54 protein-coding genes, 1 tRNA gene, 1 other RNA gene and 2 pseudogenes (2 of these 58 cut by a window edge) are annotated in these 55500 nt (G+C 70.3%); 28 read left to right on the plus strand and 30 right to left on the minus strand.

Annotation, left to right across the window (positions count from 1 at the left end; translation table 11 throughout):
* Positions 1-108, minus strand: partial view of a helix-turn-helix transcriptional regulator gene (locus tag BJ964_RS14545; protein ID WP_188121163.1) — the beginning only. It extends 123 nt beyond the left edge of the window; only the first 108 of its 231 coding nucleotides appear in the window; the start codon lies at positions 106-108; its stop codon lies beyond the left edge, outside the window.
* A gap of 202 nt (positions 109-310) precedes the next feature.
* On the opposite strand from BJ964_RS14545, the gene BJ964_RS14550 reads away from it, so the two are divergent.
* Complete coding sequence (locus BJ964_RS14550; RefSeq protein ID WP_188126949.1) at positions 311-772, plus strand: DUF6912 family protein; 462 nt, start codon at positions 311-313, stop codon at positions 770-772.
* Here the strand turns inward: BJ964_RS14550 and BJ964_RS14555 are convergent.
* On the minus strand, positions 724-1674 hold the full coding sequence (locus BJ964_RS14555; protein WP_188121164.1) for a hypothetical protein: 951 nt from the start codon (positions 1672-1674) through the stop codon (positions 724-726). The genes BJ964_RS14550 and BJ964_RS14555 overlap by 49 nt on opposite strands.
* Before the next feature lie 338 nt (positions 1675-2012).
* Between BJ964_RS14555 and BJ964_RS14560 the strand changes: the two are divergent.
* The 9 genes and pseudogenes from BJ964_RS14560 to ssrA form a co-directional block, all read left to right on the plus strand.
* Positions 2013-2896 (plus strand): annotated as a pseudogene (locus BJ964_RS14560) (aldehyde dehydrogenase family protein); the annotation flags it as partial.
* 282 nt (positions 2897-3178) lie between these two features.
* Positions 3179-3694 carry a PadR family transcriptional regulator gene (locus BJ964_RS14565; protein ID WP_188121165.1) on the plus strand — a complete coding sequence of 172 codons (516 nt, stop codon included), beginning with the start codon at positions 3179-3181 and terminating at the stop codon, positions 3692-3694.
* 51 nt (positions 3695-3745) lie between these two features.
* A complete protein-coding gene (gene prfB / locus BJ964_RS14570; protein ID WP_188121166.1) occupies positions 3746-4858 on the plus strand; it encodes a peptide chain release factor 2 in 1113 nt (370 codons plus the stop codon).
* Positions 4859-4999: 141 nt separating this feature from the next.
* Positions 5000-5680 (plus strand): cell division ATP-binding protein FtsE, encoded by a 681-nt coding sequence (gene ftsE / locus BJ964_RS14575; protein ID WP_188121167.1) that lies wholly within the window; start codon positions 5000-5002, stop codon positions 5678-5680.
* A gap of 66 nt (positions 5681-5746) precedes the next feature.
* Positions 5747-6622, plus strand: a complete 876-nt coding sequence (gene ftsX, locus BJ964_RS14580) for a permease-like cell division protein FtsX (RefSeq protein ID WP_188121168.1) — start codon at positions 5747-5749, stop codon at positions 6620-6622.
* 106 nt (positions 6623-6728) lie between these two features.
* Positions 6729-7970: a peptidoglycan DD-metalloendopeptidase family protein gene (locus tag BJ964_RS14585; protein WP_229806829.1), complete on the plus strand. Its 1242-nt coding sequence runs from the start codon at positions 6729-6731 to the stop codon at positions 7968-7970.
* 51 nt (positions 7971-8021) lie between these two features.
* On the plus strand, positions 8022-8498 hold the full coding sequence (gene smpB / locus BJ964_RS14590; RefSeq protein WP_188121169.1) for an SsrA-binding protein SmpB: 477 nt from the start codon (positions 8022-8024) through the stop codon (positions 8496-8498).
* Positions 8499-8588: 90 nt separating this feature from the next.
* Positions 8589-9293 (plus strand): cellulose binding domain-containing protein, encoded by a 705-nt coding sequence (locus BJ964_RS14595; RefSeq protein WP_188121170.1) that lies wholly within the window; start codon positions 8589-8591, stop codon positions 9291-9293.
* Between the two features lie 25 nt (positions 9294-9318).
* Positions 9319-9700, plus strand: a transfer-messenger RNA (tmRNA) gene (gene ssrA / locus BJ964_RS14600).
* A gap of 62 nt (positions 9701-9762) precedes the next feature.
* Here the strand turns inward: ssrA and BJ964_RS14605 are convergent.
* The 5 genes and pseudogenes from BJ964_RS14605 to BJ964_RS14625 form a co-directional block, all read right to left on the minus strand.
* On the minus strand, positions 9763-9987 hold the full coding sequence (locus BJ964_RS14605) for a type II toxin-antitoxin system HicA family toxin (RefSeq protein WP_188121171.1): 225 nt from the start codon (positions 9985-9987) through the stop codon (positions 9763-9765).
* Positions 9984-10196 (minus strand): type II toxin-antitoxin system HicB family antitoxin, encoded by a 213-nt coding sequence (locus BJ964_RS14610; RefSeq protein ID WP_188121172.1) that lies wholly within the window; start codon positions 10194-10196, stop codon positions 9984-9986. The genes BJ964_RS14605 and BJ964_RS14610 overlap by 4 nt, the downstream gene beginning before the upstream one ends.
* A 219-nt stretch (positions 10197-10415) precedes the next feature.
* Positions 10416-10792, minus strand: a pseudogene (locus tag BJ964_RS14615) (type II toxin-antitoxin system VapC family toxin).
* On the minus strand, positions 10789-11040 hold the full coding sequence (locus tag BJ964_RS14620; RefSeq protein ID WP_188121173.1) for a type II toxin-antitoxin system Phd/YefM family antitoxin: 252 nt from the start codon (positions 11038-11040) through the stop codon (positions 10789-10791). Before BJ964_RS14620 ends, BJ964_RS14615 begins: the two are co-directional and overlap by 4 nt.
* 390 nt (positions 11041-11430) lie before the next feature.
* Positions 11431-11655, minus strand: coding sequence for a hypothetical protein (locus tag BJ964_RS14625; RefSeq protein ID WP_188121174.1), 225 nt, complete (start codon positions 11653-11655; stop codon positions 11431-11433).
* Between BJ964_RS14625 and BJ964_RS14630 the strand changes: the two genes are divergently transcribed.
* The 3 genes from BJ964_RS14630 (at position 11654) to BJ964_RS14640 (ending at position 13508) form a co-directional block, all read left to right on the plus strand.
* Positions 11654-12202, plus strand: coding sequence for a DUF4360 domain-containing protein (locus BJ964_RS14630; RefSeq protein ID WP_188121175.1), 549 nt, complete (start codon positions 11654-11656; stop codon positions 12200-12202). The two genes, BJ964_RS14625 and BJ964_RS14630, sit on opposite strands and share 2 nt — an antisense overlap.
* 30 nt (positions 12203-12232) lie before the next feature.
* Entirely contained in the window at positions 12233-12832 is a 600-nt protein-coding gene (locus BJ964_RS14635; protein ID WP_188121176.1) for a DUF4360 domain-containing protein, read from the plus strand.
* A gap of 94 nt (positions 12833-12926) precedes the next feature.
* Positions 12927-13508 carry a DUF4360 domain-containing protein gene (locus BJ964_RS14640; protein ID WP_188121177.1) on the plus strand — a complete coding sequence of 194 codons (582 nt, stop codon included), beginning with the start codon at positions 12927-12929 and terminating at the stop codon, positions 13506-13508.
* Between the two features lie 46 nt (positions 13509-13554).
* On the opposite strand, the gene BJ964_RS14645 is transcribed toward BJ964_RS14640, so the two are convergent.
* The gene (locus BJ964_RS14645) at positions 13555-14232 is read right to left on the minus strand and encodes an aggregation-promoting factor C-terminal-like domain-containing protein (protein ID WP_229806831.1); all 678 of its coding nucleotides are present in this window, start codon (positions 14230-14232) and stop codon (positions 13555-13557) included.
* A 196-nt stretch (positions 14233-14428) separates the two neighbouring features.
* Between BJ964_RS14645 and BJ964_RS14650 the strand changes: the two genes are divergently transcribed.
* Positions 14429-15742 (plus strand): extracellular catalytic domain type 1 short-chain-length polyhydroxyalkanoate depolymerase, encoded by a 1314-nt coding sequence (locus tag BJ964_RS14650; protein ID WP_188121178.1) that lies wholly within the window; start codon positions 14429-14431, stop codon positions 15740-15742.
* A 51-nt stretch (positions 15743-15793) separates the two neighbouring features.
* Here the strand turns inward: BJ964_RS14650 and BJ964_RS14655 are convergent, their stop codons facing one another.
* Entirely contained in the window at positions 15794-16600 is an 807-nt protein-coding gene (locus BJ964_RS14655; RefSeq protein ID WP_188121179.1) for an S-methyl-5'-thioadenosine phosphorylase, read from the minus strand.
* A gap of 121 nt (positions 16601-16721) precedes the next feature.
* Here BJ964_RS14655 and BJ964_RS14660 point away from each other — a divergent pair, with 121 nt between their 5' ends.
* The 3 genes from BJ964_RS14660 to BJ964_RS14670 all read left to right on the plus strand — a co-directional run bounded on the left by BJ964_RS14660 (position 16722) and on the right by BJ964_RS14670 (position 18449).
* Entirely contained in the window at positions 16722-17270 is a 549-nt protein-coding gene (locus BJ964_RS14660) for a YqgE/AlgH family protein (protein ID WP_188126952.1), read from the plus strand.
* An 87-nt stretch (positions 17271-17357) separates the two neighbouring features.
* Positions 17358-17430: transfer RNA gene (locus BJ964_RS14665), tRNA-Ala, on the plus strand.
* 230 nt (positions 17431-17660) lie between these two features.
* Complete coding sequence (locus BJ964_RS14670; protein WP_203832406.1) at positions 17661-18449, plus strand: NBR1-Ig-like domain-containing protein; 789 nt, start codon at positions 17661-17663, stop codon at positions 18447-18449.
* 30 nt (positions 18450-18479) lie between these two features.
* Here the strand turns inward: BJ964_RS14670 and BJ964_RS14675 are convergent, their stop codons facing one another.
* Together BJ964_RS14675 and BJ964_RS14680 are read right to left on the minus strand one after the other, a co-directional pair.
* A complete protein-coding gene (locus tag BJ964_RS14675) occupies positions 18480-18878 on the minus strand; it encodes a spore-associated protein A (RefSeq protein ID WP_188121180.1) in 399 nt (132 codons plus the stop codon).
* A gap of 14 nt (positions 18879-18892) precedes the next feature.
* The gene (locus tag BJ964_RS14680; RefSeq protein ID WP_203832405.1) at positions 18893-19303 is read right to left on the minus strand and encodes a spore-associated protein A; all 411 of its coding nucleotides are present in this window, start codon (positions 19301-19303) and stop codon (positions 18893-18895) included.
* Positions 19304-19525: 222 nt separating this feature from the next.
* Between BJ964_RS14680 and BJ964_RS14685 the strand changes: the two genes are divergently transcribed.
* Positions 19526-20929, plus strand: a complete 1404-nt coding sequence (locus BJ964_RS14685) for a glycoside hydrolase family 6 protein (protein ID WP_229806832.1) — start codon at positions 19526-19528, stop codon at positions 20927-20929.
* Between the two features lie 145 nt (positions 20930-21074).
* Here the strand turns inward: BJ964_RS14685 and BJ964_RS14690 are convergent, their stop codons facing one another.
* The 10 genes from BJ964_RS14690 to BJ964_RS14735 form a co-directional block, all read right to left on the minus strand.
* A complete protein-coding gene (locus tag BJ964_RS14690; RefSeq protein ID WP_188121181.1) occupies positions 21075-21467 on the minus strand; it encodes a response regulator transcription factor in 393 nt (130 codons plus the stop codon).
* A gap of 90 nt (positions 21468-21557) precedes the next feature.
* A complete protein-coding gene (gene pilO, locus BJ964_RS14695; RefSeq protein ID WP_188121182.1) occupies positions 21558-22139 on the minus strand; it encodes a type 4a pilus biogenesis protein PilO in 582 nt (193 codons plus the stop codon).
* Positions 22139-22828 carry a PilN domain-containing protein gene (locus tag BJ964_RS14700; protein WP_188121183.1) on the minus strand — a complete coding sequence of 230 codons (690 nt, stop codon included), beginning with the start codon at positions 22826-22828 and terminating at the stop codon, positions 22139-22141. Before BJ964_RS14700 ends, pilO begins: the two co-directional genes overlap by 1 nt.
* Entirely contained in the window at positions 22828-23850 is a 1023-nt protein-coding gene (gene pilM, locus BJ964_RS14705; RefSeq protein ID WP_188121184.1) for a type IV pilus assembly protein PilM, read from the minus strand. Before pilM ends, BJ964_RS14700 begins: the two co-directional genes overlap by 1 nt.
* Before the next feature lie 32 nt (positions 23851-23882).
* Positions 23883-24665 (minus strand): prepilin peptidase, encoded by a 783-nt coding sequence (locus BJ964_RS14710; protein ID WP_188121185.1) that lies wholly within the window; start codon positions 24663-24665, stop codon positions 23883-23885.
* An 88-nt stretch (positions 24666-24753) separates the two neighbouring features.
* On the minus strand, positions 24754-25236 hold the full coding sequence (locus BJ964_RS14715) for a prepilin-type N-terminal cleavage/methylation domain-containing protein (RefSeq protein WP_188121186.1): 483 nt from the start codon (positions 25234-25236) through the stop codon (positions 24754-24756).
* A gap of 122 nt (positions 25237-25358) precedes the next feature.
* Positions 25359-26588, minus strand: a complete 1230-nt coding sequence (locus tag BJ964_RS14720) for a type II secretion system F family protein (RefSeq protein ID WP_188121187.1) — start codon at positions 26586-26588, stop codon at positions 25359-25361.
* Positions 26589-26592: 4 nt separating this feature from the next.
* The gene (locus tag BJ964_RS14725) at positions 26593-27711 is read right to left on the minus strand and encodes a type IV pilus twitching motility protein PilT (protein WP_188121188.1); all 1119 of its coding nucleotides are present in this window, start codon (positions 27709-27711) and stop codon (positions 26593-26595) included.
* 107 nt (positions 27712-27818) lie between these two features.
* Positions 27819-29489, minus strand: coding sequence for a GspE/PulE family protein (locus BJ964_RS14730; protein ID WP_188121189.1), 1671 nt, complete (start codon positions 29487-29489; stop codon positions 27819-27821).
* A 32-nt stretch (positions 29490-29521) separates the two neighbouring features.
* Positions 29522-30523, minus strand: a complete 1002-nt coding sequence (locus tag BJ964_RS14735; RefSeq protein ID WP_229806857.1) for a GlxA family transcriptional regulator — start codon at positions 30521-30523, stop codon at positions 29522-29524.
* Positions 30524-30636: 113 nt separating this feature from the next.
* On the opposite strand from BJ964_RS14735, the gene BJ964_RS14740 reads away from it, so the two are divergent.
* Both BJ964_RS14740 and fxsT read left to right on the plus strand, forming a co-directional pair.
* On the plus strand, positions 30637-31902 hold the full coding sequence (locus BJ964_RS14740; protein ID WP_188121191.1) for an MFS transporter: 1266 nt from the start codon (positions 30637-30639) through the stop codon (positions 31900-31902).
* Between the two features lie 37 nt (positions 31903-31939).
* Positions 31940-34351, plus strand: a complete 2412-nt coding sequence (gene fxsT / locus BJ964_RS14745) for an FxSxx-COOH system tetratricopeptide repeat protein (RefSeq protein WP_188121192.1) — start codon at positions 31940-31942, stop codon at positions 34349-34351.
* Here the strand turns inward: fxsT and BJ964_RS14750 are convergent.
* The 3 genes from BJ964_RS14750 to fxsA are packed head-to-tail and all read right to left on the minus strand — an operon-like array spanning position 34346 to position 37700.
* On the minus strand, positions 34346-36007 hold the full coding sequence (locus tag BJ964_RS14750; RefSeq protein WP_188121193.1) for a putative bifunctional diguanylate cyclase/phosphodiesterase: 1662 nt from the start codon (positions 36005-36007) through the stop codon (positions 34346-34348). The two genes, fxsT and BJ964_RS14750, sit on opposite strands and share 6 nt — an antisense overlap.
* A gap of 47 nt (positions 36008-36054) precedes the next feature.
* Complete coding sequence (locus BJ964_RS14755) at positions 36055-37494, minus strand: aKG-HExxH-type peptide beta-hydroxylase (protein WP_188121194.1); 1440 nt, start codon at positions 37492-37494, stop codon at positions 36055-36057.
* 14 nt (positions 37495-37508) lie between these two features.
* On the minus strand, positions 37509-37700 hold the full coding sequence (gene fxsA / locus BJ964_RS14760) for an FxSxx-COOH cyclophane-containing RiPP peptide (RefSeq protein WP_229806833.1): 192 nt from the start codon (positions 37698-37700) through the stop codon (positions 37509-37511).
* A 166-nt stretch (positions 37701-37866) separates the two neighbouring features.
* On the opposite strand from fxsA, the gene BJ964_RS14765 reads away from it, so the two are divergent.
* Complete coding sequence (locus tag BJ964_RS14765) at positions 37867-38052, plus strand: hypothetical protein (protein WP_188121195.1); 186 nt, start codon at positions 37867-37869, stop codon at positions 38050-38052.
* A complete protein-coding gene (locus tag BJ964_RS14770) occupies positions 38042-38434 on the plus strand; it encodes a hypothetical protein (RefSeq protein WP_188121196.1) in 393 nt (130 codons plus the stop codon). Before BJ964_RS14765 ends, BJ964_RS14770 begins: the two co-directional genes overlap by 11 nt.
* Before the next feature lie 20 nt (positions 38435-38454).
* Here the strand turns inward: BJ964_RS14770 and BJ964_RS14775 are convergent, their stop codons facing one another.
* Positions 38455-38739: a DUF427 domain-containing protein gene (locus tag BJ964_RS14775; RefSeq protein ID WP_188121197.1), complete on the minus strand. Its 285-nt coding sequence runs from the start codon at positions 38737-38739 to the stop codon at positions 38455-38457.
* 126 nt (positions 38740-38865) lie between these two features.
* Here BJ964_RS14775 and BJ964_RS14780 point away from each other — a divergent pair, with 126 nt between their 5' ends.
* Both BJ964_RS14780 and BJ964_RS14785 read left to right on the plus strand, forming a co-directional pair.
* A complete protein-coding gene (locus tag BJ964_RS14780; RefSeq protein WP_188121198.1) occupies positions 38866-39912 on the plus strand; it encodes a hypothetical protein in 1047 nt (348 codons plus the stop codon).
* A 91-nt stretch (positions 39913-40003) separates the two neighbouring features.
* Positions 40004-41524, plus strand: a complete 1521-nt coding sequence (locus tag BJ964_RS14785) for a hypothetical protein (RefSeq protein WP_229806834.1) — start codon at positions 40004-40006, stop codon at positions 41522-41524.
* Between the two features lie 286 nt (positions 41525-41810).
* Here BJ964_RS14785 and BJ964_RS14790 read toward each other — a convergent pair whose 3' ends face one another.
* The 4 genes from BJ964_RS14790 to BJ964_RS14805 all read right to left on the minus strand — a co-directional run bounded on the left by BJ964_RS14790 (position 41811) and on the right by BJ964_RS14805 (position 46962).
* A complete protein-coding gene (locus tag BJ964_RS14790) occupies positions 41811-43625 on the minus strand; it encodes a GAF domain-containing SpoIIE family protein phosphatase (protein ID WP_188121199.1) in 1815 nt (604 codons plus the stop codon).
* A 131-nt stretch (positions 43626-43756) separates the two neighbouring features.
* The gene (locus BJ964_RS14795) at positions 43757-44602 is read right to left on the minus strand and encodes a bifunctional DNA primase/polymerase (RefSeq protein ID WP_188121200.1); all 846 of its coding nucleotides are present in this window, start codon (positions 44600-44602) and stop codon (positions 43757-43759) included.
* Between the two features lie 20 nt (positions 44603-44622).
* Positions 44623-45621, minus strand: coding sequence for a beta family protein (locus BJ964_RS14800; protein ID WP_188121201.1), 999 nt, complete (start codon positions 45619-45621; stop codon positions 44623-44625).
* 36 nt (positions 45622-45657) lie between these two features.
* The gene (locus BJ964_RS14805; RefSeq protein ID WP_188121202.1) at positions 45658-46962 is read right to left on the minus strand and encodes an AAA family ATPase; all 1305 of its coding nucleotides are present in this window, start codon (positions 46960-46962) and stop codon (positions 45658-45660) included.
* 135 nt (positions 46963-47097) lie between these two features.
* Here BJ964_RS14805 and BJ964_RS14810 point away from each other — a divergent pair, with 135 nt between their 5' ends.
* Positions 47098-47475, plus strand: coding sequence for a YbaB/EbfC family nucleoid-associated protein (locus tag BJ964_RS14810; RefSeq protein ID WP_188121203.1), 378 nt, complete (start codon positions 47098-47100; stop codon positions 47473-47475).
* Between the two features lie 988 nt (positions 47476-48463).
* Positions 48464-49132, plus strand: a complete 669-nt coding sequence (locus BJ964_RS14815; protein ID WP_188121204.1) for a hypothetical protein — start codon at positions 48464-48466, stop codon at positions 49130-49132.
* An 83-nt stretch (positions 49133-49215) separates the two neighbouring features.
* On the opposite strand, the gene BJ964_RS14820 is transcribed toward BJ964_RS14815, so the two are convergent.
* Positions 49216-50124: a hypothetical protein gene (locus BJ964_RS14820; RefSeq protein ID WP_188121205.1), complete on the minus strand. Its 909-nt coding sequence runs from the start codon at positions 50122-50124 to the stop codon at positions 49216-49218.
* A 131-nt stretch (positions 50125-50255) separates the two neighbouring features.
* On the opposite strand from BJ964_RS14820, the gene BJ964_RS14825 reads away from it, so the two are divergent.
* Both BJ964_RS14825 and BJ964_RS14830 read left to right on the plus strand, forming a co-directional pair.
* Entirely contained in the window at positions 50256-54566 is a 4311-nt protein-coding gene (locus BJ964_RS14825; protein WP_188121206.1) for an AAA domain-containing protein, read from the plus strand.
* Positions 54567-54905: 339 nt separating this feature from the next.
* Positions 54906-55500, plus strand: partial view of an EAL domain-containing protein gene (locus BJ964_RS14830; protein WP_188121207.1) — the beginning only. The gene runs 1076 nt beyond the window's last position; 595 of the gene's 1671 nt are visible here — the first part of the coding sequence; its start codon is at positions 54906-54908; its stop codon lies beyond the right edge, outside the window.

The raw sequence follows: 55500 nt of genomic DNA on the forward strand, positions 1-55500 counted from the left end.
CTTGATCGCGGGCAGCTCGCCGCTGCGGACCATGTGATAGACCTGCGAGTCCGAGACGTTCAGTTCGGTGGCCACGTCGGACAGCAGCAGGAAGCGGGGCTCCGGCACGGCTCCTCCTTTCGACGGCCTCAGTTTGCCACCGATGGCGTGTGGCGGACCCGGTGCGACCTCGATCCGGAGACTCCTGATGGAATGGGACATCTCCGGGCCGAGATGACGGTGTACTGTGCTCGCCCGACCGCCGAGTGCAGGAGGAACGACGGTGCCGATCACCGACCTGGTCCGGGTTTACGTGCCGGCCACACTGCCGATGCTCACCGCCCTGCGGGCCGGTGGGCGGCTCGGCGATCAGACGCTGATCGCGCACGCGGTGACGCCCGCGCTCCGCGAGTGGTACGCGGAGGGCGACGAGGAGGAGCTGGAGTACGTCGCCTTCACCCGTGCCGCCCAGGGCGCCCTGCCTCTGCTGCGGCAGGATCCGTCAGCGCCGCGCCGCCGGGTGGTGGTCTCGGCCGACGTCCCGGCCGCCGGTCTGACCAGCGAGGACACCGAGCTGGGGTCGAGCACGGTCCGGCTGCCGCAGCCGGTGAGCCTGGCCGACCTGGCGAGCATCCACGTTGACGGGACCGAGGCGGTGGAGGCGGTGGCGGCCGCCGTCGAGGTGGTCGTCGAGGCGCTGGCCGGTGACTCGGACGCCCAGTTCACCGTCGACGGCGCCGAGGATCACGAGTTGGAGTGGTACGCCGTCTCCGAGCTGGACGAACTGGCCTGAGGCTCCTCGTCGTCGGAGTCCTGGGCCGGGCCGAGGGTCCGGCCGACCGCGAAGATGGCGGTGAGCGCGCCGACGAAGAGGACGATGAGCCCGTTGTTGAGCCGGGCCGAGCTGAGCATCTGCTGCACCGTCTGCTCCAGCTCACTGACCTTGCCGGCCAGTTCGAGCACCTCGGCGCCGGCGGTGCGGGCCAGCAGTTCGCCGATCACCAGCAGGAGGCCGGGGCCGGCGCCGGCCAGCGCGTACAGCGGCCAGCGCAGCCCGGCACGGCGGCGCAGCATGAAGTACGCGATGAGGCCGGCCGCCAGACCGCTCAGCGCCGCCTGGCTGTAGGAGAACCACTGTGCCGCCTGCGCCGACGACGCGGTGTCGTCGGCCCCGAAGGCGTCGAGCACCGGGGACTGGAAGAGGTTCAGCACGAACCCGACCAGGAAGACACCGACCGAGCCCGCCCCGGCCGCGGCGATCACCGACGGGATCCGCAGGCCGGCCAGGGCGCCGCCGATGGTCGCGGCCGCGGCCACCGTGCCGCCGACGACCGCGTAGATCGTGCCGGCCGTGTTGATCGTGATGATCGGGATGGCGCTGAGCAGCCCGACCACCAGGCCGGCGCCGGTCGCCACGGCGAACCGGGCGGTCGGCCCGAGCGGCCGGCGCGCGCTGATCAGGGTGAGCACCAGGAGCGCCACGGCCGAGCCGGCGACCAGGTCGGCGGTGACCGCGCCGGGCAGCGCGTACGCCGTGGAGGTCACCTCCATCGCGGCATCGGCCCGGCCGGTGATGGTGGCCCGGGCCGACCAGAGCATCGCGCCGGTCCAGGCGAGGGCGGCGGCCGCGAGCAGCGCCACGGTGAGCCGGGATTCCTCGACGGTCTCCGGGGCGGCGGTCTGGCGGTCAGTCATGGGGCTCAGGGTAACCGGCGAAGCCGCACACGCCTGACCGGCCGTCGGTGAGGTGCGACGATGGGCGAAACCCCCTCAACGACGAGGAGTTCGGATGGACGCCCAGTTCTCCGTCCCGGCGCCGAGGAACGAACCGGTGCGCGACTACGCGCCGGGCGGCTCGCACCGCGCCGGTCTCCAGAAGGCGATCGAGGACCTCGGTGACCGCCGCCCGGATCTGACGATGACGATCGGCGGGCGGCAGCGGATGGCCGCGGGCTCGCCGATCGAGGTGGTCCAGCCACACCGGAGGCACGCGGTACTCGGGGTGACCGGCAACGCCACGGCCGGCGCTGGCGGTCTCCGAGGTGGCACTGGCCGATCCGGACCTGGCCGGCATCCATTTCACCGGCTCCACCGCGACCTTCCGGCATCTGTGGCGCACCGTGGGGGAGAACGTCGACCGCTACCGGACCTACCCGCGGCTGGTGGGGGAGACCGGTGGCAAGGACTTCGTCCTCGCTCACCCCAGCGCCGACGTGGACGCGCTGCACACGGCACTGCTGGGGCGTACGAGTATCAGGGCCAGAAGTGCTCGGCGGCGTCCCGGGCGTACGTGCCGCGGAGCCTGTGGGAGGGCGGCCTGCGGGATCGGCTCGCGGCCTCGGTCGCTTCCATCCGGTACGGCGACGTCGCCGACCTTTCGATGTTCGGTGGCGCGGTGATCGACGGCCGGTCGTTCGGCCGGCTGACCGGGGCGCTGGACCGGATCGCGGGCAGCGGCGCCTGCACGGTGCTGGCCGGCGGGCGCGGCGACGACAGTGAGGGCTGGTTCGTGGAGCCGACGCTGGTCGAGTGCACGGATCCCGGGAACGAGGTCTTCAGCACCGAGTACTTCGGGCCGATCCTGGCCGTGCACGTCTTCCTGGACGGCGGTTTCGACGAGGCGGTGCGGCTGGTGGACACGGCGTCGCCGTACGCGCTGACCGGGTCGGTCTTCGCCGCCGACCGCACGGTGATCGAGCGGGCTCAGCGGGAGCTGCGGTTCACGGCCGGCAACTTCTACGTCAACGACAAGCCGACCGGGGCCGTGGTGGGGCAGCAGCCCTTCGGCGGGGAGCGGGGCAGCGGGACCAACGACAAGGCCGGTTCGGTCCTGAATCTGCTGCGGTGGGTGTCGCCGCGGACCATCAAGGAGACGCTCGACCCGCCGACCCGATGGCGCTATCCGCATCAGGGATGAGCCCGCAGGCCCGCTCAAGGGTGACGAATGGGGCGGTTGGATCTGATTGTCTGGTTTCGCACGGCAGTATCCGCCTTTTTGCCGGAATCATGCCCGCAACACGCCGTCTGACCGATTGGGTGCACCATATTACCTGGTCAACGCGTATTTGGAGGCGGAATCGCCAGGACCGCTCACTCGTTGTCGGACTGTCTGTGCGGGACAGTCGTTTGTGGAGGCGCAAACTGGACGGATCAGGCTAAATCCTGGACGGCGGCGCGACAAAGTGGCAGCTTAGAAGGCATGCCCGACTTCCAAATCAATCCGACGGCGGCTGCCCTCCTCGGCCTCCTCCACGAGGGGGCGATGACCGGCGGTCAGCTGATGGCGGCTGCCGAACGCCGCCTCGGGCCCTACTGGTCGATGACGCGCAGCCAGGTCTACCGCGAATTGCCCGTACTGGCTGAAATGGGGTATGTCCGCCTCGGTAAGCCGGGTCCCCGATCCAGTCAGCCCTACGCCATCACCGCCTCCGGCAAGCGCGCCTTCAGCAGGTGGCTCGCCGAGGCCCCGGGCCGGGACGCGCTGCGCAACCCGGTCGCTCTGCGGGTCGCCTTCGGTCAGCAGCACTCCGGCGACCAGTTGCAGGAGCTCTACAGCACCGCGAACCAGTACCACTCCGAGGCCATGGGGATGGCGAAGGAGCAGGCCAAGGAGGCGAAGAAGAACGGCGACCAGTACGGCGCGGCCGCCCTGGAGTTCGCGGTCGCCTACCACAAGGCCGCGCTCACCTGGCTCAAAGCCGTCCCGACCGAATGAACGGACCCGCCCCGGCCAGCATTCTGGCCGGGCGGCGTAGTCTTGAGTGTCGTGACCGCTGCCGACTTTCCCGAGCAACTGAAGGCCCTCGACGCGACCCTGCGCAACATCGAGAACGTCCTGGACGTCGACAAGTTGCGCCGGGACAAGGCGGACCTTGAGGAGCAGGCCTCCGCGCCGGACCTCTGGGACGACCAGGCCCGTGCTCAGGAGGTGAACAGCCGTCTGTCGTACATCTCGGGCGAGCTCTCCAAGCTGGAACGCCTGCGTTCCCGTCTCGACGACGCCGGCGTGCTGCTGGAGCTGGCCGAGGCCGAGGGCGACGCCGACTCGATCGCCGAGGTGGGTGCCGAGGTCGCCACCCTCAGCAAGGCGATCGAGGAGATGGAGGTCCGCACTCTCCTCTCCGGTGAGTACGACGCCCGTGAGGCCGTGGTGGCGATCCGGGCCGGCGCCGGCGGTGTGGACGCGGCCGACTTCGCCGAGATGCTGATGCGGATGTACCTGCGCTGGGCGGAACGGCACGGCTACCCCACCGAGGTCTACGACACGTCGTACGCCGAGGAGGCCGGCCTCAAGTCGGCCACCTTCGCCGTCAAGGTGCCGTACGCCTACGGCACGCTGGGTGTCGAGTCCGGCACCCACCGCCTGGTGCGGATCAGCCCGTTCGACAACCAGGGCCGCCGGCAGACCAGCTTCGCCAGCGTCGAGGTGATGCCGGTGGTCGAGCAGACCGAGTTCGTCGACATTCCGGAGAACGAGATCCGGGTCGACGTGTACCGGTCCTCCGGTCCCGGCGGGCAGAGCGTCAACACGACCGACTCGGCGGTCCGGCTGACCCATATCCCCACCGGCATCGTCGCCTCCTGTCAGAACGAGAAGTCGCAGCTGCAGAACAAGGCGGCCGCGATGCGTGTTCTCCAGGCCCGGCTGCTGGAGCGGAAGCGCCAGGAGGAGGACGCCAAGATGGCCGGTCTGAAGCTGGACACCACCGGATCATGGGGCGACCAGATGCGTTCGTACGTTCTGCACCCGTACCAGATGGTGAAAGATCTGCGCACCGAGTTCGAGACCGGCAACCCTTCGTCGGTCTTCGACGGCGAAGTGGACGGCTTCATCGAGGCGGGCATCCGTTGGCGGAAGCAGAACCAGGTCGCCTCATAGGCCGATCCGTGACCGTGTGCAACCCGACCTGAACGCTGGGTCAGGTCAGGTTGCGCCTGTTCCCAGTGTTACCGCAGCTCGTGAATATTCCCGACCCCGGTGGGGTTGGCGATTTCGTTACACCGCGTAGACTCCAGTCCCGTGATTCTGCTCGAGAACGTGACGAAGACGTACCCAAAGGCGTCTCGGCCGTCGTTGGACAATGTCAGCGTCGGGATCGAGAAGGGTGAGTTCGTCTTCTTCATCGGCCCCTCCGGTTCCGGTAAGTCGACGATCATCAAGCTGCTGCTCCACGAGGTCGCCCCGACCCGCGGCAAGGTGGTGGTGAATCAGAAGGACGTGACCACTCTGCGGTCCTGGAAGGTTCCCCACTTCCGCCGCTCGATCGGCTGCGTCTTCCAGGACTTCCGGCTGCTGCCCAACCGCACGGCGTACGAGAATGTCGCCTTCGCCCTTGAGGTGATCGGCAAGACCAAGGCCGTCGCCCGGCGTGTCGTGCCCGAGGTCCTGGAGCTGGTCGGCCTCGGCGGCAAGGAGCACCGGTACCCGCATGAGCTCTCCGGTGGTGAGCAGCAGCGTGTCGCGGTGGCCCGTGCCTTCGTGAACCGTCCGCTGATCCTGCTGGCCGACGAGCCCACGGGTAACCTCGACCCGGACACCTCGATCGAGATCATGCGTCTGCTGGACCGGATCAACCGGACCGGTACGACCGTCGTGATGGTCACGCACGACTCAAACATCGTCAACCAGATGCGCCGCCGGGTCATCGAGATCGAGAGCGGACGGATCGTCCGGGACCAGGCGCGCGGTGTTTACGGGTAGGCCTTGCTCCGCCCACGTACGGAAAGCTGAAGCAGTGACACGCGGAGTCCTGGAAGGATCCCCCCGATGCGCGTGAAGTACATCCTCAACGAGGTCCTGGTGGGCCTGTGGCGAAACGTCACGATGACGATCGCCATGATCATCACCATGTCCGTCTCGTTGACCATGCTGGGCGCCAGCGTGCTGCTGTACATGCAGGTCGACCAGATGAAGGAGTATTACTACGGCAACATCGAGGTCTCGATCTTCCTGACCGACGACGTCACCGAGCCTCAGAAGCTCGCGATCGACGAGGCCATCGACAGCAGCTCGCTGGTGATCTCCAAGACCTACGAGAGCAAGGAAGACGCTCTCAAGCGGTTCCAGAAGCTCTGGGCCGACACGCCCGACTTCGTGAACGCGGTCGGATCGAACAGCCTGCCGGAGTCGTACCGGGTCAAGCTCAGCAACCCGGAGAAGTACGCCGAGTTCGCCAAGGCGGTCGAGGGCAAGCCCGGCATCCGGCAGATCATCGACCAGCGCGAGTTGCTCGACAAGGTCTTCAAGGTCTTCAACTCGATCCAGGTGATGGCGCTGGTGGTGGCCGGCTTCATGGCGGTCGCGGCGCTCCTGCTGGTGGGTAACACCATCCAGGTGGCGGCGTACAGCAAGCGGCGCGAGGTCGCGGTCATGAAACTGGTCGGCGCGTCGAACTGGTTCATCCAGTCGCCGTTCGTGCTGGAGGCGGTGGTCGCCGGCCTGATCGGCTCGCTCCTCGGCTTCGTGGCGCTCTTCGTCAGCAAGATCATCGTGCTGGACACCAAGCTCCAGGCGCTGGCCACGATCCTCACGCCGATCCCCAACGGCAACGTGTGGCTGATGCTGCCGCTGCTGGCCGGTGTCGCCTCGCTGTTCAGTGCGGTCACCGCCTGGGTGACGCTGCGCTTCTACCTCAAGGTCTGACGCCGCACAAGTACGTGTAAGTCCCGATGGCCGCAACCCTGTCCAGGGTTGCGGCCATCGGGCGATTTGGGGCTTTGCGGATGATTAGTCGGGGTAGCGTGGCGCCGTGGGGTATTGCCGACCTGATCGCCTGATCGCCGCCTGCCTCTGCCTCTTCGCCCTGTTCGGGTTCATGCTGGCGGTGCCGGTGCCCGCCGCGGCCGATCCGGCCGACGACGCGGCCCGCGCCGTCCGCCGTGCCGAGGCGCTCCTGGAGACCGCCGGCGCCCATGCCCGGGCCGCCGCGAGCAGCCTGGCCCGCGCCACCGCCGCCCTGCCGGCCGCTCAGCAACGGGTGGCCACCGCGCGCGGCGTGGTGATCGCCACCCGGGTCGAGGCGGACACCGCCCGGCGGCAGGCCGACACCGCCCGGGCCGGTCACCAGCGGGTCGCCGACGAGTACACGGCCGCCGCCGGCCAGGTCGACGCCGCCCGCGAACGGGTCGAGGAGATCGCCCGCGCCAGCTACATGGGCAGCACCTTCAACCGGCTCAACCTGCTCGCCGAGGCGACCGGGCCGCAGGATCTGATGGACCGCCTCGGACTTGTCGAACACCTCATGCACCAGGAGCAGGGCGAGGTCCGTACGCTCACCACGGCCCGCCGGACCGCCCGGATCGCGCAGGACCGGGCCGGCGCCGCGAAGCGGACCGCCGAGGCCGCCGAGGCCACCGCCGCCGAGCGGCTCCGGGCCGCGCAGAGCGCGCAGGCCGCCGCCCTCCGCGCCCAGCAGGAGGTCAACGAGCTGGTGCTGGCCCGGCGGGCCGCGCTGCGCGCCGCCGAGACACAACGCGCCGGAGTGCTGGCCCAGTACCGGGCCGCGGTGCGTGCGGAGAACCGGGTCCGCGCCGCCATGCGCGGCTGGGAGAACCGGTCCGGCGTCGGCAGCCGCTATTCCGGCGGCCGCCTGCTGATGCCCGTCCACGGCTGGAAGAGCAGCGACTACGGCAACCGTTACGACCCCTACTACCGGGTGTGGCAACTGCATGCCGGCGCCGACTTCGCGGCCGGCTCGGGCAGCCCGATCCGGGCCGCCGCGTCCGGACGGGTGATCCAGGCGGGCTGGAACGGCGGCTACGGCCGGTACACGTGCATCAACCATGGACGGATGAACGGGCACGGGTTCACCACGTGCTACGCACACCAGTCCAAAATCTATGTCTCGGTGGGCGAGTACGTCCGTCGTGGCGAGATCATCGGCCGGGTGGGCAGCACCGGCGCCTCCACCGGGGCACACCTGCACTTCGAGACGCGATTCGGTGGCGCGCCCCGCAACCCGCTCGTTTACCTGCCCGGCTGTTTGTGCTGAGGCCCGGGTACTCTTTCCGTTCGGGTTCACACAAACGGGAGGACCGCGGTCATGCCACGCGAACAGGGCCGCAAGCTCGTCGCCTCCAACCGCAAGGCGCACCACGACTACACCATCCTGGACACCTACGAGGCCGGCATGGTCCTCACCGGCACCGAGGTGAAATCGCTGCGCGCCGGGCGCGCCTCGCTGGTCGACGCGTTCGGCCACGAGCGGGAGGGTGAGATCTACCTGCACGGCATGCACATCCCGGAGTACACGCAGGGCACCTGGACCAACCACGAGCCCCGCCGCCCCCGCAAGCTGCTGCTGCACCGCGAAGAGATCCACAAGATGCTGGGCAAGATGCGCGACGACGGCGTCACCCTGGTGCCACTCGCGGTCTATTTCCACAACGGGTACGCGAAAGTCGAACTCGGGGTGGCGAAGGGCAAGAAGAGCTACGACAAGCGTCAGGACATGGCCAGCCGGGACGCTGAGCGGGAGATCAACCGGGCGATGGGCCGCCGTGCGAAAGGGATGGACTGACGGGGTATCCTGCCCGGCCAGGCCTATTGATCATCCACCGTTGATCGTCACCTGTCGCTGATCTTCCCCTACCCCAGGGAGACCCGCCCGTTGTCGAAGCACGCCGCACGTCAGTTCATCCTGGCCCGATCGGTCCTCGGTCTGGCTGCTGCCGTCCTGCTTGCCCTGGTCGGCTGGATCGCGTTCCGCTCGGGTGGCTCCGCCGAACCGGGTGATCCGCTGCTGGTCCTGCCGACCGCCGATCTCCAGGCGGCCGAGGGCTCGCTGCCCGCCACCAGCCCCGCGACCGAGTCGTCGCCGGTGTCGTCCGCCTCGCCGTCGCCGTCCGTGTCGCGGTCGGCCTCGGCATCGCCCTCGGTGTCGGTGTCGGTGTCGCCGTCGCCGTCCCGGTCGGCGTCCACCTCGGCCAAACCGTCGCCGTCGAAGAGCACCGGACGGCCCAGCCCGTCGCCGTCGCGCACCAGCTCCTCCCCGGCCGCCGCCGACCTGTCGGTCACCTACTCCACCAGCGCATCCTGGCGTGACGGCTTCATCGCCGCGCTGCGGGTCACCAACAACGGCACGTCGGCACGGGACTGGACCATCACGCTGTCCTACCCCTCCGGCAGCGGGCTCGAACTGCGCGGCGCCTGGAACGCCACGGCCAGCCTCAGCGGGAACACCGTCACCCTGAGCGGGAAGTCGCTCGCCGGCGGATCCTCGGTCAGCGTCGGCTTCCAGGCCGAGAAGAACCTGAACGACCTGGTCAAGCCGATCACCTGTGCCATCGGTGGCGGCAGTTGCCGGGTGAGCTAAGATTGCCAGGCTGTGACATGGACATGGGGGTGACTGGTTTCGACTTCGTACGTGGAGACAGGGGAAGCGAGCCGAGGAAGCCGACGTCGTCTCGAGAATCGGTCGTCGGAAACTTATAAGCGCCAACTCTAAGTTTGACGCTGACCAGTACGCTCTCGCCGCCTGAGGCAAGTAGCGTGGTCTGTCGGTCTGGGAGCGCCTCCGTCCCAGCTGCCGGCATCAGCTAGGAGGCTGGCCAATGGGTCCCGGTCACGGGGACCTTGCGGTGAGATCAATCAGTGACTGGGCCCGTCGTCCGAACTTGCTCACGTGAGTCGGAGGGCCGAGTAGGGACATAGTGAGCTGCGCTCGGAGAAGCCCTGACAAAGCAACGAAGGACCCGGGTTCGATTCCCGGCACCTCCACTGCAAGATCATCGGCCGCCCTGCCATCGCTTAGGTGGGGCGGCCGATGTCGTTGTTTGACGGTCCTACCGCAGGAGCTGGAGAAATTCGGCTGTGGTCAGGCCAGCCTGTCGGAGGATCGAGGCGAGCGTTCCACGTTTGACCGTAGAGTGCTGAGGGACCACTGCGACCCGGCCGTTCGGATGTTGGTACACGGCGTGACTGCCTTTGGTGCGGACGTGGACGAACCCTGCCCGGGTGAGGGCGTCTACTACCTTGCGGAGGGGGAGATCGGCCAGAGCCGGGCTCATGCGGCCGAGGCGATCTGGAACGCGGTCACGAACGGCGTCGCCTCGATCTGGGGCTGAGAGACCTGCTCCAAGTAGAGCTCCACCGCTTCGCGGAGATTCGCCAGAGCCTCATCCAATGACTCGCCTTGACTAGCTACGTCAAGCTCCAGACAGCGGGCAACGAACCAGTCGTCTTCCTGGTGAACCGCGGCGGTCAGTGTTCGGGTCATCGGTGTCTCCCGCAGGGTGCGTTCAGTCTCCTCATTCTAGGCGGTCGATGATGATGTCCGGCTGTCCAAGCATGTCTCGCAGGCGCCGCAGGTGCTCCGAAAGGTTCGAGTAGGCGGCAAGCACCTCCACTGCACTCTGGCGTCTTTCTGCTCCGGGGGTCGAGCCCCCGGAAACCCCGCATCACGGTGGGCGCGGCAGGTGGTTGCGTTTCGGCCGCGTCAGGCGGGTAGGACAGGCACGTCGTATTTCTGGATGTGCGTGTCACGAGTGACCAACGTCAGGTGTTCTACCTGGGCTTGGGGGCGATGAGCATCCGATCGAACGGGTCTCGGTGGATGAGCGGAAGCCGTCCCGCGACGATGCAGTGCTCGGCGGTGATGTTCAGGTGCCGGAAGCCGCTGTCGCGGATGCGTTCAGCGAGATCGGCCGGTTTGGCGAGCTTGCCGATCGACTGCTTGATGGCCACTTCCCGCATCGTCGCAGGGCTGACGTAGGCGTCCGGTTCGTGGTCGAGCCGTTCCTTGATCTCGGCGGGAAGAGTGGAGTCGTCCGTGAGCCACCACAGCACGACGGGAGTGTCGAGGAGAAGGCTCATGTGAGGCCGAAATCCCGTGCGATCGACTCGTTCACCTCGGTGGAATCCCAGTCGTCTGCCACGACGAGTTGACCGGCGAGGGAGCCTCTACCCGTCCGGTCGACCCTGCGGTTGAGCGGGATCATCTTGGCGACGGGTGTGCCGGCCCGGCTGATGATGATCTCTTCGCCGTGCTCGACGCGGTCGATGATCCGCGAGAGGTTCGTTTTCGCGTCGTGGATGTTGAACTGCGCGGCTGCTTCAGACATGGCGACCTCCTTGGGTAAGAGGAACCCGGCGTCGGAGCGCTGGGCGAGATCCAGTCGGTTACCCGTCGACGGCCGTCCGCAGCGGTTGAGCCCGCTCGCCGAGGTTCATGTAAGCGGTCATCAGCTCCACCGGACGGAAGGCGGCCCGGTTTGCGGAAAGCGCGAACCGGGCCGCTTCGTCTTATCCGCTTCCGGGCCGAGCCCGTTACCCCCGGAAGCCCTATAGCGACTCCGCCGTTCAGCCAGTCGTTGCTTGTTCGAACCACACCGGGTGACGGCATGGGTAGGCTCGGCGGAGCAATCCAGGTGGTGGCCAGTCTGAGTCACCGGATCATTTACAAGATCACCGGACTGCCCGCGTAGCCGGCAAGCGACCCGATATTCATCTTTTCAACGGTGATTGCGGGCGGGCGGCGACAGGTCGCCACGGCCCTTTTCTGGCGCCGAATAGAGGTTGCGGCCGTAGCCGCCTGATTGCGCGGGACCTCCGCATTCGTCGAGACCGCAAAGTGTCCGGCAATTTAGCAATTCCAGCGCATAAAGTTGATGGGAGGATCCCATGTTCAGGTTGAGAAGGATGATGGCGGCTGCGGTCGCCGGAGTATTGCTGACCATGTCGCTGATCCCGTCGGTGGCCCAGGCGCGGCCACGACTGGTGGACCCCGTCGTCACGCTGAACGTCAAGGCTGTCAACGGCAGCGGTTGCCCGGAGTTTTCGAGCGTCGCCACCGACGTGCCGGACAAGACGGCGTTCTCCGTGAGTTTCAGCAAGTTCAAGGTGACCGGCAGCAGTTACAAGAACTGCAATGTCGTGATCGTTGTCGGCATTCCTGCGGGCTGGACGTATTCGGTGTACGAGGTCTTCAACCGGGGCTACGCCGTTCTCGATAAAGGCGCGTCCGGCCGAATCATAATGAACTCGTGGTTTACCGGCTTCCCGTGGACCCTGCGCGCGGACCAGACGTTCAAGGGGACGTACGACGACTTCTGGCAGACGAACAGCGCCACCAGCGCGCTGATCTTCGCCCCCTGTGGCGCGTCGGCCAACTTGATTCTCAATACCACGCTGCGGGTCGCCGGGCCCGCGACGAGTTCGATGGAGTTGTTCGCTCAGGACGCCCGTGTATCGACCACCTTCCTTTTGAAATGGAAGCAGTGCTAATTCCGCAACCCTACTGTAAAAGGAGTTCTCATGTTCCGTACGAATAAGAAGGCCGCGGCAATTCTCGCGGGGTCGCTGTTGGCGACGCTTCTCCCCGCGGCGGCTCAGGCAGCGCCGGCGCCGCCGGCGCCGATGATCACCCTCAAGGTCCTGGGCGCCTTCGGCAGCGGCTGCCCCGCGGGCACCACCTGGGCTCAGCCCACCGCGGACAACACCGCGTTCAGCCTGTCCTACAGCGATTTCCGGGTGTACGGCAACGACTACAAGAGCTGCAAGGTGTCGATCCGGGTGTCCGTGCCTCAAGGCTGGACCTATGCGATCACCTCGGTGATCAACCGGGTGACGCCGGACCTGGACTGGAAGTCGTCGGCCAAATTGCAGATGAACGCCTGGTTCACCGGAAGCCCGTGGAACGCGTCGGCCAGCAATTCGCTCAACGGTCCGAGTACCAACCTCTGGACCACGGCGAGCAACATCGGCACCCTCATCTACGCGCCGTGCAATGACTCGCTCGACCTGAACGTCAACAACACGCTGCGGGTGAAGGGGAGCTCCTCGAATTCCGCCGAACTCATCGACACCGACACGAAGGCGTCGACGATCTTCAACGTGTCCTGGAAGAAGTGCTGACGTGCGAACACCGGCCGGTCGGCGACGGGGCTCCCTGTGGCCGGCCGGTTCTCCCCGCCAAGGTCTCCCGTTGTGAGGGGTTCCCGTGTCTGGATTGAAGATAATCGTGATGGCGCTGGTCGGCACTTCCCTGTTCGTGCCGTCCGCCTCGGCAAGTCCCCTGCCACCGGGGACACAACCGCAGCTCACCGTGAAGCTGCTCAACGCGAACGGCAGCGGATGCCGCCACGGTGCCGGCACCAAACTGCCCGTCGACGCGCACGTTCTGCCGTCCGGGGCGGTCATGGTTCGGTATCGAGGTTTTTCGGTCTCGGGCAACGACTACAAGAGCTGCGTCCTCTTCGCGAGCGTGGCTACCCCGGCCGGATGGACCTATCAGATCCCCGCGGTGGACAACCAGGCCGTCGTCAGCCTCGACGCGACCGAAACCGCGAGCCTCTCCACGGCCATGTGGTTCACCGGCCTCAAGTGGACCGTACGCGACACCGAGAAGGTGGTGGGCCCGAAGACCGGTGCCTGGAACACCAGCGCCGTACCCCGTCCGGCGGCATGGGCCCCGTGCGGCACATCGGTGAACGTGTCCGTCGCTGAGACGATGCGCGTCGCCGGAAGCTCGACGAGCACCGCCGGCCTCGTGGCGACGACCTTCGACCCCCCGAAGTGGCGGCGATGCTGAGCCGAGAACCAGATGCGCGCCGGCATCGCGGCGCGCATCGATTCATCTAGTAGGAGCCGGCGTCCTGGAAGTGGTTCCAGGCGCCGCACGGGGAGTCGTAGCGGCCCTTGACGTAGCCGAGGCCCCACTTGATCTGGGTCGCCGGGTTGATCTTCCAGTCGTCGGCGATCGAGGCCATCTTGCTGCCCGGGTAGGCCTGCGGGATGCCGTAGGCGCCCGACGACCGGTTGGTGGCCCGGTAGTTCCAGCCGCTCTCGTGGTCCCACAGCTTGTTCAGGCAGGAGAACTCGCTGAACTCGAAGCCCGCGTCGATCATCAGGGCGCAGCCGACCTCGCGGCTGCCGCTCAGGCTCCGGCACGCCGCCGGGATCGTGCCGGTGTAGGGCACCGGGCCCACCTCGGCGGCCCGTTTGGCGGCGGCCGCCTTCTCGGCCTCCGCCTTCTTCCGGGCGGTCTCCAGCGCCCGGGCGTCGGCGACGGCGGTCTTCACCTCGGCGCTCGCCTTCTGTGCGGCGAGCCGTTTCGCCTCGTCGCGGACGGCCCGCGCCGCGGCGTGCTCCCGCTCGCGCTCGGCCAGCAGGCGCTGGGTCTCGGCCGCGCCGGCGGCGTTCGGCCCGGAGTCCGGGCGCTGCGCCAGATGGACGCCACCGGCCAGGGCGGCCAGCAGCAGTGTCGCCGCGGCGGCGCGCGCGCCGACGGTTCGGATGATGTGCGGTCGAGTCACCGGGGGTCCCCTTCGACGGCCGTGGGTCGTCGTTGTGCAGTGAAATCCGACGGATCATACGCCCCCGTTCCACGCCCGCGCGGCTCCTGGGACGGCCTGGCGCCACCACGGCCGAAGATAAATACTGGTCGATGCTTAGGGTGCTCCCCACACCGAAGCCGTCCCCGTCCCCACCCCGAGTGCGAGGAATCCCCCGATGCGAAAGAGACTCAAGCTCCTGCTCGCCGCACTGGTCACCGCGACCATGGCGGCACTGGGCGCGGTCGCCCTTCCCGGGCCCGCCTCCGCGGCCGCGCTGACCGAGGTCACCGGCTTCGGCACCAACCCGAGCAACCTGCGGATGTACCTCTACGTGCCCGACAACCTGGCGCCCCGGCCGGGTCTGCTCGTGGCCGTCCACTACTGCACCGGCACCGGGCCGGCCTTCTACAGCGGATCCCAGTTCGCCGCGCTCGCCGACCGGTACGGCTACATCGTCATCTACCCGTCGGTGACCCGTAGCAGCCAGTGCTTCGACGTCGCCTCCCCGCAGGCGCTCACCCGCGACGGCGGAAGCGATCCGGTCGGCATCAAGTCGATGATCGATTACGTACGGGCGCGGTACCCGGTCGACGCGGACCGGATCGTGGCCACCGGCGTCTCCAGCGGGGCGATGATGACGAACGTCCTGCTGGGCCTCTACCCCGACGTGTTCAGCGCGGGCTCGGCGTTCGCCGGAGTTCCGTTCGGGTGCTTCGCCACCACCAACGGCTCCGAGTGGAACAGCGACTGCGCCAACGGCCTCGTCCTCAAGACCCCGCAGCAGTGGGGTGACCTGGTCCGCAACGCCTACCCGGGCTACTCCGGGCGCCGCCCCCGCATGCAGACGTGGCACGGCACCAACGACGAGATCCTGCGCTACCCCAACTTCGGCGAGCAGATCGACCAGTGGACGAACGTGCACGGCCTCACCCAGACGCCGTCGTTCACCGACACCCCGCAGAGCGGATACACCCGGACCCGGTACGGCGGCACCGGTGACACCGCGCCGGTGGAGGCGATCAGCATGAACGGGGTCAGTCACAACCTGCCCGTCGACGCGGCCGCCGCCGTCCACTTCCTCGGGCTCGACACCACCACGCCGTCGTCACCCAGCCCGTCGTCACCGAGCCCCTCGGCGCCGAGTCCCTCCGCGTCCAGCCCGTCGCCGACCGGTGGCTGCCGGGTCGGCTACACGGTCAACGCCTGGAACACCGGGTTCACCGCGTCGGTCACCGTCACCAACACCGGCACCGCGGCGGTCAACGGCTGGACCCTGCGGTTCACCCTGCCGACCGGGCAGGCCGTGACGAACGCCTGGAACGCCACCGTCAGCCCCACCAGCGGGGCTGTCTCCGCCACCAACGTCTCCTACAACGGCACGCTCACCGCCGGCGGATCCCAGACCTTCGGCTTCCAGGGCACCCACACCGGCAACACCGCCGAACCCGGCGCCTTCACCCTCAACAACGCCACCTGCGCGGTCGTCTGACCCGTCGCCGCGGCGCCGGGACGAGGCCCGGCGCCGCGTACGGCGTACGGATCAGGGAAGTTGAATCGGCAGCTTGATGCCCGCCAGGGCGTCCTTGCACGCACAGGTCCGCTCGGCAGGCAGCTTGACCACCGCGTCGAGCAGGACGTCCCGCAGCCGGGCCGTGTTGTCGGCGAAGACCTGGAAAACCTCCTCCTGGGTCACGCCGTGCTCGCCCTCGACGCCCGCGTCCAGGTCGGTGACCAGGGCGATCGCCGTGTAGCAGAGGGCCAGCTCGCGCGCCAGGACGGCCTCCGGATGGCCGGTCATGTTGACGATCGTGCCGCCGATCGAGGTGAACCAGCGGGACTCGGCCCGGCTGGAGAAACGCGGGCCCTCGACCACGACCATGGTGCCGCCGTCCACCGCCTTCACCCGCTCGGCGGAATCCAGCACCGTCGACCGGCCCACCGGACAGTACGGGTCCGCGAACGACACGTGCACCGCACCGGAGTCGTAGAACGTCTGTTCACGGCCGCTGGTCCGGTCGATCAGCTGGTCCGGCACCACGAACGTGCCCGGGCCCAGCTCCGGCCGCAGGCCACCGACCGCGCACGGGGCGATGATCTGCCGGACACCCAGCGAGCGCAGCGCCCACAGATTCGCCCGATAGGGGATCTTGTGCGGGGGAAAACGGTGGTCACGACCGTGGCGGGGAAGAAAAGCCACCCGGCGGCCACCCACCTCGGCCACGGTGATCCGGTCCGACGGAGGACCGTACGGGGTGTCGACCTCGTGCTCGGTGGCGTGATCGAGAAGCGCGTAAAGCCCCGATCCGCCGATGACGCCGATCTCTGCTGCCGTAGGTGGCGGGTTCATGTCCAGACCTTATCGGTGGCCGGAAAGCCAAGCTAATGTGCTGACATGGCTACGTCGACTGGACGGCGGTAATCAGGTGTTCGGTGAGCAGCAGCGGATCGGAGGCCGGTCGGTGGAGTCGATGACCGGTCGGCTGCTCGTCGCCACGCCCACCCTCAAGGACCCCAACTTCGACCGTACGGTCGTGCTGCTGGTGGCCCACGAGACGGGCGGCGCGCTCGGGGTCGTGCTCAACCGCGCGACCGAGGTTCCGGTGGCCGAGGTCCTCGGCACCTGGGGTGAGCTGGCCGGTGACCCGGCGGTCCTCTTCGAGGGCGGCCCGGTGCAGCCCGAGTCGGCCATCTGCCTCGCCCGCACCCGGCCGGAGGTGAAGAAGCGGCTGTCCGGCTTCCATCCGGTCAGCGGGGCGCTCGGCACGCTCGACCTCTCCGCCGACCCGGAGCGGATGCGGGAGAACGTCACCGGCATCCGGGTCTTCGCCGGTTACTCGGGATGGTCCGCGGGCCAGCTGGAGGAGGAGATCGCCGCCGGTTCCTGGTTCGTCTTCGACGCGCTGCCCGGCGACCCGTTCGTCGAGCGCCCGGATGATCTCTGGGCCATGGTCCTGCGACGGCAGGGCGACATCCTCGCCGCGGTCGCCCACTTCCCGCCGGACGTCTCCCTCAACTGAGGGGGGTGCCGAAAGGGTCGTCGGGGAGGTGTGTAGTATTTCCAGCGTGCCCGGGGGAAACACCGGGGACACGGCAAGATCATGCAAGGGGCTGTGGCGCAGCTGGTAGCGCACCACACTGGCAGTGTGGGGGTCAGGGGTTCGAGTCCCCTCAGCTCCACCCTTGTAAAGGTCATCGATCTGGGTTCTCTCGGGTTGATGACCTTTTTTGCGTTGTGGGACTTTCGTCCCACCGAGAGCTTCCCGCCGTCATCGACAGATGACGGCCGATATCGTGGGCCCCTCTGTTGAATGTGGACGGCGGGGTAGGCGGCTGTGGAAGAGAAGGCCCTGAACGCGGTGCGGCGGCGGGGGCGCAGGACTGTTCGGCCTGATCCGGCTTCGGGGCCGGTGGGGGAGTTCGCGGACCGGCTCTGGCAGCTGAAGCGCGCGGCGGGCGACCCCTCGTACGAGGAGATGGCCGGGAAGCTGGGCGCCGCCGCCTCGAAGTCGTCGCTGGCCGCGGCGGCGCATGGCCGGGTGCTGCCGAGCTGGGAGATCGCCTGGGAATTCGTGCGCGTCCTCGCCGTGGACCGTCTGGGGCGGGACGCCCTGGAGACGGAGAAGGAGTGGCGCGAGTACTGGACGCGTGCCCGATCCGGGCGGGCGGCGGAACAGACCGAGACCGGGCCGGTCCCTTCGGAGCGTGCCGGCGGGCCCGCAACGGTGGGACGCGGTCGGCGGACCGTGGCGGTGGCCGCGGCCGCGGCGGTGGTCGCGGGCGGACTTGTCGCCGTGGTGACGTCCGGCCTGGGCGGTCAGGGCGACGAGCGTGCCGAAGCCGGGCCGGTGGCGGAGCACGACGACTCGGTGTTCGAGGGTGACATCACGTACCCGGACGGAACGGTCGTTCCGCCGAGGTCCTCGTTCACCAAGACCTGGCGGCTCCGGAACACCGGCACCGTCGTCTGGGCGAACCGCTTCCTGGCGCGGGTGAACGAGCAACTCTGCACAGCCCCGGACCTGGTTCCGATCCCGCAGACGAAGCCGGGCGAGACGGTCGACATCTCGGTTCCGGTGGAGACGCCGGACGGGCCGGCGAGCTGCAAGATCTATTTCAAGATGGCGGACGAGCAGGGGCGTACGTTCTTCCCCGCGAAGCGGCCGATCTTCCTCGACGTACGGGTCGGCGAGCGGTGAGGCCCCGCCGGGCCTCACCGCCGTTCGCGGTCAGCCGCAGTTGGTGCCGCGCTTGCCGCCCTCGGTGCCGCTGATCCGGCCCATCCAGTCCACGCACTTGTCGGCCGCCGACAGGTACAGCGGACCGGCGTACGAGGTGTAGTAGCCGCCGTCGAACTTCGTCCAGTGCGTGCCGACCGGGTGGACGGCCAGCCCGGCCTCGACGAGGACGGCCGAGCCGGCGCTGTTGCGCTTGGCGACCACACAGTTGTAGCCGTTCGACGCGTTGTAGGTGAGGAACACCGTCCCGGTCGAGCCGATGGCGGCCGAGTTGACGACGCCGTAGCCGGAGCCGCATTCGCCGCCGTAGCTGGCCGCCTGGGCGGGGGTGGCGGTGGCCAGGGTGGCGGCCGCCGTCATCGCGAAGGTGGTCGCAACGATCTTCTTCATGCTCCGGGCTCCCCTCAGCCGCAGTTGGTGCCGTACCGGGTCTTGGTCGCGGTGCCGATCGTGCCGCCCCAGTCGACACACGAGCCGGACGCGGAGAGGTAGACCGGTCCGGCGTACGTCGTGAAGTTGCCGCTGTCCTTGACGTACGTCGTGTTGCCGGTGCGGCGGATGAACGCCTCCATGAGCGTGGCGGTGCCCGGGTTCTCCCGGATCGTCACGACACAGTTCTTCCCGGTCGACGCGTTGTACGTGAGGTACACGGTGCCGCGCAGGTCGGGCAGGTCGATCAGGTTCACCAGGTTGTACCCGGAGCCGCACTGGCCGCCGTAGAGCGCCGCCTGTGCGGGCGACGCGGCCACTGTCGCGCCGGCCGCGGTGGCGGCGACGGTCAGTCCGAGTGCGGCGATCTTGCGTGAGATTCGCACGAGCGAAATCCCCTTTCTGATACCGGACGTTGCGGCCCAGACACTGGCATGCCGGACGGCAGGGATGCCGGAGATCGCCGTCCATGGATCGTCCACTGGAGAATTCGGAAAAGACATCCGCAGGTCACGGGCTTTGGGCTTCGGTGTCTCTTGTGATGGCCTGGCGTCGGCCGTATCTTGGGAGCGCTCCCACTCGGCATCCATCATCCCCAGGAGTGGCCCGTGTTCCCCACCCGTCCCCGTTCCCGTTCTCGTTCCAAGATCCTGGCTACCACCGTGGTCTGTGCCACGGTGGGTGCCGGCCTCTGGGCGGCCACCGGCGCCGCCTCGGCCGGGACCATCAGTGGCACCCTCTACCGCGACCCGGACAGCGCTGTGGCGCGCTGGGTGCAGGCCAATCCGAACGACTCGCGCACCACGGTGATCCGTAACCGGGTCGCCAGCCAGCCCGCCTCGCGCTGGTTCGCCTCGTTCAACGTCTCCACCATCCGCAGCGAGGTGTCGGCGTATGTCGGCGCCGCCAACGCGGCCGGGCAGATTCCGGTTCTCACGCTCTACGGCATCACCAATCGTGACTGCGGCGGCGCCAGTTCGGGTGGTGCGCCCGACCTGACGCAGTACCAGACCTGGATCAACGGGGCGGCGCAGGGACTCGGCGGCCAGACGGCCGTCGTGGTGCTCGAGCCCGACTCGATCGCGCTGCTCACCTGCCTCAGCAGCAGCGAGATCGCGGCCCGTAACCAGGCGCTGCGTACCGCCACCCAGACGCTGAAGGCGGCCAACCCGAACGCCAAGGTCTACCTCGACGCCGGCCACTCCACCTGGAACAGCGCCGCCGACCAGGCGTCCCGGCTGGCGGCCGCCGGTGTCGCCGCCGCCGACGGCTTCTACACCAACGTGTCCAACTTCAACGGGACCTCCGCCGAGTCGGCGTACGGGCGGTCGATCATCAGCGCGCTCAACGGTCAGGGCATCACCGGCAAGCGGCAGGTGATCGACACCAGCCGTAACGGCGGGGCCAGCGGTGACTGGTGCGGCGACGACAACACCGACCGGCGGATCGGGCAGTACCCGACCACGAACACCAGCGATGCGAACATCGACGGGTACCTGTGGGTCAAGCCGCCGGGTGAGGCGGACGGGTGCCGTTACGCGGCCGGGTCGTTCCAGCCGGACCTCGCGTACAGCCTGGCGAGCTCGGCGCCGGACCCGTCGACCTCGCCGAGCGTGACGCCGTCCACCGCGTCACCGTCACCGTCGACCTCGGTGTCGCCGTCCACCTCGCCCTCGACGTCGCCGTCCGCGTCACCGTCCGGCTCGCCGTCGACGGGCGGGTCGTGCACGGCCACCTTCCGGACGACGAGTTCCTGGCAGGGTGGCTTCCAGGGTGAGGTCACCGTCGCCGCCGGCAGTGGCACGCCGAACGGCTGGGCCGTCACCTGGACCCTGGCCTCCGGTCAGTCGATCAGCCAGGTCTGGGGTGGGGTGCTCAGTGTGTCGGGCTCGACCGTCACGGTCCGCAACGCGGCCTGGAACGGGACCCTGCCGGCCGGCGGGAGTGCCCAGTTCGGGCTCATCGGATCGGGAAGCGCCGGAACACCGGTGCTGACCTGCGCCAAGGTTTGATCCGGGGATAACCCGACGAACCGGGATGGCCCGTGCCGCTACGGGGGGAGCGGCACGGGCCGGGCGTAACGATATCCGTCATTTCGGGAGAATGCGAGAGGTTGGCTACCATGCATAGGAATTCCACAGGAATTCCCCGATCTTCTCAGGCGGTCGCGCCGGAGTAACGGCGGCTGATCAGGGACTGCAACTCGGCCACCAGACGGCGCGGCGACAGCGGCTTCGACAGGTAGCCGTCGGCGCCGGCGCTGAGGCCCGCGTCCACGTCGTAGGTGTGGCTGTTGCCGGACACCATGAGGATCGCCATGTCGCTGATCTCCGGGTTGTTGCGGGCCAGCCGGCACAGCTCCATCCCGTTCATGTTCGGCATGCGTACGTCGGTGATCAGGCCGACCGGCTTGGCGCGCGCCATGATGCGGGCCGCGGTGTCGCCGTCCTTCGCGGCGAGAGCCTGGTAGCCGGCCTCCTCCAGCGTCACGGTCAGCATGTCGCGGACATCGCTGTCGTCGTCGGCGATCAGGATCAGGTTCTGGTTCATCAGCAGCTCCTCCTCGGTGACGTCTGGTTGTTCGGCGAGGAAGGCCGGTCGTGAATAGCTAACCGGTTGCGGGCCGGTTGCGGTGGTCACTCATGAGTCGACCGAGACCGTCTCGGTGGTGGTGACGAAGGCGCTCAGGGTCAGGTTGACCTCCCAGCCGTCCTTGTCGTTGCCGCTGAGCTTGGCGTTCTGGATCAGCACGGCGCGTGGCTGCACGCCCTGGAGGTGCTTGACGAACTTGAGGATCTCGTCGACCTTGTCGCCCTCGATGTTGAGGGTGATCGGCAGCCGCTTCACCGCCGGCGTGGTCTCGGACTCCTCCGGCGCCGAGGCGCTGTAGCCGCTGGCGTCGACTCCGTACTTGGTGCCGAGGGTCTGGAGCTGCTTCAGGAACTCGGGGATCTTGTTGGTGTTCTCCCCGTACGGCAGCGCCTGCTGCGCCTCGACCAGGGTGGCCTTGTAGGTGTCGATCTTCTTGAGCTGGGACGTGAGGTCGGCCAGCTTCTTCCGTTCCTTGATGAGCTGGATCTGGGTGCCGGCGGTGTCGGCCTGCACGCTGTCCCGGGTGGTGTACTGCGGCTTGATCAACAGGAACCAGCCACCCACCGACAGCAGGATGGTCAGGGCCAGGCCGCCGAAGAGCCAGATCTGGTCGATGCGGCGTGCGGTCATCACTTGCCTCCACTCGGGCAGTCGGAGGTGAAGCGGCCGCACCGGGCCTTCCCGGTGATGGCTACCTCGACGGTGAAGGCGAACTCACCGCCGTCCTCCTTCGCCACGCTGGTGACGAACGGGTTCGCCAAATGCTTGAGGTTGCCGAGCCGGTTCACGTAGTCCGCGACCAGGCGCTTGTCCTTAGCGGTGCCGGTGATGGTCAGGGTGCCGACCGCTTCGTCGGCCGCCTCGGTGGTCGTCGTCTCGGCCAGGCTGCCGGTGATCTCATCGATCGTCACGCCGTCCTGGGCCTTGTTCCGTATCAGGGTCATCATGTTGGTCCAGGAAAGGTCGTTCGCCAGCGCCGCTTTCAGCTCAGCGTTCAACGTCGCGCCGCCCTTCTGGTACTTGACCAGGTTCTCGAGCGCGGCGGACTTCTGGCCGCCCCGGGCGAAGGTGAGAGACTGGAAGGTCTCGTTGTACTCGTCGTCCGCGGCCTGCTTCGCCTGCCCGGCCTGCAAGTACCAGAAGCCCAGGCCGGCCAGCGTGACCAGCACCATCACGATGACCAGCGAGCGGGTGCGCCGGGCCCGGCGGCCGTCCAGGATCTCCGGGGGCAGCAGGTCGGCGCGGATGGTCAGGACCCGGGCCGCCTGCTGCGGCGAGACCGTGGGGTCCACGGGCATCAGTGCGGTGGGAGTCGTCATCAGGCCGCTCCGAGGGTGAGGCCGATCGACACCGCCGCCGACGGCACGAAACTGTCGAAACCACGCTCGCGGGCCTTGCGGGTGTCGCGCAGCCGGGCCGCGCTGTCCGCGTACCTGACCGCGACGCCGAGCTGCTCCTGGAGGTGCTCGGCGAGGCCGGGCATGAGCGCGCTGCCACCGCACAGCGAGATCCGGGTCACCTGCTTCTGCCGCTCACCGGAGGCCAGGTAGGTGAACGAGCTGCGCAGCTCGCTGGAGAGCGGGCGGACCGCGTCGACCAGGGCGGCCACCGCGTCCGGGTTGCCGTTGCCGTGCAGGCCGTACCGGCACTTGAACGCCTCGGCCTCGGCCGTCTCCAGGCCCAGGCGGCCGGCGATGCTCTCGGTGATCTCGGTGCCACCCCGGGGCAGGGTACGCACGAACAGCGGCTCACCGTCGGCGTGCACCACCACGCTGGTGATGTTCGCGCCGATGTCGACGATCGCCTCCACCTGGGCGTCCAGCCGGGAGGCGGCGCGCAGCATGGCGAACGAGGCGAGGTCGACGCCCTTGACCTTGAGGCCGGCCTTCTGGACCGCCTGGACCAGGGTGACCACGGCCTCCTTGGGCACGGCGATCAGCAGTCCGCGTACGGTCGGGTTGTCCCCGGGCTGCTCCAGCGGATAGAAGTCGAGCAGTGAGCGCTCGACCGCCAGCGGCAGCTGCTCCTTGACCTGGAAGGGCAGGGCCTGGCGCATCTGACTGGCCGGCAGGTTGGCGATCGACGTCTCGCGGACCACCAACTGCGGGTTGGTGACCGCCAGGGTGACTCGCTTGGTGCCGAACTTGTTGGCGGCCCAGAGCTGCTTGAGCGCCGCGGTGACCGCGCCCGGGTTCTGGACCACGCCGGCCGTGACGGTGCCCGGCTCCAGCGGGAACTGGCCGAAGTTGATCAGAGAGTAGTCGTCCTTGCTGCGCCGGACCTCGACGGCCCGGATGGAGGACGAGCCGATGTCGAGCCCGATCGGCGGTGCGCCAGCCATCGGTCTTCCTTCCTTCTCAGCGGTGTTCAGGTTCAGGCGGAGGGGAGCAGCAGGGTGGTGTACCAGTCGGCGAGCGGCGCCGCGGCGAAGACCGCCAGGAAGGCGCCGGCCAGCATGTACGGGCCGAAGGGCACCCGGGTCTTGCGGCTGACCACTTTGAGGGCCAGCAGGACGCCGCCGACCAGACCACCGAGCAGGAACGCGGCGAAGGCGCCGACCGTGAACGCGTTCCAGCCGAGCCAGCCGAGGTAGAAGCCGAGCAGCGGGGCCAGCTTCACGTCGCCGCCACCCATGCCCCAGATCGCGAGCACCCGGTAGACCAGGTAGAGCAGGGCCGCGGCGAGGGCGCCGCGGAGCAGGTCGCCGGGGGAGCCGGCGGCCAGCGAGACCGGCGCCAGGAGCGCGACGGCCACGCCGTACGAGGGAAGGACGATCTTGTTGGGCAGCCGCATGACGTCCAGGTCGATCATCGCCAGGGCGATCGCGACGGCGGCCAGGTAGAGGTAGGCGGGCAGTTCCCAGGACCAGCCGAAGCGTGCCGCGACCGCCGCGAAGAGGACGGCCGTGCCGGCCTCGACCATCGGGTAGCGGGCGCTGATCCGGGTGCCGCAGTCGGCGCACCGGCCGCGCAGCATGAGCCAGCCGAGCACCGGCACGTTGTGCCGGGCCCGGACCGGGTTCCCACATTCCGGGCAGTGCGACCCGGGACGGATCAGTGACTCGTCGCGGGGCACCCGGTGGATCACCACGTTCAGGAAGGATCCGATGGCCAGGCCGAGCACCGTGACGAGTCCGATCAACAGGGACTGCGGCATGGTCGTACCTCCTCCGGGCCGAACGTGAGCGGGGGTGCGGGGTGGTGGCTCGGTGCCACCACCCCGCGGGGGCCTACCGTTCTGTGAATCAGAGGGCGCAGTCGGCCTTCAGGCCACCGGTCTTCTCGCTGAGCGAGCCGTCGCTGTCGTAGAGGAACCACTTGCCGGAGGTGCCACCGTCGTTCGCGGCGCAGATCTTGTAGGGGCTGCTGTCGTTGGCTCCCGGCACGTAGTAGAGCTTGGTGCCGTCGGAAACGGTGATCTTGCCTTCCTGAAGGGTGGCGCCACTCTTCGCTTCGAGCTTGATCGACGCACCGTCACCGGTGGTGTTCTCAGCCTTCTTGGGGTAGGCGTTGCTGTTGGCGGTGTAGAACTGCTCGACCGCGCTGATCGCGCCGCGGACATCCGACTGCGCCGCCTTGTCGGCAGCGCCCTGCCGGTAGTTCATGTACACCGGCACGGCGATCGCGACCAGCACACCGATGATGACCACCACGACCAGGAGCTCGATCAGGGTGAAGCCCTCGTCGTTCTTCTTGCCGGCGCGGAGTCGGGCGATGATGTCCTGCATTCGGGGTGCCTCCATGGGCGTGGGGTGGTTGGGGAAGGGCCGGGCTCGGGCGCCCGGGAGGGTGTTGCTGTCGGCCGTCGGGAGTCGGCCGGGAGAACGGCGGTGGCGTCGTTGCCGGGCCGTCAGCCCTGGATGTTCTGGTAGATCGTGAACATCGGCAGGTAGAGGCAGATGACCATGCCGCCGACCACGGTGCCCATGACGAGCACCATGATGGGTTCGATGGACGCGGTCAGGGACTCGGCCGCGGCGTCGACCTCGCGGTCGTAGAAATCGGCAACCTTGTCGAGCATCTGACTGATCTGACCGCTCTCTTCACCGACCTCGATCATCTGGGTGACCATGGCCGGGAAGATCGGGTGATGCCGTAGTGCCGAAGACATCGGGTTGCCGTCCCGAACGGTCGCCTGGACGTCCTTCATCGCGGCGTTGATGATTTCGTTGCCGGTGGTCTCGCCGACCACCGTCAGTGCCTGCATGACCGGAACACCGACGTTCAGGAGCAGGCCGAGGTTGCGGGAGAAGCGGCTCATGGCGAGCTTCTGGAGCAGTGGCCCGAAGACCGGCATCCGCATCTTGATCTTGTCGACCTTGAGGCGGAACTCCTCGCTGGCGCGCATCCGGCGCTTGTAGAGGACGCTTCCACCGATCATCGAGCCCAGCGCGAGCGGCCCGATCCAGCCCATGTTGTGGCTGATGGTGACCAGGGACTGGGTGATCGCCGGCAGCTCGCCACCGAGGTTCTTGAACATCTCCTCGAAGATCGGGACGATGAAGATCAGTACGCCGGCGATCATGACGAAGGTGAATGCCAGCACGATCGCCGGATAGGTCAGCGCGCCCTTGATCTTGCCGCGGAGCGCGGTGTCCTTCTCCAGGCTCTCGGCGATCTGTTCGAGGGCCTGGTCGATCATGCCGCCCGTCTCACCGGCCCGGATCATGGCGATCATCAGGCGCGGGAAGACGCGGTCGTGTTTGGCCATCGACGCCGAGAGCCCGGCACCCCCGGCCACGTCGGTGCTCACCTCGGCGATCGCCTTCTTCAAGGCCGGCGCGGAGGTCTGCTCCTCGAGGATCGCCAGCGACCGCAGCAGCGACATGCCGGACGCGGTCATCGTGGCGAACTGCCGTGCGAACACGGCGAGGTCCTTCAGCTTGACGCCGCTGCCCAGGCCGGGGATCTTGATCTCCATCTGGAGACCCTTGCCGGACTCGGTGACGCCGAGCGGCACGTCACCGCGCTGGCGCAGCATGTGGGTGGCGGCGGCCTCGTTGGGCGCCTCGATGGTGCCCTTGGCCTTCTTGCCGGTGGCGTCGATCGCCTCGTACCGGAAGGTCTTGGTGGACGCCATCGGATCACACCCGTCCCACGAGGCGCTTGAGCTCCTCGGCGGAATGGCAGATCTCCAGCGCGGCCGCCAGGCTGACCAGGCCCTCCCGGACCTTCTCGGCCAGGTGCTGGTCGAAGCCGAGCATGCCCTCGCTGCCGCCGGCCTGCATGAAGGACGGGATCTGGTGCGTCTTGCCCTCCCGGATCAGGCTCCGGATGGCCGGCGTACAGGTCAGGATCTCGCAGATCACCTGGCGCCCCTTTCCGTCGGCGGTCGGCGCCAGCGCCTGGGTGATCACACCCTGGAGGCTGGCCGCCAACTGGGCACGGATCTGGAGCTGCTGGTGCGGGGGGAAGATGTCGATGACACGGTCGATGGTCTGGGTGGCGCTCTGCGTGTGCAGGGTCGCCATCACCAGGTGACCGGTCTCCGCGGCGGTCAGCGCCGTCGCGGTGGTCTCCAGGTCACGGAGCTCGCCGACCAGGATGATGTCGGGGTCCTGCCGCAGCGCGTGCTTGAGCGCGCTGGCGAAGGTGCCGGTGTCGGCGCCGACCTCCCGCTGGTTCACCACACACCGCTTGTGCGGGTGCAGGAACTCGATCGGGTCCTCGATCGTGATGATGTGGTCGGCCCGGCTGCGGTTGGCCAGGTCGAGCAGTGAGGCCAGGGTGGTGGTCTTGCCGGAACCGGTCGGGCCGGTCACCAGGACGAGACCGCGGGGCAGGTGGGCGAAGCGGGCCACCGACTCCGGCATACCCAGCTCGTCCAGCGGCTTGATCTTGTGCGGGATGGCCCGGAAGACCGCGCCGTACGAGGCCCGCTGGCGGTACAGGTTGCCGCGGAACCGGGAGACGCCGACGATGCTGTACGCGAAGTCCAGCTCCTGCTCCCGCAGGAAGGTCTCCCACTGCTCCCCGGTGACCGCCGCGCGGGCCAGCAGCTCGGTGTCGGCGGTGTTGAGCCTGCCGTAACCGGGCACCGGCAGAAGCGAGCCGTTCACCCGCATCATCGGTGGGGAGCCGACGGTCAGGTGGAGGTCGGAGCCCTTCGACTCGACCAGGGTGACGAGCAGGTGGTTGAGCACGTCCAGGTCGTCCGTGGAGGCGCCGGCGCCGTGCCGTGCCTCGTGCTGGAGCGTGCTCATCTGTTCCCCCGGGTCCCGCTCGGTGTTTCCGACGCTTGTTGATTCGGCACCGGGGGAGTCCGGTTTAGGAGCGCTCGGGTGCGGTGCGGGTTCAGCCCCGCAACCGTTCAGACGGCCACCCGGGAGATCTCACGGATCGAGGTCAGGCCGCCCGCCGCCTTGGCCAGGCCGTCGGCGCGCAGGTCGTACATGCCCTGGGCCACGGCGACCTCGCGGATCTCGCCGGCCGCGGCCCGCCGGATGCACAGCGACTCGATCTCCGGGCTCACCGGCATCACCTCGTGCACCGCGATCCGGCCCTTGTACCCGGTGTTCGCGCAGTTCCGGCAGCCCACCGGCCGGTACAGCACCTCCGGGAAGGCCAGGTCCGCCAGCGGCCACTGGGCGCCGATGATCTCCTCCTCGGTCGGGGCGTACGGCTCCTTGCACCAGTCGCAGATCCGCCGTGCCAGACGCTGGGCCAGCACGCAGTCGAGTGACGAGCCGACCAGGAACGGCTCGATGCCCATCTCGGTGAGCCGGGTGACCGCGCCCGGGGCGTCGTTGGTGTGCAGCGTGGAGAGCAGCAGGTGACCGGTGAGCGCGGCCTCGACCGCGATCTGCGCGGTGGCGCCGTCCCGGATCTCACCGATCAGGACCACGTCCGGGTCGGTACGCAGGATCGCCGGCAGCACCGCCGCGAAGGTCAGCCCGGCCTTGGCGTTGACCTGTACCTGGTTGATGCCGCGCAGCCGGTACTCGACCGGGTCCTCGACCGTGATCACGTTGATCTCCGGCCGGCTGATCTTGCCGAGGGTGGCGTACAGGGTGGTCGACTTGCCGGAGCCGGTCGGGCCGGTGACCAGCACCATCCCGTGCGGCTTGGTGAACGACGCGGAGAAGCGCTCCAGGTTGTGCTGGGTGAAGCCGAGCTTCGCCAGGTCCAGGTCGATGCCGCCGCCGGTGTCCAGGACCCGGAGCACGATCTTCTCGCCCCAGACCGTGGGCAGTGTGGCGGTACGCAGGTCGACCGTACGGTCGCGGATCAGGGCGGTGATCCGGCCGTTCTGCGGGATCCGCTTCTCGGTGATGTCGACCCCGGACATGATCTTGATGCGGGAGATCAGCGCCGACATCACGCCCCGGGGCACGATGTCCACCTCGTGCAGCACGCCGTCGATCCGGTAGCGGACCCGCATGTCGTCCTCGGTCGGCTCCAGATGCAGGTCGGAGGCGCGGTTCATGACGGCCTGCTCGATCAGGCTGTTCACGTACCGGACGATCGGGGCGTCGTCGGTGCTGGTGGCCTGGGCCGCCATGCCGGCCTGGTCGTCCTGCCCCTCGTCGGCCAGGTCGGCCAGGTCGGCGCCCTCACGCTGGAGCCGCTCGATGTACCGGCGGACCTCGCTGCGCGCCACCACCACCGGGCGGATGGTCATGCCGGTGGAGGCCCGTACGTCGTCCAGCGCCACCACGTCGGCCGGGTCGGTGACGCCGACCATCAGCTCGTTGTTGTTGATCGACAGGCCGAGCACCCGGTGCCGGAGCACCACCGGCAGCGGGATCCGCTTCAGCGCGGCCGGCTCCGGGGTGAACCCGACCAGGTCCAGCGTCTTGATCCCGAACGCCGCGGCGGCCGCCTCGGTGAGCTGCTCCTCGGTGACCACCTGATCGTTGATCAGCACCGCACGCACCGACCGGCCGCTGCGCTGGGCCTCCGCCGCGGCACGGTCGACCGCGGCGGGGTCCACGCCGATCTGTTTCAGGGCGTCGAGCAGCGGGCGGAAGGTCTGATCCATGCGTACCTCAGGGCGGCGGAGGGAAAGAGCGCTCATTGCCCCATCGGAAGGTTTCGCCCGGAACTGAGCGCGCGAAGATCGGGCCGGAAGGTCCGCCGGTACGCCGACGGCGCCACCCCGATCGTGGCGTGCATGTGCTGCCGCAGCGCGGTGGCGCTGCCCAGCCCGGCCCGGCGGGCCACCGACTCCACCGCCAGGTCGGTCGACTCCAGCAGGATGCGGGCGTGCTCGACCCGCTGACGGAGCAGCCACTGCCGCGGGCTGAGCCCGGTCTCGTCACGGAACCGGCGGGTGAACGTCCGTACGCTCATCCGGGCGTGCCCGGCCATCTCCTCCAGGGTGACCGGCTCGGCCAGCCGGTCCAGCACCCAGGCCCGGGTCGGTTCGGTGCCCGAACCCTGCGCGTCCGGCACCGGCCGCTCGATGAACTGCGCCTGACCGCCGTCCCGCCAGGGCGGCACCACGCAGCGGCGGGCCGTCCGGTTGGCCACCGCGGCGCCGTGGTCGCTGCGGACGATGTGCAGGCACAGGTCCACGCCGGCGCCCACCCCGGCCGAGGTGAGCACGTCCCCGTCGTCGACGAAGAGCACGTCGAAGTCCCATCGCACCCGCGGGTACAGCCCGCCGATCCGCTCGGCCCAGGCCCAGTGGGTGGCGGCCGGGCGGCCGTCCAGCAGGCCGGCGGCGGCCAGCACCGACGCCCCGGTGCAGATGGAGACGATCCGGGCGCCCCGGGCCGCGGCGGCGACCAGCGCCTCCCGCACGTCGTCCGGCAGGGTCCCGTCGGTCACCGGGCCGCCCTTGTGGATCCCCGGGACGATCACCGTGTCGGCCTCGGCGAGCTGCTCCAGGCCGTACTCCGGGATCAGGGTGAAGCCGGCCTCGGCGATCACCGGGGCCGGACCGCAGACCCGGACCCGGTACAGCCGGTTCTCCTCGTCGTCGCGCGCCGACAGGAACACCTGGGTGGGCGTGCCCAGGTCGAAGGGGACGAGGCCCTCCAGGACGAGGATGGCAATGAGATGTTTTTCAATCCGATTCAAGGGCGGGGGGTGGGGCGGTTGGATGGGGTTCATGGCCTGATTCTTGCGCATGATGGCTTCCCGGCCACTCGTCCGGCGGTTCCCGAAGCAGCAGGATCAGTTCCGTGAGACGTATTCATCCCGCCTGGTCCGTCGCAGCGGTGACCTTCGTAGCGCTGCTCGGCGCGGCCGGCTTCCGCGCCACCCCGTCCGTCATGCTCCAGCCGCTGCACGAGGAGTTCGGCTGGTCGCTCGGCACCATCTCGGCCGCCGTCTCGGTGAACCTGCTGCTCTACGGCCTGACCGCGCCGTTCGCCGCGGCCCTGATGAACCGGTTCGGCGTCCGCCGGGTCGCGATGGCCGCGCTGCTGCTGGTCTCCGCGGGCTCCGGCCTGACCCTGTGGATGACCCAGAGCTGGCAGCTGGTGCTCTGCTGGGGCGTGCTGGTCGGCCTCGGCACCGGCTCGCTCGCCCTCGGTTTCGTCGCCACCATCACCGGGCGCTGGTTCGTCCGGCACCGCGGCCTGGTCACCGGCGTGCTCACCGCGGCCGGGGCGACCGGCAACCTGATCTTCCTGCCGGTGCTGTCCCGGATCGTCGAGTCGGACGGCTGGCGCACGGCGGCGGTCACCGTGTCGATCGCGGCGCTCGCCGTCGTACCCCTGCTCGGGTGGAAGCTGCGGGACCACCCGGCGGAGGTGGGCGTCCCGGCGCTCGGGGCCACCGAGATCGAGACGCCGGTGAAACCGGCCGGAGGGGCCGCGGGAAACGCGCTGCGGGCCCTCCGCGACGCTGCCCGGACCAGGGCGTTCTGGCTGCTCGCGGGCGGGTTCGCGATCTGTGGGGCGACCACCAACGGACTGGTCGGCACGCACTTCATCCCGGCCGCGCACGATCACGGGATGCCGCAGACCACCGCCGCGACGCTGCTCGCGGTGGTCGGCGTCTTCGACGTGGTGGGGACCATCGCGTCCGGCTGGCTGACCGACCGGGTGGACAGCCGGATCCTGCTCGGCGCCTACTACGCGCTGCGCGGGCTGTCCCTGCTGGTGCTGCCGTCCCTGTTCGCGGCCACCGCGCACCCCAGCATGCTGATCTTCGTCCTCTTCTACGGGCTGGACTGGGTGGCCACCGTGCCGCCGACCGTGACGCTCTGCCGGGAGTACTTCGGCGCGGCCGGGCCGATCGTCTTCGGCTGGGTCTTCGCCTCGCACCAGTTCGGCGCGGCGGCCGCCGCCACCGCGGCCGGGCTGGCCCGCGACCGGTTCGGCGACTACACGATGGCCTGGTACGTGGCCGGCGGCCTGGCGATCCTCGGCGCGGTCCTGAGCCTGATGCTGTACGCCGGGAAGCGGCTCCCCGTCATCGAGGAACTACGCGTTCCGGCGTGACTATTCTGTGGCCAGGGATCCACGTACGGTAATCGGCATGCCGAACCGTGGTGGTCTGCCGCCGCGCAACCCCCGCTTCGTGGGCCGCGATGACCTGCTGACCCAGGTCCGCGGCCTGCTCGGCAACGGCCCGGTGGTGCTGCTGCCGAGTCCGGAGCAGGAGCACGGCGGCACCGGGCGCACCCAGCTCGCCATCGAGTACGCCCACAGCCACGCCGACGCGTACGACCTCATCTGGTGGATCCCGGCCGAGCAGACCGCCGGGACACGGGCGTCACTGGCCGGGCTGGCCCAGCGGCTCGGGGTGCCGGAGGCCCGCGACCTCAACCGGACACTCGGCGCGGTGCGTGACGCGCTCAGCCGGGGCGAGCCGTACCGGAACTGGCTGATCGTCTTCGAGAACGCCAACCGGCCCGAGGACATCACGCCGTACCTGCCCAGCGGCGCCGGGCACGTGCTGGTGACCAGCCGCAACCCGCGGTGGACGGCCGAGGTGGCGCAGGCCCTGCCGGTGCCGGTGTTCTCCCGGGCGGACAGTGTGGACCTGCTGCGGTCGCGGGCGCCGGAGTTGTCCGCGGCCGACGCCGACCGGATCGCCGCCCGCCTGGACGACGTGCCGATGGCCCTGGACCTGGCCGCCGCCGTCCGCGACGCCACCGGCCGCAGCGCCTCCGCCTACCTGTCCGACTACGAGCGCCGCGCCGCCGGAGCCGCCCCGATCCGGGTGGCCTGGGAGCTGGCCACCGAGGCGCTCGGCGCCGGTGTCCCGGGCGACCGGATGCTGCTGGAGCTGTGCACCTTCCTGGCCAGCGCGCCGATCTCCTGGCGGCTGCTGTGGGCGGCCCGCACCCTGCCGCTGGAGCCGGAGCTGGCCGCCGTCGTCCGGGTGGAGCGCCGGCTGCGGGCCGCGATGCGCCGGATCAGCCGGTACGGCCTGGCCGAACTCGACCCGTCCGGGGAGCGGCTCACCGTGCACCCGCTGATCCGGGGCATGTTCGGTCAGGAGCTCGGCCCGGACCGGCACGCGGCGCTCCAGCGTACGGTCCGGGGCATGCTGGCGGCCGCCGATCCGGGCGACCCCGACGACCCGGCCGGCTGGTACCGGTACGCCGAGCTGGCCCCGCACCTGATCCAGTCCGACCTGCTCGGCGGCGACGCCGAGGAGGTCCGCCAGCTGGTGATCAACTGCATCCGGTACCACTTCGCCCGCGGTGACTACGACTCCAGCCGGGATCTGGCCGGCTCGGCGGCGGCCCGCTGGCGCGACGCGCTGGGCGAGTCCGCCGAGCAGACCCTGCTGGCCTCGTTCCACCTGGCCAACGCGCTGCGGGCGGTCGGGCGCACGGCCGACGCGCGGAACCTGAACCTGCAGACCCTGCGTACCCAGCGGGAGGTGGCCGGCGCCGACGACGAGACCACCCTGACCACCGCCAACAGCGTCGGCGGCGACCTGCGGATCCAGGGCCACTTCGGGCAGGCCCGGCAGCTGGACGCGGACAATCTGGTCCGCTACCGCCGGTTGTTCGGCGAGGGCTACCCGACCGCGCTGCGCTGCGCCAACAACCTCGCCGCCGACCTGCGGCTGCTCGGCGACTTCCGGGGCGCCCGGGTGCTGGACGAGCAGGTGCTGCGGCACCGGCAGGCGATCTTCGTGGACGGCCATCCGGAGATCGTGGCGACCCGGGCCGGGCTGGCCTTCGACCTGTTCGGCCTCGGCGACTACGCGGGCGCCGCCGAGGTGCTGGCCGCCCGTGGCGCGGACCTGCCGGAGGACCACATCTTCGCCCTGTGGGCCGGCCGGGCCGCCGCGATGGTCGCCCGCCGCCGCGGCGACCCGTCGGCTCGCGCCCTGGCCGAGGCCAACCTGCGGGTCTGCCGGCAGCGGTTCGGTGAGCTGAGCGTCGACACCCTGGCCGCCGCGGTGTCGGCGGCACACTGCGCCCGCGCCGACGGCGACCTCGATCATGCCCACGAGCTGCTGGAACGCGCCGTCACCCGGTACCACGCCGTGCTCGGCGACGAGCATCCGTTCACGCTCGCCGCGTCGGCCGGGCTGGCCGGGATGATCCGGGCCGCGGGCCGGCACGCCGAGGCGCGGACCATCGGCGAGGAGGTTCTCGGCGGGCTGCGGCGCAGTGTCGGGGCCGATCATCCGTTCGCTCTGGGCTGCGCCAACGGGCTGGCCGCCGATCTCGCGGCGGTGGGCCGGGCGCAGCAGGCCCGGGAGCTGGCCGCCGACACGCTGCGCCGCTCCCGGTCGGTCCGCGGGCCGGATCATCCGGACACCGTGGCCTGCTCGTGGAACCTGGCGCTCACCGGCGGCGACGACGCGGCGCGGCAGCAGGCGCTCGACGGGTTCACCAAGGCGTACGGCGACGGCCACCCGGTGTTCCGGGTGACCGCCGCCGGTCATGCCGTGGAGACCGAGATCGATCTGCCGCCGCTATAGGATCTCCGCCGACTGCTTGTCGAGCAGGTCCGTCACCTCGACGGCCGGCATCGGCCGGGCGAAGTGGAAGCCCTGGGCCCGGCCGCAGGCCAGCTCGCGCAGCCGTTCCGCCTGCCCGGCGTCCTCGACGCCCTCGGCCACCGGGTCCAGGTTGAAGGTCCGCGCGATGTGCAGCACCGCCTCGGCCACCGACGCCCCGCCGGTCTCCGGCATGGCCTGCACGAACGAGCGGTCGATCTTGACCACGTCCACCGGCAGGGTGCTGAGGTGGCTGAGCGACGAGAAGCCGGTGCCGAAGTCGTCCAGCGCGATCCGTACGCCGAGCGCCTTGAGCGCGCTGAGCACCCGGGCCGACTCCACCAGGTCGGTGAGCGCCACCGACTCGGTCAGCTCCAGCACCAGGTCCTTCGGGGGCAGACCGGTACGGGTGAGCACCTCCCGCACCTCGTCCACGAGCCGTGGATCGGTCAGCTGGGACGCCGACAGGTTGACGTTCATCTCGAAGCCGGGGAACTGGTTCTGCCAGTTCATCGCCTGCCGGCAGGCCTCCTCCAGAACCCAGCCGCCGAGCCGGGGCACCTGCCCGAGCTGTTCGGCCAGCTCCAGGAAGAGCGCGGGCGGGACCAGGCCCTTCTCCGGGTGCCGCCAGCGGACCAGGGCCTCCACACCGACGGTCATGCCGCCGGCGTTCAGGTCCACGATCGGCTGGTAGTGCACCTCGAACTCGCCGGCCTCCAGACCGCGCATCAGGTCCTGTTCGGCCAGCCGACGCTGCTCCGCCTTCGCGAACAGCACCGGGTCGAACCGCCGGGCCACCCCGCCGCCGTCCCGCTTGGCCCGGATCAGGGCCTGGTCGGCGCGGCGCAGCACACCGTCCAGCCCGTCGCCGCCGTCGGAGATGGCGACGCCGGCGCTGGCCCGGATGCTGATCGTCATCCCGTTCAGCTGCAACGGGCGGTGCAGTTCGGTGAGGACGCGCTCGGCCACCCCGACGGCGGCGTGCTCGTCCTCCAGGCCGGACAGCAGCACCACGAACTCGTCGCCGTCCAGACGGGCCACGGTGTCGTTGGCGCGCACGTTCTCGGCGAGGCGCTCGGCCGCGACGCGCAGCAGGTCGTCGCCGACCGCGTGCCCGAACATCTTGTTGACGTCCTTCATGCCGTCCAGGTCCACCACGATTACCGCGGTCTTGGTGCGGGCCGGCTCGGCCAGGGCCTCCTCGGCGTGCTCGACGAACATCCGCCTGTTGCCGAGCCCGGTGAGCGAGTCGCGGAACGCCTGCTGCGCCAGCAGGTTCTGCTGCCGGTTCCGGTCCGGGGCGGCCCGCTGGCTGAGGAACTGCCGCAACAGCCCCGCCCCGGCGAGCAGCAGCAACAACCAGATCGCGCCCGGGTGCAACCCGCCGGTGAGATGCCGGAGGCACAGCGTGATGAGCGCGGCCGCCACCGTCGCATACCGCAGCAGACCGCGCCGGGTGTCCAGCAGCAGCACGGCCGTGCCCAGGCAGAGCGCCGCGAGCAGCGGCACGATCCGGCCGGCCGGCCCACCGGGCTGCGCGGGATCGGCCGCCGGCCAGGCCAGCAGAATCAGCGACGCGAGCACCACGGCGTCGTCGATGGCGATCCGCACCTGATCCCACAGAGCGTTGCGACCCATTTTGCACCTCCGGCGAGGAACATCGGTACCGGCCGGGCGTGCTTGAGTCATCCGCGGCGGGGTTTCCCGAGCCAGTCGGCGAGCACCGCGATCGGGGCCTCCGGGACTGCCTGGGCGACGGCGCGCATCACCTCGGGCCGGGCACGCACGGCCGGGTGCGGGGAGACCAGGGCGAGGCCCGCCCAGGCCGCGTCGTTCCCACGATCAACTTCAAGGTCTTTTTCGTACGCTCGTCGCGCGCTGCCGTGGGCACCCCGCAGGCAGGCGGCATCCGCGCCATTGCCGCGACCGCCGGGCGGAGCTGCCGGGTCACCCTTCAGCAGCGCCTTCACCAGGCGCAACCGGGAACAGTCCGCCAGCTCCCGGCCCGACCACGGCACCGCAACCGGCGCCACCTCCGGCGCATCCCGCCCGGACCGCCAGGCCGCCGCGAGCCGGGCCGTGTCCACCGGGCCGACGCGCAGGTTCCGTAGCCGCCAGCGCAGCCGGTGGTCGGCGTTCGCCAGGACGGCCAGGCGCTCCACCTCGGGATCCACCGGTTCGGCCAGCCACGGGCGCACCTCGTCGAGCAGGGCGGACACGAACCTGTCCCCGGCCGGGGTGAGCGCGCAGGAGTCCCGCAGCCCGGACGCGGCCTCCGCGACGGCCGTGCGCCAGCGGGCGAACTCGAACCCGGCGTTCCGGTCCCGCCGCGCCCGCTCCCGCCAGAACCTGGTCACGGCCAGGTAGGCGTAGGCGCCGTGCAGCACCCCGAAGGCCGGGCGCGGATCGTCCCGCCACGGCGAGTAGCCCCTCGTGTCGTCCGGTTCGACCAGGTCGAAGAGCAGGCCGGCGGCGTTCAGGACGCTGTGCTGGGTCTCGTGCAGCAGGCCCACGGCCAGGGCCACCGGATCCGGCGGCACCGACATGGCCACCGCGCCGAAGGCCTCCGCCGAGGTGGCGCTGATCCCGTCCGCGGTCGGGTCCGGCCGTACCGGGACGATCACCCGCAGCACCCCGGCCAGGGTGGTGGCGGCCGGGCGGTGCTCGGCGGCCAGCAGCGCCCAGGCCTGCTCCAGGCAGGACCGCCAGTGCGCCAGCTCCCCGGGGGTGACCGGGGCGGACGGGACCAGACCCAGGTGGGCGCGGACCGGGTCGGTGTCCTCCAGGCGCACCGACAGGGTCAGGCCGTCGTGGGAGGCGGTGAGCCGGTGGCCGTCGCGGGCAGCGGGGGCGGGCATCGCCGACGGGCCACGGCGCAGCGCCTCGGCCGCCCACAGGCCGGTCATCGGGTCGGCGATCCAGTCCCGGGCGGAACCGGAGCCGGCGGCCGCGCTTTCCGCGTACCAGAGAGGGGTTGACGGAAGGCCGCGCCGCACCTCGCGGAGGAGAAGCAGATGGCGGCTGAGCTCCGCGCGGCGCAACGCGCCGAGGGTGTCACCGGAGGGACGCCCGGCGCCCAGCGCGGCGAAGGCGGCGTCGCTGAGCCGGAAGGGTTGTACGGTCATGGGCGAACCGGCGCTCACAGTGCGGAGTTGAACCCGGCGATCGGCTCGCCGGACCGGCCGTCCCCGGTGACCCGGCGTAACGCCCGGGCGAGGGCCGAGTCGTCCTGCCCGGTCAGCTCGACCAGTTCCGCGAGGGAGGAACCGGAGAGGTCGATCATCACGGAGCGCCACTCCGCCGGCCCGCCGTCGTCCTGCCCCTCGTGCACTGTTTCCTCCTCCGCGAGCCGCTTGTGGCGATCGATGCGTGATTGAAGGTTACGGCGGTCGCCGGGTCGGGTGAGGGGTGGGCGTCGTCGCGGCGGGTGCTCGCGGGGTTTGGACGGTCGTGATCTCATGGGACATCACCGCAGTAATCAGGTAACGGAGGGCAAAGTGCTGGGTTTCGATGAGGCCGCCGCGCGGACCGGCGACGAGCCGGAGCCGGCCGGGTTCGTGGCCGACGTCGATGAGCCGGTGATGCCGGTTCCGGAGTTCCCGACCTTCCACCACACCCCCACGCTGCCGCATCAGTCGCCGGGCAACGGGTTCGAGAGCGGGCGGGACAGCCGTGCACGGTGAGCCCGGCCCGTCCCTGCCGCGGCGCGGGCCGGCCCCGGCCGTCGACCGGATGGGCAACGCCGAGCTGGCCCGGATGATCGAGTCCGAGCACCCCTACCGGGGGAGGGCTCTCTTCGAGCTCTGCGACCGGGTCGCGCTCGACGCCGACGCGGCGACCAAGGTGGCGATGCTGTCGCGGCTCACGTCCCTGCGGCAGGCGCGGCTCTTCGACCGGGTCTCGCTGGCCTGGTCGGCGATCATCGCGCTGCTGGCGGCGGAGACCACGCACGCGCGGGAGGAGGCGTACGAGGCCTTCTTCGCGCTGGAGCCCGAGGAGCAGCGTGACCTGCTGGACTATCTGGAGGTCGGGAAGATCGAGGAGGCCCACCCGCGTATCACGTGAGCGGGCCTCCGAGGGCGGGCTCAGGCCTCGACGCGGACGTCTCTACGGAACGCCACCCGGTCGCGGACCGCCGAGGCGTCCGGTTTCGGATCCGGGAAGAACCACGCGGCGTCCGGCGCGACCTCGCCCTCCGTCTGGAGCGAGTAGTAGGACGCCCGGCCCTTCCAGGGGCAGACGGTGTGCGTGTCCGACGGGACGAGCACGTCCTCACGAACGCTGTCTCGGGGGAAGTAGTGGTTGCCCTCGAGTACCACCGTGTCGTCACTCTCGGCGATCACTTCGTCGTTCCAGATGGCCTTCGGCATGTCCCGAACGTAGCGCGCTCGCGGCTTTGTGTCTGATATGTGCGATTTATTCACCTCCCGTGGGTGAATTGCCGCTTCGATTCCGACGTTCTAGAGTCGAGTTTCCGATCTTCAGGAACGGATCCGATGTCTCGTCTTGACCAGCTGCGCGGCTCCGGGCGGGCCAAGCGCCACAACGCGCGGACCATCGCCGCGCTCACCGGCAACCCCGGCTGCGACCGCCGGGCCGTCCTCGACGCGGCCGGCATCGACAAACTCAAACTCGCCGAACGGGTCGGCTTCCCCGGCGGCTTCGGCCAGTCGCGGTTCGCCCTGACCCGCGGCAACGCCTTCGAGGCCATGCTCAAAGCCGACGACTGCGCGTTGCTGCGGTCGGTGCTGGAGGTCGACCTCGGCGTCGGCTACCAGGACCTGGGCGCGGACGACGACGACACCCTCGGATCCCGGCACGACCGGACCGCCGGCCTGCTCGCCGGCGCCACGGCCGCCCTCATCGACCATCCACTGCTCACCCTCGACGTCGCCGGGCAGACCGTCTACCTCGAGCCGGACCTGATCGCGTACGCCCACCAGGGCCGCCTCCAGGTCGTCGAGATCAAGTCGTTCGCGATCGTCGACGGGCAGGCGGAAAGCGCCAAGGTGTCCGGCGCCGCCGTACAGGCCGCCGTCTACGTGCTCGCCCTGCGCGCCCTGCTGGAACGGCTCGGCCTCGACCCGTCACTGGTCAGCCACGAGGTCGTGCTCGTCTGCCCGGAGAACTTCTCGCTCCGGCCCGTCGCGGTCGTCCTCGACGTGCGCAAACAGCTCTCCACCCTGCGCCGCCAGCTCTCCCGGCTGGCCTCCGTCGACGCGCTGGCCGCCGCCCTCCCCGACGACCTCAGCTTCGACCTGGCCCTCGACCCGGCGTCGCTGGTGACGGCCCTCGGCCACATCGAGCCGCGGTACGCGCCCGAGTGCCTCTCCGCCTGCGAACTCTCCGTCTTCTGCCGCAGCGAGGCGGCGGGCAGCACGGCGGCGCTCGGCCGGTCGGTCCGGGAGTCGCTCGGCGGCATCGAGACCGTCGGAGAGGTGCTGGCGCTGGCCTCCGGCGAGCGCGAGCCCACCGAGGAACAGGCCGAGGCGGCGGCGATGCTGCGGGCCGCCCTCCGCCTCCGCACCGAGGTCCTGCCTTGACCCGCCGGTCCTCCGCGGCCCCCCTTCTTTCCGCGGCCCGCTGTTCTTCCTCGGCCCGGCCTCGTTCCGTCGCGCTCCTGGTGGTGTTTCGGTGAGCACGCTGACCGCGCTCGCGCGGGCGCTGGCCGTCGCGGAAGGGCGCGCGCAACCCATCGCGACCGTCCGCCACCTGCATGTGCACGACCATCCGCTGATCCTGATCCCGCTGGCCATGGCCGGCGAGGCGAACGCGCCCCTCGCCGCCCTGGTCGGCACCGACCCGGCACGGCCCCGGCTGCTGGCCGTCGCGCAGCCGCGAAACCGGGACGACCGGTTCGCCTTCGCCGCGGAACTCGCCGGAGTACTGGTCCCGTACCTCGACTCGTTCACGGACCAGACCGAGGACGTCCCGGTCGATCGCGGAAAGGACGTCCGCCAGCGCTACGTCGACGCCCCGCAGATCTGGGTGCCCAACCCGGGCGGCATCGACTTCCTGCGGCTCTTCGGGCGATCCACCCGCTTCCGTACGGTCGACGGCGAGAACCCGGTTCCGCCCGCCGTACCGCTGCTCGGCCGATGGCTCACGTTCTTCACCAACACCGCCGAGGTGCCCGGCTCATCGCTGCTGGTCAACGCGGTACAGGCGCTGGGCCTGCACTGGGCGACCGGGCAGAGCGGCGCCGAGGACGCCCAGTTCGGCGCCCAGCTGGCGTGGATCGAGTCCGGCGCGGCGGCCGCCCGGGAAGCCGAGAACGGCCCGGTCGCGGGCCCCGCCACCGACCCCGACTTCGACAACCGGGTGCTGGCCCCGCTCATCGAACGGTCCTCCCCGGAACTCCCGGACGTACTCCGCGACCTGCTGCTCCCCACCTGGGAGCGGATGTGGCGCACGCTCACCCTGCTCCGCCGGCTCCCGGCCGGGGAACGGGTCCGGCTCCGCTGGGACACCGACCGCGACGCCTTCACCGCCTTCACCCAGCACCTGGCCGAAGGCGGTCCACCCCAGCCCCGCCGCGACGGGGCGGTCGCCGCCGCGGCCCGGTTGCAGCGCCTGGAGAACGCCGCCACCCGCTACGCGGTCCAGCGCGCCTTCGACGACCCGCTGGTCCTGGCCGAATACCGCCTCACCGGGACAGCCTTCGCCGGGGTCGTCACCCTGGCCAAAGCCGACCGCATCGACGACAGCGGCAAACGGCCCGTCCTCCGTCCGCGCATCATGGTCCACACCACCGAGCCGGTCCGGGTGGAACCCGGCACCTCCCTCACCTCGCCCACCCGCCCGTCCCAGAAGGCCCGGGTCGTGTCGGTGACCCCGGCGGCCCCCGAAGGCCACGACGTCCTCCTGGAGCTCTCCGGCGGGATGGGCCGCAAACTGGTGGCCGAGCCGGGTTCGGTCCCCGCCGTCGGCGAACACCTCATACTCACCACCCTGAGCGAGGCCTACCGCCCGAGCGGCACCCTGCCCGACCCCGCCGAAACCCCATGGACCCACGGCGGCCCGCCGGCCCCCACCGACCAGACCCCCACCCCCGCACCAGAACCAACTCCCGCCGCCGCCGTACCACCCCACCCGGAATCCGCTCCCGCTCCGGACACCCTTCCCGCCCCCGCTCCCGGTTCGAAGCAGCGCTGAGAGCCAGCCGGAAAGATTCACTCCCACGTGACTCGTCCCAGCCCCGGAACGGCCACGCTGAGCTGGACGGCGGTGCACTCGACGTCCCCCGCAAAACGCCGCCGGTGTCGAGGCAAGTGATTTGCCGGCGCAGCGGGGTGTGCTGTGTCGGGAAATCGCCTGCCTCGACACCGGTTACAAGGCGTTTTGCCGCGGAGCGAAGCGGAGCCATCAGGCCCAGCGTTTTGCCGCGGAGCGAAGCGGAGCCATCAGGCCCAGCGTTTTGCCGCGGAGCGAAGCGGAGCCATCAGGCACAGCCCAGCCGGACCAGTAAGAGGGCGATGTCGTCGCTGCGGCGCGGGGCGACCTCCAGGAGGCGGGTGCACAGTTCGTCGCCGGGGCTGTCGGCGTGGGTGCGCAGGACCGCGGACAGGCGGTCGATGCCGTCGTCGAGGAACTGGTCGCGATCCTCGACGAGGCCGTCGGTGTAGAGGAGCAGCGTCGAGCCCGGTGGCACATCGCGAAGGTCGGTGCTGCGCGGCTCGCGCGGTGGCAGGCCGAGCAACGGCTCCGGTGGCACCCACCAGACCTGGACCGAGCCGTCCGGCAGGAGCAGCAGCGGTGGTGGGTGGCCGGCGTTGCCGAAGCTGATCGCGTAACCGGTCGCCGACTTGCGGACCCGGGCCAGCACCATGGTCGCGGAGGCCGGGACCCGCAGGCCGTGCAGCGTGTTGTCGAGCGCGGTGAGCAGGGCGCCGGGCTCCTCGTCCCGCCCGTACGCGTCTCCCCGGACCAGATTGCGCAGCTGCCCCATGGTCGCGGCGGCCTCGATGTCGTGCCCCGAGACGTCCCCGACCGCGACGATGACGCTGCCGTCGGGCTGGGCGAAGGCGTCGTACCAGTCGCCACCGACCGCCGCGCCGTCCTGGGCGGGAAGGTACCGGGCGTGCAGCTCGATGCCGGGGATTTCCGGCAGATCGGTGAGCATGCTGCGCTGGAGCACCTCGGCGACGTGCCGCTGCTCCCGGTAGAGACGGCTGTTCTCCACGGCGAGCCCGGCCCGGCGACCGATCTCGGCGGCGGTCCACTCCTCGGCGGCCGTGAAGCTTCGCCGGTCGGGGTGGTTGACCAGCAGCACCGCGCCGAGCGCGCGCCGCCGCACCGGTGAGGTGATCGGAACGATCAGCGACGCGCCGAACCCGGCCCGGGTGGTGATCTCGGCCAGTTCGGTGTCGCTGATCCGGCTCCGCAGGTCGGCTGCTCCGTCGCCGCTGCGGAACGACCGGCCGCCCCGCCGGACGGCGAGCAGCATCGAGCGGAGATCGTCGCGGGCGAAGTCGGCCAGTGCGGCGAGGCGGCCCATGTCGGCGGCGCGCTCCGGATCGCGGTGCGCGGCGATGACGGATGCCGGGCCGCCCGGATCGTCGGCGACCGCGACCACGCACCAGTCGGCGAGCCGGCCCGTGACTATGCCGCCGAGGCGGCGCATGGCCTCGTCCACGTCCATGGTGGCGGCCAGCGACTCGGTCAGCTGGGCCAGCAGCTCCAGCTGGTGGTGTGCCGACTCGGCGGTCTGCCGGGCCTCGTCCGCGGCGGCCCGGGCGATCCGCAGGCACACCTCCGAGGAGCAGACCGCGGCCAGCTCGCTGAGCAGGGCGATCTCACTCGGGGTCCAGACGCGGGGCTCGTTGTCGACGGCACAGAGGGTGCCGACGATCAGCCCGTCCGGATCGGTGATGGGCGCTCCCGCGTACGCGATGGCGCCGATCTCGGCGATGGCGGGGTTGTCCCGCATCCGCGGGTCGGCGCGCACATCCGGCACGACCTGCATCTCTCCGGCGGTCACGACGTGGCGGCTGAAGGAGTGGGTGAGCGGCATCTCACGGGTCGAGGCCAGCGGGCTCGGAACACCGACCTGACCGGCCAGCACCTGACGATCGAGGTCGACCAGGCAGACCACGCCCATCGGGGCGTCGACCAGCATGCGGACCAGCATGGCCACCCGGTCGAAGGCCTCGTCGGGCACCGGGCCGCCGATCAGCCGGCGAACCGACCTGAGGCGTAGCGGATCAGCGAGCACTCTCCGCTCGGCTTCGCCGATCAGGTCCCACTGAAGCACCATCGCCCCCCGGCCGGTCCGCTGCCAGGCTACCGGCGGGAGGTGGGGAGCCGCCGCTCCAGCCCTGACCCGATCATCCGTTTCGCCTCGTCCGAACGGATGACCCGACCCCGTAGCCGGGACGTATCCGCCGGTCAGGCCGCGTGCGGTGGACCGTGCTCGAACGGGTGGCGCCGGCCGGCGGCCAGGCCGGACCGGAGCGTGCCGCGGATCTCCGCCCAGCCGAGCCCGGCGTGCCGCGCGGCCGCGCTCAACTCCCAGCGCACCGTCGACTCCGCCAGCAGCCCGGCTCCGACCAGCCGCCCGAGGGCGAAGGCGGCCCGGTTGAGCGTGTCGTTCCGAGTGCCGACCGGGGCGCGGGCGACCCGGCCGGTCTCCGCCTCCAGGGCCGCTTCCGCATATCGCCCGGGATGCACGACCGGGTGATCCCGCACGGGTGGGGGAGGGCCCGCGATCAGCGCCAGCAGCGTCGCCGGCCCGACGGGCAGGGCCACGGCCGGGCGCCGGATCCAGCGGTAGTCGCCGCCGCCGGCATGCCTCGACGGCGGGGCCAGGACGTAACCGCCCGCCCCGCGCCAGTCGAGCCCGGGCAGCAGGCCGACCCGATTGCCATAGCCGGTCGGGCGGAACCACAGATGACGGCCGCCCCCGCCGGTGCGCACCTGCGGGCCGGGTGGGAGGTCGCCGCCGAGGAGGTGACGCAGCCCGTGCCAGCCCTCGGCGGAGTCGACGTCGGCCACGTCCATCGCCACACCGGTCCGCAGGCCCACGTTGGCACGTGGCCAGAAGGCCCACCACAGGCTGATCTGATGGGGATCCGTGGACGCCTCCCGGAGGCCGTGCCGGAGCCGGGGGTGCTTGCCGGGACTGTCGCATCGCGCTCCTCTGTGGCAGGAACAGACGCCACCCTGGTCAGGCGTGTGCACCGGCAGGACGGGGATGCCGTGCCGTGCGTACGCGAGGGCAGCCGTGAGCGACATTAGAACAACCGTACGACATTTCAGTGCCCCGGCAGAGCCCGCAGAACGTGCGCGATGTGGTGCGAGGTGCTCCACGCGATCCAGCTGGCCGAGCTGCCGGCGCCCCGCGCGGTCCGGGCCCGTCTGGCGATCTCGGCATCGCCCCAGGAGAAGCGCGCGCCGGCCGCCGGCCACTGCGGTGAGGTCACCAGCGTGCGGCAGAGGTCGTGGCACCGGTCGTCGCTGCGGCCGCCGCGCCGGGCCCAGCGGTAGATCCACCAATCCGACTCGGTGGTGTAGCGCAGGGTCGGCAGCTGCCGGTGGTGCTGGACGCCGTGACGCCGTACCGGTGAGGTGACGCCGTAGTCCGCGTACCCCACGCCGGGCTCGCCGAGCCGGGCCCAGACCCGGGCGTCCAGGCGGCCCACCGCGACCGGCCGGTCGGTCGGCAGGTCGTCGAGGTTGGGCGGCATGGCGCCGGAGGCCACGCTGATCGACCGCCACGGTGTCGCCCGGGCCCAGCGCAGCACCCGGCGGGCGCGGTCCTCCACCTCGTTCGCGTGTGCCGAGCAGGCCGTCTCGGCCAGGTCGATGAGCAGGTGTACGTCGTCCGGGTCGAGGGTGGAGGCGCGCAGCAGCCGCTCGGTGACCTCGTCGGCCTCGGCCGGGTTGCCGGCGTCGGCGTGCGGCCGCAGCCGGAGCACCGCCCGGCGCCGGTGCATCCGCGCGGCCCGGCCGTGTGCGGCCAGGCGTGGGCCGCTCTCGTCCGGCCGCAGCACCGGGATCAGGCCGAGGCCGAGGTCGGCCAGTCGCCCGGCGAGGTGCTCCGGGGCGTCGATCTCGGGCAACTGCCCGAAGTCGACGGCGATCGTCCCGGTGCGCGGCCGGAGCTCCCGGAGCATCGCGAGCAGTCCGCTGTCCGGCTCCAGCTCGACGACCGGGATCACCCGGGCGGCCTCCTCCGCGGAGAGGTGCGCCAGCGCGGTCAGTTCACCCCGGCGGGGTCGCAGAATCGGGAGGTAGGCCCCGTCGAACGGCATACTCCCACGGTAGACGTATCGATGGTTACCGTTGGGTTACGTTCGGTGTAAATGGGCCAGCATCGACTGATTCGCCTCCCATCCGTCCGGGAACTTGACCGGCACGTTGAGATGGACCGGCTCGGTCGACGGGTGCGCGTCGAGCAGCTCGGCGATCCCGGCGCGGGCCACCAGCACGCAGGCGTGCCGGTGCCGTGAGGTCAGCACGCACAGCCGCCCCGACTCCAGGTGGAAGGCGGTGGCGTCGCGCCGGCCGGAGAGCGGGTGCAGCACGACGGTCAGGTCGTACTCCCGGCCCTGTAGACGGTTCGCCGTGTCCACGGTGACCTCGGCGGCCTCCGGTGGCAGCAGGGACCGGATGGCCGCCACCTGGTCGCGATGGGCCGCGCCGATCGCGATCCGCTCCGGCGTGAGCCGCCCGCTCCCGGCCTCGGAGACGGCGATCCCCTCCCGGGTCAGGGCGCGTGCGGCCAGTTCGGCACAGGCCGCGGCGGCCTCCCCATCGGTACGCACGGTGAAGCGCTCCGGCAACTCGTGCAGCCCCCAGCCGGTGGCCGCCGCGGTGTCCAGCACCGTGTCGAGCGCGTCCCGCGCGGGCTGCTCGAAGGTGAGCGTGCGATCGCCCGGCCCGGTCCCCGAGCGGAAGCCGGTGAACGGGTAGAAGGCCCGGGCCACCACCGGCGCCGCCGACGCGGGCAGTCGCCAGGAGACCGGCAGCCGGTGCACCGGAAGCTCCGGATTGTGCCGCAGCAGGACGGCCACCGCGCTCTGCATCGGGTCCCAGGAGAGGCCGATCCACCGGTCCACCTCGACGGTCGAGAACGGGTCGAGCTGTCCGGGGTCGCCGACGAACAGCGCCCGCTCGAACCGGGGCGCGACCCGCAACAACGCGTCCGAGCGCATCTGGTACGCCTCGTCGACGATCGCCCACGGCCACCTGCCCTCGGTCACGGTGGCCCATTTCGCCGCCGTGCCGATGGTGACCGGTGGTGAGCCCAGATCGGCCACCTTGGCCGCCACCCGGCACCGGGGATGCGCCCGCACCCGGGCGGTCGGCTCGTAGTCGACCGCGGACAGCCGGCCCACCCCGATCTCCGGCGACCGGGCGCCGAGACGGTCGATCAGATCGTCCACCTGCTCATTGGTCTGCGCCACGATCATCAGCGGCGCGCCGGTCGCGGCCAGCTCACCGGCCGCCCGGACCACCAGGGTCGACTTGCCGGCGCCCGGTGGGGAGTCGACCACCACCCCACGGTGGGCGCCGCTGAGCAGATCGTCCAGGACAGCGGCGATGACGGTGGCGGCCTCCTCGGCCGGCGTGACGAGCGCGTGCGAACTCACCCCGGCACGGTATCGCCCGCCCCTGACAGAACCACGGTTATCCACAGACCACGGTTGTCCACAGGCCCGTCCCCGGGCTCGCGCCGATCTCACTACCGTCTGCCGCGAAGTCGTCACGCTGGATGGGGAGGCGCCATGTTCGACGGCCGGGATCTGCACGAGGCCGAGCGGTGGATCGACGAGTGGCGGTGCGCCATCGACGAGCGGGCGGACCGGGCCCGCATCCTCTCCGTCCGCCTGGCACGGCTCTCCGAGACCGCCCGCAGTCCCGACGGCCTGGTCACCGTGACGGTTGGTGCGGGCGGCGACATGACGGCGCTCGACCTCGGCGAGGGCATCCGCCGACGGCCCGCCGGCGACACCGCGCGGGAGATCATGGCGACCCTGCGGGCCGCCCGGAGCCGGCTGCTCACGGCCGTGACGGCGGTTACCCACGAAACGGTGGGCGCGGATTCCGCGACCGGTCGCGCGGTTGTCGAGGCCTTTACGGCCGGGGTGAACCGAACCGATTAAGCACGGAGCGGGCCGGCCGCACTCCGGAATGGCGGGCGAATGGGATTCGTTGACCCGACATTCGAAGTACTTTCCGGCGCAATTTTCCGGTACGAAATTAATTTACCCCTCGGTAGGGAAGGATCTTGCCTGCTGGGGCGCGGGTAGGGGTGGTCGACGGGAAAGGGGAATGGGGGCGAGAAACGGCACGCAGGCGGTCCGGAAATGCGCCGACCGGCCACGGATCCGGGTGCGGTGGAAAGCGCTGCAACGTTTCCGCTGGTGACGACCCGTGAAGGGCGGTTCCCGGGCGGTTTGGGGTGGGGTAGGGAAAACGTCCCGGGGGGTGCGGCCTTCGCGCCCGTGGGCAGGCCCGGCTGTGAGCAACATGACAGGCGCCGCGCGTCCGGGTGGAGCCGCGCCGGACCGTACGGAACGTGATCGGCGAGGCGTGACCAGCCTCGCGTCGGAGAGCGTTTCCCGGTCCGGCCGCTCGCTTCATGAGCGAAGTGACGGGTATCCGACAGTTGGCTCCCGCCGGTTGACGGTGTGGCCCGGCGGTGGGCCGTGCCGGTCGCGGCCGGTCGGCCGGGTGGTGAAAAGGGACGCGCGTACTGCAACGCATTTCACCTCCTCCGGGGTGCGCCGACCGGGCCGCCGAGTGATCGATCAACTCGGGCTGTCGCAGGTCACGCGGTATTTGATCACGCCTTGTGAAACGATGTTTGCCTGTGTGTCACCACTCGGAAATAACTCTCGGCTTCACTGGCAAGTGTCGGCGAATAGTGAAGCGGGCGTGCAACTTGCGCGCGCCCTTCATCGCGCAAGTTGCACGTTTCGCGGTTCGCCGCGCCGCCGCTCCAGCGTTGTGGCAAAGCGTTGATCGACATGCTCGATTTCATTCAAGGTTGTTTTTGTGATCTCGCCGTTGCCCCTTCCAGTCGATCATTGGAAGTGCAACTCTTCTAGCCAGCAGTGACGTCGGCATCACGGACGGTGGTGGTGGAGAATGCGTCCAGACGTTCTCGTCGGTCCGAGCGATTGGCTGATCGAGCAGTTCGGCGACAAGGTCGCCGACGAGCTGTGGACCCGGGTGCCGGAGGCCTTGAGCACGGCGATCGACCGCGAGGTCCACGCTCACCCAGCCATGACGCAGACCATGGAGCGTGTGCTCGCCAACCCCCGTTGGCCTCTTCCGTACGAGGAGTTGGTCCTCTTCCTGGGCACACTGCCCGGGGCGGAGATCATCAGCGTGCCGCGCTCGGTCTATCAGCTGGTCCTGATCAACGGGCATGTGGTCGTGCCGTGGTGCTACGGCCAGTCCGCCCGGATCTCCATGCGGGATGCCGAGGTGGGCCGCTCGTTCGGCCGTCTCGCCCGCGAGCTCCTGCGCCGCTTCGGCCCGCCGTGGCGCCGCTCCCCGGTGGAGGCCCCGCTACCGCTCGACGCCGTCGACGAGCGCGAGGTCGCCAAGATCTGCGCGGCGATCGGCGGCATCGAGCCGAAACCCGAGGTGATCATCGCCGGATACGCGGGAGCGCCCAACCTCGGTCTGCTCCGCGCCTGCCTCGGCGAGATCAAGTCCACTGACAACGGCACCCTCAACTGGAGCCACCTCGACGATCTGCCGCTCCCGCCGCCGGTGATCCCCCGGCCGCGCCGGATGCAGTTCCCCTGACGGTAGGCCGAAAGAAGGCCGCGGGCCGCTCCCGGAGGGGAGCGGCCCGCGGCCTTCTTCATGGCCAGGAACGGCAGGAGGGATCAGGCGGCGGGGCGCTCGGCCTCCGGCGTCAGGTAGGCGGTGGAGAACGGCTCCCGGCGCGCCCGCATGTCCGCATACGCGGTGACCAGCAGCGGTGTGATGTAGATGCCGGCGACCAGGTAGTACAGGCCACTCCACAGGCTGGACACGATCGCACCGGGCGTCCCGCCGATGGTCAGCTCCAGCGCGGCCCCGATCCCGGCCAGCACCATCGAGGCGCCGATGGTGACCGCCCAGATGCTGCCGATCCGGGCCAGGCTGGCGCCGATGTCGGCGTGGAAGAGGGAGAAGCTGCGCCCGATCCCCGCACCCCGCTCGATGGTGACCACCACCGGGAGGACCATGAGTGCCGCGCTGACGTACAGGATGGGCAGGAAGCAGGCGAGGAACGCCAGGGCGCCGAGGAAGCCGGCGAGGATCTGCCATCCGATCACCGCCGGGCCGCGGCGCAGCGCGGTGCGGAGTGCCTCGCGCAGGCTGACCGGCTGGCCGGTGGCCGCGAGGACGACGAGCCGGACGGTGGCCGAGGTGACCACCGCGGACACCAGCGCGGCGACCAGGGTGGCGGCCAGGAGCCAGCCGACCGCCGTCATGAACCCGCTCAGCATCGAGAGGTCCGGCGGATCGGTCTGGTCGAGCGCCGCGGCCTGGAGCTCCCGCTGTTCGGTGGTCATCAGGACGTTGGCGGGCACGGTCAGCGCGAGCAGCGGCAGGAGGGCGACCGCGTTCAGCTTCAGCGCGGGCTTCCAGATCTTCTTCGCCAGTGCTCCGGCCCGCGCCCACCAGCCCTCATAGCTCGGGCTGACCAGCGGGTCATCCGGCATGGCGTAGTACGACGGAGGAATTGCCGGCGGCTGCGCCGGCCAGTAGTGACCGTTGCCGTCCAACTCCGCCCACCCCTGATTCACGTGTATCCCCAAGACCATCGATGCAAGATCAGCGGGCGTCACCTTAGCGGTTCCTCATGCCTGCGCGCCGCCCCCGAAACGGCCTGGTACGCAGGCTCACAGGATCAATCTCACGCCCTAGACTCCCGAGGATGGCCGAGCAGCGCGAATCGCCCTCCACGATCCGGGATCGGGCCGTTGCGGTCGCCGACTATCTGCTCGCCGTCCGGGCCCAGATGGACCGTCCGGCGCGCACCGTCCCGGGCGACGCGCACTGGCTGCACACGCTGCCCCGCCACCCGGAGTGCCAGATCGGCCCGGGCACCGACGGCTCCTCCTGGCTCCGCGTCGGCCGCCCCGAGCTGCCCGCCCCGGTGGCGGTCCCGGCCGCGCTGCGCCGGCGCCTACGCGGTGAGGTGGTCGCCGGTGCGGAGCCGACCGCCGAGCCGAATGCGGAACCGGCCGCGAAGGCGAATGCGAACCCGGCCGCGAAGGCGAATGCGAACCCGGCCACGAACCCGGCCACGGACCCGGCCACGGAGCCGCCCACGGAGGGCGCCGGCGACGACTTCGAGACCTGGCGCGACGAGGTCTGGCGCCCCTGGTCGCTGCTCACCGCGGCCACCGAGCAGACCCGTGAGCTGCACCGCCGCCTCTTCGACCGGATGCACCAGCTGGACATGGCGACCGCCACCACCGAGCTGGTCTGGGGCCACGGCATCGTGGAGACCGTGATCGACGGCGCGCGGGTCCGCTATCCGTTGGTCGCCACTCCGGTTCTGATCGAGTACGACGCCGACCGTGCCCTGGTCACCGTCTCCCCGGCCGGACCGTCCCGCCTTCAGGTGGAGGCTCTGGCCGGGCTGGACGACCGTCACCTGGCCCAGCTGACCGCCCTGACCGGCCCGGGCGGCGCCGTCGAGGTCGACCTGTGGAACGACGTCGACCGCCGCGAGCTGTTCGAACGCGCCCTCTCCCGGCTCGGTTTCGACCGGGCGATCGTGGACGGCCCGGAGAACGGGCCGAAGAAGGGGGCGTTCATCCGGGACGTCGCGGTGCTCTTCGCCCGGCCCCGGCAGCGCCACCTACGCGGCTTCCTGGAGAGCCTGCGCGACGGCCTCACCAGCGGCGACATGCACCGGGTGGGTGCGCTGGCCGCGGTGGTGGCGCACGAGCCGAGCCGTCTGCTGATGCCGGACGACCGCCCGGAGACCTGGGAGCGGGTGGGGGAGCGGCTGCTCATGCCGCTGCCGACGAACGAGGCGCAGGAGTCGATCGCGCGCCGCCTCGCCCACCACCGGAACGTCGCGGTGCAGGGCCCGCCCGGCACCGGCAAGACGCACACGATCCGCAATCTGATCTGCCATCTCATGGCGAACGGCAAGCGGGTGCTGGTGGTAGCGCAGAAGGAGGAGCCGCTGCGGGTGCTCCGGGACGGCCTTCCCGAGGAGGTGCAGCCGCTCTGCCTCGCCGTTCTCGGGCGGACCACGGACCAGCTGGTGCAGTTGCAGCTGGCGGCACGCGAGTTGTCCGACCGGGCCGCCACTCTGGACAAGGAGGCCGAGGGCCGCCGGGTGGACCTGCTGACCCGGAACCTGGAGGAGGCGGAGCGGGAGCTGGCGGTGGCCATGGCCGGGTTGCGGCTGATCGCCGAGAGCGAGGCTCAGACGTACCAGATCGGTGGGGTTGCTCTGATGCCCGCCGAGGTGGGCGCGTGGTTGCGTGAGCGCGCCGCCGCGCACGGCGGCATCCCGGATCCGGTCTCCGGTCCGCCGCCGCTGACCATCGAGGAGTTCGCCACCCTGTTGAAGCTGGCCGCCCGGCTGACGGCGGAGGATCGTGCGGCCGCGATGCGCCCGCTTCCGGAGATCTCGGATCTTCCGGACGCCGCTTCCGCGGCTGCCGCCCGGGCGAAGACGGCGGAGACCGAGGAGCGCATGTCGCTCCTGGCGGATCAGGGCGTCGACATGACAGCGGTACGCGGTGAGCGCCGCACCGGCATGTCGGATCTGCTGGCCGACCTGCGCGAGGCGGTGTCCTGGCTGAAGCGCCGCGAGGGCACCTGGACCGATCGTCTCGGCCGGCTGCTGGACGACCCGCACTGGCGCACCCTGTGGAACGACCAGGTGGTGCACACCGAGACCCTTTTCGCCGAGCTGGCCACCCTGGCCCGGGAGGTGACCGGGCACCGGATCGCGATCCCCGGCCCGATTCTGGCGGAGCCGAAACTGCTGCTGTCCCGCCTGGCCGAGGTCCGTCAGCGGTTCGCCGCCGGGAAGAGCCTGAACCGCCTGCTCCAGCCCGGTCTGTTCCGGCTGGCCGACGAGGTCCGGGTCGACGGGGAGCCGCTGCGCACGGTGGCCGACGTCGATCTGGCGACCGCCGGCGTACGCCGTGAGCAGGCCCGCCGCCGACTGGGTGACGCCTGGTCGGAGTGGGTGGACCGATTGCAGGTCCCGGAGCCGCCGGGCGGCTGGGGTGACCCGGAGGTGTGGGCCGGCACGTTGCTCGCCGAGGCGAACCAGTCGCTCGACTTCGATCTGAACCGCTGGCCGCCGCTGGCCCGGCGGATCGCCCCGCTGATGCCGCAGCGGGAGCTGGTCGTGGACGCCACCGGCCTGGCCGGGGTGGCCGACGCGTGCGAGGCGGCGGCCGAGGTGTTCGGCCTGGAGCAGGCGCGGGCCGTGGAGAAGGCGGTCGCCGAGCGGGTGGCGGCCTGGCCGGAGCTGGCCGAGTCGTGGCGCACGCTGGACGACTGGGACTCCTCGATCGGCGAGGTGCGCCGGCTGGTGCTGCTCCAGCCGGACGTGATGCGGTTCGACGCCGCCTACCACCGGCTCGTGGCGGCCGCCCCGGAGTGGGCCGCGATGATCGCCGGCGGTGAGCACCCGGTGCTCTCCGGTCAGGCGGTCCTGTCGGCGTGGGAGTGGCGGCGCGCCCAGACCTGGTTCGACGGGGTGGTCGGCGAGGTCGATCCGGCGGTGCTGTCGCGCCGGGTGGAGCGGGCCCGGTCCCGGATCCGGAGCCTGACCGCGGAGCTGGTGGTGGCGTCGGCGTGGCTGGAGGTGTCCCGGGCGCTGGACGACCGGCGCCGGGCCGCGCTGGCCGACTGGGCCACCGCCCTGCGCAAGATCGGCAAGGGTACCGGGCGGGGCGCCGCGACCTGGCAGGCGCACGCTCAGCGGGCCATGGAGTCGGCCGTGTCGGCGGTGCCGGTCTGGGTCATGTCGGTGGACCGGGCGATCGAGCAGTTCGCCGGCGGCGCCCGGTTCGACGTGGTGATCGTCGACGAGGCGTCCCAGGCCGATCTCTTCTCCCTGCCGGTGCTCACGCTCGCCGAGCGGGCCGTGGTGGTCGGCGACGACCAGCAGATCGGCCCGCAGCTCGGGTTCGTGGGCCCGGTCACCGGCCTGATCCGGCGGCATCTGGACGGGGTGCCCTCGGCCGAGCACTTCGACCCCGAGTCCTCCCTGTACGACCACGCGGTCCGCCGCTCGCCGGAGCGGATCCTGCTGACCGAGCACTTCCGCTGTGTCCCGCAGATCATCGAGTTCTCGTCGCGGCACTACTACGACGGCAGGATCCGGCCGTTGCGGGCGGACCGTCCGTCCCTGCCCCCGATCCAGACGGTGTTCTGTGAGAGCGGGGAACGCCGGCCGCTGGCCGGGTACGGCGACGTGAACCTGGAGGAGGCCACCGCACTGGTCGACCGGGTCACCAAGATCGTGGCCGATCCGCGGTACGACGGCCGCACCCTCGGCGTGATCAGCCTGCTCTCCAGCAGCGGGCAGGCCACCTACCTGCTGGAGCAGTTGCGTGAGGCGATCGGCGAGGACGAGATCCAGGCACGGCGGTTGCGGGTCGGTGACGCGTACACGTTCCAGGGCGACGAACGCGACGTGGTGCTGATCTCCACCGTGGTGTCGGAGCGGGATCCCCGGATCGCGGCGTTCACCAAGCGCGACTACCACCGGCGGATCAACGTGGCCGCCTCCCGGGCCCGGGACCAGCTCTGGATCTTCCACTCGGTGCGGCCCGGGGCACTGCTCGACGACGACGCCCGGGGACGGCTCCTGTCGTACGCCGTCGATCTGCCCGCGGAGGCCGCGGCGGCCGATCCGGCCGTGCACTGCGAGACCGATTTCGAGAGGGACGTGCTCAAGCTTCTGGTGGGCCGCGGGTACCGGCCGATTCCGCAGTTCCGGATCGGGGACTACCGGATCGACTTCGTGCTGAACGCGCCGGACGGGCGGCGGCTGGCGATCGAGTGTGACGGCGACACCTACCGCGGACCGGACCAGTGGGAGAGCGACATGCGGCGGCAGTCCGTGCTGGAACGGGTGGGGAATTGCGTCTTCGTCCGCATCCGTGGCAGTGTCTTCGCGCGCGAGCCTGAGGTGGCGATCCGTCCGGTCTGGCAGCGGATCGGTGAGCTGGAGATCACTACGGTCGACGGCGACTGATCCGTCACGCACCGCGCGACCGTCGTCGCGCTGGGTGCATGTTCGGGCCTGGATTCAGGTAGGGAAATGCGGAAGGTTCCACAGCAAATACACGTAGTGACTGTCTGTCATGGATCAGGCGAGGCCATTTCGGTGGAATTGTAAGGGAACGAGGTCCTCCATTCGGTTGTTTCGTTACTCTGGATGGGCGATAATTCCCTGCTCATGGCCTTGCCTGCGGATACGTCAAAACTTTGACGCTTGCGTCCACTGTTACTACGGCCCGGTGACAGGTCGTAATAGGTGAGGGGTCTTGATGGCTGCGGGAACAGCCGTGCACAAGGGGGGAGGTGGCGGCATATGACGGTGCCCGAAGAACGGGAGCTCTGGACTCCCGCACCGCCGCACACCCTGCCGGAGCCACGGCAGCCCGCCGACGACCGGGCCGCGTGGTTCACGTACACCGCCGCCGGTGACCAGATCGTCTGGTCCGCGGCGCTCTCCGCGATGGTCGGCCGCGCCCCCACCGAGAAGGGGATGACCCGGCAGATCCTCGCCCGCCACGTCCACCGCGACGACCACGCCAAGGCCCTCGGCGCCATCACCGAAGCCTGGACCAGCCAGAACACCGTGCTCATCACGGTCCGGCTGATGCGCGCCGACGGCGGCTGGTTCGACGTCGACTGCACCCTCGAACCGATGGCCGGGCCGGACGGCACGGTGCGCGGCATCCGCGGCACGATCCGCGACGTCTCGGCCCGCGAGCGGGCCCGCCGCGAGTCGGCCCGCCTCACCCGGCGCGGTGAGACCGTCCAGGCCTCGCTCGTCGAGCCGGATCCGGCCACCGGCCTGCTCACCCGGGCGCGCTTCGCCGACGAGGTCGACCGCGCCCTGCGCGGAGCCGGGGGCGCGCTCCTGGTGCTCCGGGTCCAGGCCGGAGAAGCCGACGGGGTAC

Source organism: Actinoplanes lobatus (assembly GCF_014205215.1).
GTDB classification, from domain to species: domain Bacteria; phylum Actinomycetota; class Actinomycetes; order Mycobacteriales; family Micromonosporaceae; genus Actinoplanes; species Actinoplanes lobatus.

Bases quoted from the DNA above. Each gene is read 5' to 3' on its own strand.
- BJ964_RS14550 (WP_188126949.1), top strand. From the start codon at position 311: ATGCTCACCGCCCTGCGGGCCGGTGGGCGGCTCGGCGATCAGACGCTG.
- BJ964_RS14555 (WP_188121164.1), bottom strand. From the start codon at position 1,674: ATGACTGACCGCCAGACCGCCGCCCCGGAGACCGTCGAGGAATCCCGG.
- BJ964_RS14565 (WP_188121165.1), top strand. From the start codon at position 3,179: ATGCCCGACTTCCAAATCAATCCGACGGCGGCTGCCCTCCTCGGCCTC.
- ftsX (WP_188121168.1), top strand. From the start codon at position 5,747: ATGCGCGTGAAGTACATCCTCAACGAGGTCCTGGTGGGCCTGTGGCGA.
- smpB (WP_188121169.1), top strand. From the start codon at position 8,022: ATGCCACGCGAACAGGGCCGCAAGCTCGTCGCCTCCAACCGCAAGGCG.
- BJ964_RS14605 (WP_188121171.1), bottom strand. From the start codon at position 9,987: ATGAGCCCGGCTCTGGCCGATCTCCCCCTCCGCAAGGTAGTAGACGCC.
- BJ964_RS14610 (WP_188121172.1), bottom strand. From the start codon at position 10,196: ATGACCCGAACACTGACCGCCGCGGTTCACCAGGAAGACGACTGGTTC.
- BJ964_RS14620 (WP_188121173.1), bottom strand. From the start codon at position 11,040: ATGTCTGAAGCAGCCGCGCAGTTCAACATCCACGACGCGAAAACGAAC.
- BJ964_RS14630 (WP_188121175.1), top strand. From the start codon at position 11,654: ATGTCGCTGATCCCGTCGGTGGCCCAGGCGCGGCCACGACTGGTGGAC.
- BJ964_RS14625 (WP_188121174.1), bottom strand. From the start codon at position 11,655: ATGGTCAGCAATACTCCGGCGACCGCAGCCGCCATCATCCTTCTCAAC.
- BJ964_RS14635 (WP_188121176.1), top strand. From the start codon at position 12,233: ATGTTCCGTACGAATAAGAAGGCCGCGGCAATTCTCGCGGGGTCGCTG.
- BJ964_RS14650 (WP_188121178.1), top strand. From the start codon at position 14,429: ATGCGAAAGAGACTCAAGCTCCTGCTCGCCGCACTGGTCACCGCGACC.
- BJ964_RS14655 (WP_188121179.1), bottom strand. From the start codon at position 16,600: ATGAACCCGCCACCTACGGCAGCAGAGATCGGCGTCATCGGCGGATCG.
- BJ964_RS14660 (WP_188126952.1), top strand. From the start codon at position 16,722: ATGACCGGTCGGCTGCTCGTCGCCACGCCCACCCTCAAGGACCCCAAC.
- BJ964_RS14675 (WP_188121180.1), bottom strand. From the start codon at position 18,878: ATGAAGAAGATCGTTGCGACCACCTTCGCGATGACGGCGGCCGCCACC.
- BJ964_RS14690 (WP_188121181.1), bottom strand. From the start codon at position 21,467: ATGAACCAGAACCTGATCCTGATCGCCGACGACGACAGCGATGTCCGC.
- pilO (WP_188121182.1), bottom strand. From the start codon at position 22,139: ATGACCGCACGCCGCATCGACCAGATCTGGCTCTTCGGCGGCCTGGCC.
- BJ964_RS14700 (WP_188121183.1), bottom strand. From the start codon at position 22,828: ATGACGACTCCCACCGCACTGATGCCCGTGGACCCCACGGTCTCGCCG.
- pilM (WP_188121184.1), bottom strand. From the start codon at position 23,850: ATGGCTGGCGCACCGCCGATCGGGCTCGACATCGGCTCGTCCTCCATC.
- BJ964_RS14710 (WP_188121185.1), bottom strand. From the start codon at position 24,665: ATGCCGCAGTCCCTGTTGATCGGACTCGTCACGGTGCTCGGCCTGGCC.
- BJ964_RS14715 (WP_188121186.1), bottom strand. From the start codon at position 25,236: ATGCAGGACATCATCGCCCGACTCCGCGCCGGCAAGAAGAACGACGAG.
- BJ964_RS14720 (WP_188121187.1), bottom strand. From the start codon at position 26,588: ATGGCGTCCACCAAGACCTTCCGGTACGAGGCGATCGACGCCACCGGC.
- BJ964_RS14725 (WP_188121188.1), bottom strand. From the start codon at position 27,711: ATGAGCACGCTCCAGCACGAGGCACGGCACGGCGCCGGCGCCTCCACG.
- BJ964_RS14730 (WP_188121189.1), bottom strand. From the start codon at position 29,489: ATGGATCAGACCTTCCGCCCGCTGCTCGACGCCCTGAAACAGATCGGC.
- fxsT (WP_188121192.1), top strand. From the start codon at position 31,940: ATGCCGAACCGTGGTGGTCTGCCGCCGCGCAACCCCCGCTTCGTGGGC.
- BJ964_RS14750 (WP_188121193.1), bottom strand. From the start codon at position 36,007: ATGGGTCGCAACGCTCTGTGGGATCAGGTGCGGATCGCCATCGACGAC.
- BJ964_RS14755 (WP_188121194.1), bottom strand. From the start codon at position 37,494: ATGACCGTACAACCCTTCCGGCTCAGCGACGCCGCCTTCGCCGCGCTG.
- BJ964_RS14775 (WP_188121197.1), bottom strand. From the start codon at position 38,739: ATGCCGAAGGCCATCTGGAACGACGAAGTGATCGCCGAGAGTGACGAC.
- BJ964_RS14780 (WP_188121198.1), top strand. From the start codon at position 38,866: ATGTCTCGTCTTGACCAGCTGCGCGGCTCCGGGCGGGCCAAGCGCCAC.
- BJ964_RS14790 (WP_188121199.1), bottom strand. From the start codon at position 43,625: ATGGTGCTTCAGTGGGACCTGATCGGCGAAGCCGAGCGGAGAGTGCTC.
- BJ964_RS14795 (WP_188121200.1), bottom strand. From the start codon at position 44,602: ATGTCGCTCACGGCTGCCCTCGCGTACGCACGGCACGGCATCCCCGTC.
- BJ964_RS14800 (WP_188121201.1), bottom strand. From the start codon at position 45,621: ATGCCGTTCGACGGGGCCTACCTCCCGATTCTGCGACCCCGCCGGGGT.
- BJ964_RS14810 (WP_188121203.1), top strand. From the start codon at position 47,098: ATGTTCGACGGCCGGGATCTGCACGAGGCCGAGCGGTGGATCGACGAG.
- BJ964_RS14815 (WP_188121204.1), top strand. From the start codon at position 48,464: ATGCGTCCAGACGTTCTCGTCGGTCCGAGCGATTGGCTGATCGAGCAG.
- BJ964_RS14825 (WP_188121206.1), top strand. From the start codon at position 50,256: ATGGCCGAGCAGCGCGAATCGCCCTCCACGATCCGGGATCGGGCCGTT.